This is a genomic window from Micromonospora sp. URMC 105, from assembly GCF_051386295.1.
Lineage (GTDB): Bacteria > Actinomycetota > Actinomycetes > Mycobacteriales > Micromonosporaceae > Micromonospora.
This window is the reverse complement of the sequence record NZ_JBPQTL010000013.1, coordinates 1-57,671: the sequence shown is the minus strand read 5'-3', so window position 1 is coordinate 57,671 and position 57,671 is coordinate 1. Positions and strand designations below refer to the sequence as shown.

Annotated in this window: 47 protein-coding genes and 2 pseudogenes; 27 read left to right on the top strand and 22 right to left on the bottom strand. The window is 69.9% G+C overall.

All coding sequences use genetic code 11. The features are described from left to right. The first annotated feature begins 281 nt into the window (after positions 1-281). The 3 genes from ACSNN7_RS07135 to ACSNN7_RS07125 are packed head-to-tail and all read left to right on the top strand — an operon-like array spanning position 282 to position 2,677. Positions 282-1,118 (top strand): ABC transporter ATP-binding protein, encoded by an 837-nt coding sequence (locus ACSNN7_RS07135; protein ID WP_436679852.1) that lies wholly within the window; start codon positions 282-284, stop codon positions 1,116-1,118. Beyond that, on the top strand, positions 1,115-1,876 hold the full coding sequence (locus tag ACSNN7_RS07130) for an ABC transporter permease (RefSeq protein WP_436679851.1): 762 nt from the start codon (positions 1,115-1,117) through the stop codon (positions 1,874-1,876). The genes ACSNN7_RS07135 and ACSNN7_RS07130 overlap by 4 nt, the downstream gene beginning before the upstream one ends. Before the next feature lie 30 nt (positions 1,877-1,906). Then, the gene (locus ACSNN7_RS07125) at positions 1,907-2,677 is read left to right on the top strand and encodes a MerR family transcriptional regulator (protein WP_436679850.1); all 771 of its coding nucleotides are present in this window, start codon (positions 1,907-1,909) and stop codon (positions 2,675-2,677) included. Positions 2,678-2,788: 111 nt separating this feature from the next. Here ACSNN7_RS07125 and ACSNN7_RS07120 read toward each other — a convergent pair whose 3' ends face one another. From ACSNN7_RS07120 to ACSNN7_RS07110, 3 genes are all read right to left on the bottom strand, one after another. Beyond that, positions 2,789-3,346, bottom strand: coding sequence for an SMI1/KNR4 family protein (locus tag ACSNN7_RS07120; protein WP_436679849.1), 558 nt, complete (start codon positions 3,344-3,346; stop codon positions 2,789-2,791). A 74-nt stretch (positions 3,347-3,420) separates the two neighbouring features. Continuing rightward, positions 3,421-4,797 (bottom strand): NucA/NucB deoxyribonuclease domain-containing protein, encoded by a 1,377-nt coding sequence (locus ACSNN7_RS07115; protein ID WP_436679848.1) that lies wholly within the window; start codon positions 4,795-4,797, stop codon positions 3,421-3,423. 48 nt (positions 4,798-4,845) lie between these two features. Next, positions 4,846-5,778: a NucA/NucB deoxyribonuclease domain-containing protein gene (locus ACSNN7_RS07110; protein WP_436679847.1), complete on the bottom strand. Its 933-nt coding sequence runs from the start codon at positions 5,776-5,778 to the stop codon at positions 4,846-4,848. A 1,830-nt stretch (positions 5,779-7,608) separates the two neighbouring features. Here ACSNN7_RS07110 and ACSNN7_RS07105 point away from each other — a divergent pair. The 18 genes from ACSNN7_RS07105 to ACSNN7_RS07020 all read left to right on the top strand — a co-directional run bounded on the left by ACSNN7_RS07105 (position 7,609) and on the right by ACSNN7_RS07020 (position 26,217). Further along, a complete protein-coding gene (locus ACSNN7_RS07105; RefSeq protein WP_436679846.1) occupies positions 7,609-8,850 on the top strand; it encodes an ATP-grasp domain-containing protein in 1,242 nt (413 codons plus the stop codon). Then, entirely contained in the window at positions 8,847-10,106 is a 1,260-nt protein-coding gene (locus ACSNN7_RS07100; protein WP_436679845.1) for an ATP-grasp domain-containing protein, read from the top strand. Before ACSNN7_RS07105 ends, ACSNN7_RS07100 begins: the two co-directional genes overlap by 4 nt. After that, a complete protein-coding gene (locus ACSNN7_RS07095; RefSeq protein WP_436679844.1) occupies positions 10,106-10,795 on the top strand; it encodes a cyclase family protein in 690 nt (229 codons plus the stop codon). The genes ACSNN7_RS07100 and ACSNN7_RS07095 overlap by 1 nt, the downstream gene beginning before the upstream one ends. Then, entirely contained in the window at positions 10,792-12,198 is a 1,407-nt protein-coding gene (locus ACSNN7_RS07090; RefSeq protein WP_436679843.1) for an anthranilate synthase component I family protein, read from the top strand. The genes ACSNN7_RS07095 and ACSNN7_RS07090 overlap by 4 nt, the downstream gene beginning before the upstream one ends. After that, positions 12,195-12,776, top strand: a complete 582-nt coding sequence (locus tag ACSNN7_RS07085) for an anthranilate synthase component II (protein ID WP_436679842.1) — start codon at positions 12,195-12,197, stop codon at positions 12,774-12,776. Before ACSNN7_RS07090 ends, ACSNN7_RS07085 begins: the two co-directional genes overlap by 4 nt. Before the next feature lie 224 nt (positions 12,777-13,000). Continuing rightward, entirely contained in the window at positions 13,001-13,831 is an 831-nt protein-coding gene (locus tag ACSNN7_RS07080; protein ID WP_436679841.1) for a hypothetical protein, read from the top strand. A gap of 98 nt (positions 13,832-13,929) precedes the next feature. Continuing rightward, positions 13,930-15,162, top strand: coding sequence for an aldehyde dehydrogenase family protein (locus ACSNN7_RS07075; protein WP_436679840.1), 1,233 nt, complete (start codon positions 13,930-13,932; stop codon positions 15,160-15,162). Continuing rightward, positions 15,159-15,851, top strand: a complete 693-nt coding sequence (locus ACSNN7_RS07070) for an SDR family NAD(P)-dependent oxidoreductase (protein ID WP_436679839.1) — start codon at positions 15,159-15,161, stop codon at positions 15,849-15,851. The genes ACSNN7_RS07075 and ACSNN7_RS07070 overlap by 4 nt, the downstream gene beginning before the upstream one ends. Before the next feature lie 47 nt (positions 15,852-15,898). After that, positions 15,899-16,933, top strand: a complete 1,035-nt coding sequence (gene aroF / locus ACSNN7_RS07065; RefSeq protein WP_436679838.1) for a 3-deoxy-7-phosphoheptulonate synthase — start codon at positions 15,899-15,901, stop codon at positions 16,931-16,933. 8 nt (positions 16,934-16,941) lie between these two features. Beyond that, positions 16,942-18,054: a glycine oxidase ThiO gene (thiO, locus tag ACSNN7_RS07060; protein WP_436679837.1), complete on the top strand. Its 1,113-nt coding sequence runs from the start codon at positions 16,942-16,944 to the stop codon at positions 18,052-18,054. Beyond that, positions 18,051-19,454, top strand: a complete 1,404-nt coding sequence (locus ACSNN7_RS07055; protein WP_436679836.1) for an MATE family efflux transporter — start codon at positions 18,051-18,053, stop codon at positions 19,452-19,454. The genes thiO and ACSNN7_RS07055 overlap by 4 nt, the downstream gene beginning before the upstream one ends. Then, complete coding sequence (locus tag ACSNN7_RS07050) at positions 19,451-20,479, top strand: 3-oxoacyl-ACP synthase III family protein (RefSeq protein WP_436679835.1); 1,029 nt, start codon at positions 19,451-19,453, stop codon at positions 20,477-20,479. The genes ACSNN7_RS07055 and ACSNN7_RS07050 overlap by 4 nt, the downstream gene beginning before the upstream one ends. A 175-nt stretch (positions 20,480-20,654) precedes the next feature. After that, positions 20,655-21,545: an alpha/beta hydrolase family protein gene (locus ACSNN7_RS07045; RefSeq protein ID WP_436679834.1), complete on the top strand. Its 891-nt coding sequence runs from the start codon at positions 20,655-20,657 to the stop codon at positions 21,543-21,545. A gap of 51 nt (positions 21,546-21,596) precedes the next feature. Continuing rightward, complete coding sequence (locus ACSNN7_RS07040) at positions 21,597-21,845, top strand: acyl carrier protein (protein ID WP_436679833.1); 249 nt, start codon at positions 21,597-21,599, stop codon at positions 21,843-21,845. A 25-nt stretch (positions 21,846-21,870) separates the two neighbouring features. Next, positions 21,871-23,724, top strand: a complete 1,854-nt coding sequence (gene asnB / locus ACSNN7_RS07035; protein ID WP_436679832.1) for an asparagine synthase (glutamine-hydrolyzing) — start codon at positions 21,871-21,873, stop codon at positions 23,722-23,724. An 11-nt stretch (positions 23,725-23,735) separates the two neighbouring features. Next, positions 23,736-24,800, top strand: coding sequence for a MupA/Atu3671 family FMN-dependent luciferase-like monooxygenase (locus ACSNN7_RS07030; protein WP_436679831.1), 1,065 nt, complete (start codon positions 23,736-23,738; stop codon positions 24,798-24,800). Further along, positions 24,797-25,336, top strand: coding sequence for a flavin reductase family protein (locus ACSNN7_RS07025; RefSeq protein WP_436679830.1), 540 nt, complete (start codon positions 24,797-24,799; stop codon positions 25,334-25,336). The genes ACSNN7_RS07030 and ACSNN7_RS07025 overlap by 4 nt, the downstream gene beginning before the upstream one ends. A gap of 134 nt (positions 25,337-25,470) precedes the next feature. Continuing rightward, positions 25,471-26,217: a sulfite exporter TauE/SafE family protein gene (locus ACSNN7_RS07020; protein ID WP_436679829.1), complete on the top strand. Its 747-nt coding sequence runs from the start codon at positions 25,471-25,473 to the stop codon at positions 26,215-26,217. A gap of 139 nt (positions 26,218-26,356) precedes the next feature. Here ACSNN7_RS07020 and ACSNN7_RS07015 read toward each other — a convergent pair whose 3' ends face one another. From ACSNN7_RS07015 to wrbA, 14 genes and pseudogenes are all read right to left on the bottom strand, one after another. Beyond that, positions 26,357-27,220: a hypothetical protein gene (locus ACSNN7_RS07015; protein WP_436679828.1), complete on the bottom strand. Its 864-nt coding sequence runs from the start codon at positions 27,218-27,220 to the stop codon at positions 26,357-26,359. Between the two features lie 297 nt (positions 27,221-27,517). Beyond that, the gene (locus tag ACSNN7_RS07010; protein WP_436679827.1) at positions 27,518-28,045 is read right to left on the bottom strand and encodes a hypothetical protein; all 528 of its coding nucleotides are present in this window, start codon (positions 28,043-28,045) and stop codon (positions 27,518-27,520) included. Positions 28,046-28,116: 71 nt separating this feature from the next. Further along, a complete protein-coding gene (locus tag ACSNN7_RS07005; RefSeq protein WP_436679826.1) occupies positions 28,117-29,403 on the bottom strand; it encodes a NucA/NucB deoxyribonuclease domain-containing protein in 1,287 nt (428 codons plus the stop codon). 31 nt (positions 29,404-29,434) lie between these two features. Continuing rightward, positions 29,435-31,201 (bottom strand): RICIN domain-containing protein, encoded by a 1,767-nt coding sequence (locus ACSNN7_RS07000; protein WP_436679825.1) that lies wholly within the window; start codon positions 31,199-31,201, stop codon positions 29,435-29,437. A gap of 604 nt (positions 31,202-31,805) precedes the next feature. Then, positions 31,806-31,907, bottom strand: a pseudogene (locus tag ACSNN7_RS06995) (transposase); the annotation flags it as partial. A 117-nt stretch (positions 31,908-32,024) separates the two neighbouring features. Then, positions 32,025-34,013, bottom strand: a complete 1,989-nt coding sequence (locus ACSNN7_RS06990) for a hypothetical protein (protein WP_436679824.1) — start codon at positions 34,011-34,013, stop codon at positions 32,025-32,027. A gap of 310 nt (positions 34,014-34,323) precedes the next feature. Beyond that, positions 34,324-36,426 (bottom strand): GDSL-type esterase/lipase family protein, encoded by a 2,103-nt coding sequence (locus ACSNN7_RS06985; RefSeq protein ID WP_436679823.1) that lies wholly within the window; start codon positions 36,424-36,426, stop codon positions 34,324-34,326. Positions 36,427-36,983: 557 nt separating this feature from the next. Then, entirely contained in the window at positions 36,984-37,199 is a 216-nt protein-coding gene (locus tag ACSNN7_RS06980; RefSeq protein WP_436679822.1) for a hypothetical protein, read from the bottom strand. 222 nt (positions 37,200-37,421) lie between these two features. Continuing rightward, positions 37,422-38,879 carry an SDR family NAD(P)-dependent oxidoreductase gene (locus tag ACSNN7_RS06975; protein WP_436679821.1) on the bottom strand — a complete coding sequence of 486 codons (1,458 nt, stop codon included), beginning with the start codon at positions 38,877-38,879 and terminating at the stop codon, positions 37,422-37,424. A 325-nt stretch (positions 38,880-39,204) separates the two neighbouring features. Further along, entirely contained in the window at positions 39,205-39,609 is a 405-nt protein-coding gene (gene coaD, locus ACSNN7_RS06970; RefSeq protein WP_436679820.1) for a pantetheine-phosphate adenylyltransferase, read from the bottom strand. 71 nt (positions 39,610-39,680) lie between these two features. Further along, positions 39,681-40,589 carry a hypothetical protein gene (locus ACSNN7_RS06965; RefSeq protein ID WP_436679819.1) on the bottom strand — a complete coding sequence of 303 codons (909 nt, stop codon included), beginning with the start codon at positions 40,587-40,589 and terminating at the stop codon, positions 39,681-39,683. Between the two features lie 8 nt (positions 40,590-40,597). Next, complete coding sequence (locus ACSNN7_RS06960) at positions 40,598-40,783, bottom strand: hypothetical protein (protein WP_436679818.1); 186 nt, start codon at positions 40,781-40,783, stop codon at positions 40,598-40,600. A 291-nt stretch (positions 40,784-41,074) separates the two neighbouring features. Next, a pseudogene (locus ACSNN7_RS06955) lies at positions 41,075-42,447 on the bottom strand (MFS transporter). A gap of 118 nt (positions 42,448-42,565) precedes the next feature. Continuing rightward, complete coding sequence (gene wrbA, locus ACSNN7_RS06950; protein ID WP_436679817.1) at positions 42,566-43,192, bottom strand: NAD(P)H:quinone oxidoreductase; 627 nt, start codon at positions 43,190-43,192, stop codon at positions 42,566-42,568. A 95-nt stretch (positions 43,193-43,287) separates the two neighbouring features. Here wrbA and ACSNN7_RS06945 point away from each other — a divergent pair, with 95 nt between their 5' ends. Beyond that, the gene (locus ACSNN7_RS06945) at positions 43,288-43,728 is read left to right on the top strand and encodes a MarR family winged helix-turn-helix transcriptional regulator (protein WP_436679816.1); all 441 of its coding nucleotides are present in this window, start codon (positions 43,288-43,290) and stop codon (positions 43,726-43,728) included. 84 nt (positions 43,729-43,812) lie between these two features. On the opposite strand, the gene ACSNN7_RS06940 is transcribed toward ACSNN7_RS06945, so the two are convergent. After that, positions 43,813-44,796, bottom strand: a complete 984-nt coding sequence (locus ACSNN7_RS06940) for a 2-dehydropantoate 2-reductase (protein WP_436679815.1) — start codon at positions 44,794-44,796, stop codon at positions 43,813-43,815. A gap of 65 nt (positions 44,797-44,861) precedes the next feature. Then, entirely contained in the window at positions 44,862-45,389 is a 528-nt protein-coding gene (locus tag ACSNN7_RS06935) for a MarR family winged helix-turn-helix transcriptional regulator (RefSeq protein WP_436679814.1), read from the bottom strand. Between the two features lie 171 nt (positions 45,390-45,560). Here ACSNN7_RS06935 and ACSNN7_RS06930 point away from each other — a divergent pair, with 171 nt between their 5' ends. Further along, positions 45,561-47,867 carry an LLM class flavin-dependent oxidoreductase gene (locus tag ACSNN7_RS06930; protein ID WP_436679813.1) on the top strand — a complete coding sequence of 769 codons (2,307 nt, stop codon included), beginning with the start codon at positions 45,561-45,563 and terminating at the stop codon, positions 47,865-47,867. 81 nt (positions 47,868-47,948) lie between these two features. Here ACSNN7_RS06930 and ACSNN7_RS06925 read toward each other — a convergent pair whose 3' ends face one another. Then, positions 47,949-48,899 carry a helix-turn-helix domain-containing protein gene (locus ACSNN7_RS06925; RefSeq protein WP_436679812.1) on the bottom strand — a complete coding sequence of 317 codons (951 nt, stop codon included), beginning with the start codon at positions 48,897-48,899 and terminating at the stop codon, positions 47,949-47,951. 100 nt (positions 48,900-48,999) lie between these two features. Here ACSNN7_RS06925 and ACSNN7_RS06920 point away from each other — a divergent pair, with 100 nt between their 5' ends. The 4 genes from ACSNN7_RS06920 to ACSNN7_RS06905 all read left to right on the top strand — a co-directional run bounded on the left by ACSNN7_RS06920 (position 49,000) and on the right by ACSNN7_RS06905 (position 54,474). After that, positions 49,000-50,058 carry a saccharopine dehydrogenase family protein gene (locus ACSNN7_RS06920; protein WP_436679811.1) on the top strand — a complete coding sequence of 353 codons (1,059 nt, stop codon included), beginning with the start codon at positions 49,000-49,002 and terminating at the stop codon, positions 50,056-50,058. Positions 50,059-50,164: 106 nt separating this feature from the next. Further along, on the top strand, positions 50,165-50,593 hold the full coding sequence (locus ACSNN7_RS06915; protein WP_436679810.1) for a Fur family transcriptional regulator: 429 nt from the start codon (positions 50,165-50,167) through the stop codon (positions 50,591-50,593). 23 nt (positions 50,594-50,616) lie between these two features. Next, positions 50,617-52,893: a catalase/peroxidase HPI gene (gene katG, locus ACSNN7_RS06910; protein WP_436679809.1), complete on the top strand. Its 2,277-nt coding sequence runs from the start codon at positions 50,617-50,619 to the stop codon at positions 52,891-52,893. Between the two features lie 420 nt (positions 52,894-53,313). Then, positions 53,314-54,474, top strand: coding sequence for an FUSC family protein (locus ACSNN7_RS06905; protein WP_436679808.1), 1,161 nt, complete (start codon positions 53,314-53,316; stop codon positions 54,472-54,474). Between the two features lie 2 nt (positions 54,475-54,476). Here the strand turns inward: ACSNN7_RS06905 and ACSNN7_RS06900 are convergent, their stop codons facing one another. Together ACSNN7_RS06900 and ACSNN7_RS06895 are read right to left on the bottom strand one after the other, a co-directional pair. Then, positions 54,477-56,735: a hypothetical protein gene (locus ACSNN7_RS06900; RefSeq protein ID WP_436679807.1), complete on the bottom strand. Its 2,259-nt coding sequence runs from the start codon at positions 56,733-56,735 to the stop codon at positions 54,477-54,479. Between the two features lie 364 nt (positions 56,736-57,099). Beyond that, positions 57,100-57,513, bottom strand: coding sequence for a nuclear transport factor 2 family protein (locus ACSNN7_RS06895; protein ID WP_436679806.1), 414 nt, complete (start codon positions 57,511-57,513; stop codon positions 57,100-57,102). Positions 57,514-57,671 lie beyond the last annotated feature (158 nt).

Here is a 57,671-nt window from a genome sequence, read left to right as displayed (position 1 = left end):
TAGGCGTCCGGCCGCCCACGCGCAGTGGCGGCCGGACGGCCGCGGGTTCGGCTGCTGACCGGTGCGGCGAGAGCGGCGCGGAACGCCTCTCGTCCGAGCCAAGAATCCCGTGCATCGACGCGGCGTAGGTGTCGGCGGTGGTGACGATGCTGCAGCCGGATCAGTAAGTAGCGGATGAGTGGTGGTGGGTCGACCACGACGCCGCCCGACATTCGTACGGGACGACCTGCCGCGCTGCCGAGCTTGACCTTGACGCAGCGTCAAGCCTGCATGCTGGCGTCATGTCCATAGATCCTCGACGGCCAACCGGGCGGGTTCCCGAACCGGTGATCCAGGTCCAGGGCCTGGAGAAGTCATACAAACAGCTGCATGTGCTGCGCGGCGTGGACTTCGACGTGGCGCGGGGCAGCATCTTCGCCCTGCTCGGCTCCAACGGGGCGGGTAAGACCACCGTCGTGCGGATCCTGTCCACGCTGCTCAAGTCGGACGCGGGAACAGCCACGGTCAACGGCTTCGACGTCGCCACCCAGTCGGCGAAGGTTCGGGAGTCGATCAGCCTCACGGGGCAGTTCGCGGCCGTTGACGAGATTCTGAGCGGGCGGGAGAACCTGGTGTTGGTCGCCCGGTTACGGCACCTGACGAATCCGGGCCAGATCGCGGACGAGTTGCTGGCCCGGTTCGCACTGACCGAGGCGGCCACGCGGAAGGTGTCGACGTACTCGGGCGGCATGCGCCGCCGCCTCGACATCGCGATGAGTCTCCTCGGGAGCCCTCCGGTGATCTTCCTCGACGAGCCGACCACCGGACTCGACCCGCAGGCGCGCCTGGAGGTGTGGCAGGCCGTCCGACAACTCGCCCAACAGGGCACGACAGTGCTGCTCACCACGCAGTACCTCGACGAGGCCGAACAACTCGCCGACCGGATCGCGATCCTGCACCAGGGGCGCATCATCGCCAACGGAACCCTCGGCGAACTCAAGCAGCTGCTCCCGCCCGCCACGGTGGAGTACGTGGAGAAGCAGCCGACCCTCGAGGACATTTTCCTCGCGATCATCGGCGACGACGGCACCGCAGGCGCCTGCAGCCCGACGGCACAAGCGGTCAAGGACCCTCGATGAACAGACATTTCTTCGGCGACACCGCCGTCCTGCTGGGGCGGTCCTTGCGGCACATCAGCCGCAGCCCGGACACCATCATCACCACCGCGATCATGCCGATCGCCTTCATGCTGCTGTTCGTCTACGTGTTCGGCGGCGCGATCCAGACCGGCTCGGACAGCTACGTGAACTACCTGCTGCCCGGCATCCTGCTCATCACCGTCGCCTCGGGCATCTCCTACACCGCGTACCGGCTCTTCCTGGACATGAAGAGCGGGATCTTCGAGCGGTTCCAATCCATGCCGGTCGCACGCTCGTCCGTGCTGTGGGCGCACGTGCTGACCTCGCTGGTCGCCAACTTCATCTCCCTGGTGGTGGTGGTGCTGGTCGCCCTGGCCATGGGCTTTCGCTCCGGCGCCGGCGCGCTGGCCTGGCTCGCGGTCGCCGGCATCGTGATGCTGTTCACGCTGGCCCTGACCTGGCTCGCCGTGATCCCGGGCCTCACCGCCAACTCGGTGGACGGCGCGAGCGCGTTCTCCTACCCGCTGGTCTTCCTGCCGTTCATCAGTTCGGCCTTCGTCCCCACGCAGAGCATGCCCGGCCCGGTGCGCGCTTTCGCCGAGAACCAGCCGGTGACCGCCATCGTCAACACGATCCGCGACCTGTTCGCCGAGCAGCAGGTCGGTGGCGACATATGGGTCGCCCTCGCCTGGTGCGCCGGCCTCCTCGTCGTCACGTACGGCGTAGCCATGACCATCTACCGCCGCAGAACCAGTTGACGACGGGTCTGCGTCGTGCAGGCTGAAGCCATGCTGACCATCGGACAGCTGGCCTCCTACGCTGGGGTGACCATCCGGGCGGTGCGCCACTACCACCAGATCGGGCTGCTGCGGGAGCCGGAGCGTGACGCCTCCGGCTACCGCAGCTACAACGCGGGGGCCGTCGTGCGACTCATCCGGATCCGGACCCTTGCCGAGGCGGGGGTCCCGCTGGCCCGCGTCAGCGAACTCCTCGACGCCGACCCGGCGACGTTCGCCGACGCGACCACGGAGATCGACCGTCGGTTGCGTACGCAGATCCGCGAGCTGCAGGAGCACCGGCGACGTATCGCGCGGCTCGTCGGCGGCGACTCACTGGCTCTTCCCACGGAGGTGGTCGACTACCTCGACCGCCTTCGTGCCATCGGAGCGCCGGCGGCTCTCGTCGAGGCCGAGCGCGACGCGTGGATCCTCATGGCAGCGCGGTGGCCGGAGGCGATCCCGGAACTCATGGCCGACAAGGTGAGCCAGCTGGCCAACCCGAAGGTCATCCGGCTCTACCAGCTCCTTGCTCGGATCGCGGACGACTGGAAGGACGACGAGCTGCTACGCGAGACCGCCGACCTGATGAGCGAGCTGTTCGAACAGGCCGCCGCCAACGGGGAGCTCGAGCTGCAGGACGAGTTCACGCCCGACGCGGCGTTCGTGCACCTGATGGACTCGTTCGCCAACGCCGCCCACCCGGCCGTCGCGCGGCTACGGGAGCTGGTCGCCGAGCGCGGCTGGACCGGATGGACCCGGATCGAAAAGCGCAAGCCCTGAGATGTCAGACGTCCCGTGCCGGCTTGCCGAGACGCGCTGAAAGGCCCTGCGGATGACGGCGGGATGGGCACAGGCCTTGACGGCTTCAGGTCGCACTGGATGCCCTCCGGCTCACGCCGGGGAGAACGCCCAGGCCAACCGGCCCTCCTCGGTGACCTGGGGGAGATGACCGTCGACCGGCCTGCCCTGGGCCAGCGCGTCGCACAGACTGCCGATCAGGTCAGCGAGTGACGGCTGCCCGCGATGCCGCATCGGACCGTTCTGCAGGTCGGCCACGAACACGCTACCAAGTTCTGGACCTGGCCGGTGATCGACGACGAGGTGGTTTCCCGCTCCGTCGGCGGTGATCGGTACCCACTCTGGGCTCCATGAACGAGAGTCGCCGGAATGGCCAGCCACGTTGGCACGGCTGCGCCATTCGTCCAGCGCGCCGTCCACTCCGAGAAGGTAGTGGCCGGGCTGCAGGGGCAGCCCGGCCACAAGAGCACCAGCGCTGCCGTCGTGCCACCGCCACAGACGCTTCAGATCAGGCAGGATTCGTACACCGATCTGGTGGGCAGCCGAGTCGATGGCGTCAAGAGTGGCAGGCGGGCGCAGCGACGCCCAGGTCGCCGGTGAGCGCTGGCGAAGCCACTGTTCCAGTTTGGCCAGGTCAGTGGTCAGTGACATGCGTGACGCCCCATTCACGGCGGTGGGGACGGCCTCGCAGGCCGGCCCCACCGCATCAATCCCGGACCCTGCGGTTACGGCGTGTTGATGATGTGCACGAAGAAGGGGTCCTCGTCGAGTCTGTGGTCCAAGACATAGTAGTCCCCGAGGATGCTTCCGGCGCTACGATTGTGACTGCGGTTCAACGCCTTGACCGCCCACGTCTTGGCGGTGCCGACAGTGTCGTAGTTGGCACTTTGGTAGGTCGAGGCGAACGGATATTCGTCGCAGTCCCGAGCTTCACCATTCGGTCCGGTGGTGTAGTCAGGTCCGAACAGCCGGACACACTCGGCCTGCACCTTGGTCCGGCTCTGCGTGCCGTAGTAGTTGCGGGTGAGTGGGACACGCTGGTCTGAGTCCGTCGCGCGGTAGTTGCCGGGGACGTAAAGGCCCGCTGAACCTGGCTTCACGCTCTCCAGGTCGGTCATGGCGTCCCAGATGAACTCGACGGACTCCTTGTAGTTGGGGTAGTTGTAGTCCATGACGAAACGCGACCAGGTGCCGAGGAAGATGCAGCCCGCTCCGGTGACGTAACTGGCGTTGTCACATCTGCTGACGACCCAGTAGGTGGGCGTCGAGGTTCCGGTGCTGATCGCCGTGATCTTAGGGGTGAACTGGAAGTACGCCCGCTTGTCCTGAGGCTTCTCGTCACCCGGCCATGGCGTCGGGGTATCCGTGCTGGTGAAGACATTGTGCAGTCCGTTCGCCCTCCACTCAGCCAGCGTCCTGGTGTTTCGTGAGGAGGTGACGTTGCACTGGTCGGTCGTGGTGTACCTCGCGCATTCAACGTCGATCTTGAATTGCTGCGTCGGCTCCTCGCGTCCCCACACCTTGCGCCAGTTGTCCAGGTGAATGTCCCAGTCGACGTGTCGGGCCGTCGCCCAGCCCTTGCCGAGGATCACCGCCCGTGCCTCGGTCTGGCCGACAGGCTCACAGGAGGGTGGCGTGGTGGCGGTGCATTCGTAGAAGTTGAAATAGACGAAGTAGACCTGGCAGGCCGAGTAATTGTTGTGGTGCTGCCACTCGCCTTCGAAGTCGCGGGGCGTGTACTCCTCGATGCACTCGTCCTTCGTCGGCCAGTCCTCATCCGGATCGACGGCAGCGAGCTGGGACGCGTTGTCCTCGGTCAGGAACACGTCGTGGACCTGGTTCGAGGCCCGTTGCTCGGCGAGGGCCTGCTTCAACGGAACGTACGGCTTAGCTCGGCGTTCGACGTAGGCTCGGGCGCTCTCCTGCGCCCCGCGTTGTTCCGTCGGGAGGGTTCGCGTCGCCGCGCCGCCGGCCGGCACGAGGGACACGGTGGAGGTGATCGTGGTCGCGCGCGGCGGTCGGTGGGCGTACGCCGGCGTTGCGCTCACCACGCTGAGCAGTATCGCGGCGGCGAACAGCAGAAATCGTCTTCTCTTGCGCATGTCTCGTCCTCGGGTGGTTGGGGCGATCGGTTCGCGGCCTGCGCTGGCTCAGTGCTCTATGGGCGGTGAGTCGACGCCCACCGTGAACTTGTCGCCGTCGAGGACCCGGTTGCTGCTGACGAACGATGCGAAGGCGGCGTTTCCGGCTGCCCGCTGATCCGCCGGGACGTGGCCGACCGCGGTGCGCGACGTGCCGACGATGGCCGCGCCCTGGTAGGTGCCGGCGAACGGGTACACGTCGCACGAGTCCATCGGTCCGCTGGGGACGAAGTTCGCGCAGCTCGTGGCGCGATTGCTGGCCTCGCGTACCGGGTCGTGCATCCGGGTGAGGGGCGTCGCTCCGGGCAGCCCCCAGTGGTCGGGAAGCTGCGTCTGCGCCTGCTTGACGAACGCGGCGTGCTTGCCGTACCGCCAGTCTTTCTCACTCAACTCGTGCCTGGGACTGACCTTGTAGTAGCTGCACCCGCCGTTCGGGGTGCCCGCGATGAGGGGCGAGCTGTCGCAGCGCGCGTAGCCCATGATGGGCGTCCAGTCGTAGATCTTCCGCGTCGGCGTCACGACGCTGGTGAAATACAGATCGGTGTCCTGCTCGGGATAGACCGTCGCCGTTCCGGGGGAGGACACGGCCCACTTCCCCTTGTACCACTGGCCGATCTTGGTGGTGAGCTTAGGGGTGCTCGGAACGGTCACCGTGCATGCGGCGTTGCACCAAGGGGTGGCGGTGAACGTACTGTTGAGCGCGTCGTCAAAGGCGTCGCTGACATACATGGCCAGGTGGTGGTCCCAGGTTCGGGAATCGGGTTTGACGGTTGCCCATTCGAAGTAGGTCACCGTGGCGATCCCGGTGATACTTCCGTTCGCGACCCGATAGAAGACGACGTAGCTCGTGTGCACGTAGCAGTCGTCCATCCGCAGGTTGGTAGCCTCCTGCTCGACGTTGCACCACGACGGGATCTGCGGCGGAGTGGAGACGGCGGCCATCCCGTAGGGCTCCGCCTGAGCGCTCACCGTCTGACGGCTCGATGTTCTTTGGCCTTCACGAACGGCCGCCACCACAGCTGCGGGTACAGGACCGCGGCGAGGGCATCCAACGGGAGTCGTCGAGGAAACGGCTGATTGGCATTGGTGCTTTCGGTCGCTTGCCGGGCTTGCCGTGGCGCCGACGACCCTCGAGCCATTTGCGATTTGCTTCGTCCCTGGCAGGGCCGCGTGGGCCGCTGTGGGACTACTGACGAATATAATCGCTACCGCGATGGGCGCGACGACCCACCATTTTCTGTGACGCACGATGAAGCTCCCCGTGTCAGATGGTGCAGGCCGAAAACTGACCCCCGTGCCCTCCCGTCCTCAGCCGTCGAATATCAATCGGCCTGAATGGATCAACTATCGACAGGAAGGATGCTGGTCGTCAACCCCGACGTTGCGCAGCGTCACCTGGCGCACCAATGCCGCGACGAGTCAGTCAAGTAACGCCTGCTTATCCATCGACGTCATTTTGTCAAGGCGGTGCCATGTGATATTCGACACTGATCTATATCACGGTCCGTGTGTGTCTGCAGGCACGCCAGGTCAGGCCGGCGACGGCTCGTGCAGGGCACTCGCGGGGTGAACGGGTGAAGCGTGCTGCTCCTCCTTGATCCCCGCAATCAGCACAGGCCCGTGCTTCAGGCGCTTGCACTCCCGGGGACCGGGACCCTGACGAGGAGCGGCGGCCCGAAGGCAACTGGTCCGAGTTGAGCCTGCGAGGTGAGCTGAAGAAGCGCCGTCCGGTACCACGAGCCGGCAGCCGCACTGCCACCCCGCCGAACACGGCCGAGCCGATACCGCCGGCCAGGCCGGCTGCCCCGATCCCGGCCCGACGGCACCACGCTGACGGACCTGCACGACACCGGGCCGCCCGGCGCGGCACGCTCCTGGTCGAAGTCGGTGAGGTCACCGGGTTTCCGAACCGCGGGCGCGCCTGCTTCGACCGCGCAACAGAGCATCCGGGGAGACGTCGATGGAAGCCATACCGGCGTTGAATCGGCGGCTTGTCCGACGTCGTCTGCCGGCAGATGGCCAACGACGTCTCGGCAACGACGGCGACGGGTCCGGAGGACATTGGGGAACGTCTGCAGACTCCAGCGTGACCACCCTCCGCCGCCGGCCGATGCAGGCCGAGTGCGGCTGGACGCGCACCACCGCGACAGCCGTTTCGTGTGCGTGCTCAAGAGGCTCGATCCGGGCGGCACCCCTCCGGTCCGCGAGGGCCACGGCGGGTCGGTGACCTTACTCACAGACGACGTTCACCGCACTGTCCATCGCAGATGCACGTGATCTACCTGCATCTCTGCGGATCGAGCCCGGATGGTCGGGGCCGCTGGGCGTGGATCCCTCGCACCGACGGGGGTTCGGGGTGGCGCCGTGACCCTCAGCCGTCGTAACGTCACCTCGCGGAGTCGCCGTCACGGGACCTCGCAGCCACGAAGAACGGGGGTCCCTTGTGGCTTGTGTAGCCAATTTGGCGTGCGGTCGAAGGGCGCGAGGTCGCCTACGCCGCCAGCGGCATGGCCATTCAGCCGATTGTGGGTCTCTCGGCAGGAGTTGACCCAGGCAACGCGCTGCCGTCGAAGTCGCCGCCAGCCGAACCATTGAACGTGAATCCGAGCTTTTCTGGCCCATTCACATGGGCCGACTCCGCTTCGAATCCCTGAGGAGACGTGCGATGAGCGCGTGGCCGTCAACCCTTGACCTTGCTCGCTCCACTGTGGACGGTGCTTCCCGAATTGTGGTGGTCGAATTGAGGCGACCAACCGCCGAGGTGGGCCAGGAATGAACTCACCGTCGCGACCGCACATCGTCATCATTCATCGCTGGCGAGCCGACTATGTTGATTACGCCGCTGTGCTGGACCACTCCATCAACTGTGTCAGCTACATCACCACGGAGGTCGGTCGAGCGAGGGTTCCCGCCTCGGCGGCCAGCGTGGCGGTGGTCGCCGCCACAGACGACGCTCCCGCGGTTCGCCAGGCCATGGCCGAACTCGCGCAGCTACACGGGAAGCCACGACGAATCGTCGCGCTCAAAGAGGACGACCTTCTCCTCGCCGCGCAACTGCGGGCAGAATGGGGATGTCCCGGAGTGACATCTGGGCAGGCGTTGCGCTTCCTGGACAAGGCTTTGATGGCCGGCACGGTGGCCAGGGCCGGTCTGCCGGTGCCGGCGTTCGCGGCCGTCGGCAGCGCTGAGGAAGTACGAGAGTTCGCTGCGGAGCACGGTTGGCCGATCATCGTGAAGCCACGGATCGGTAGCTCCAGCGATGGCGTGGTACGACTGCATGGGCCCGCCGACGTCGAGTCGGTAGACCTCGTCGCCCGGCCCATGCTGGCGCAGGTGTTCGTCCCGCATCCGATCTATCACGTGGACGGCCTGTATGTGGACGGCCGCCTTCAGGTGTTCAGAGCCTCTCGATACGTCAACAGTTGCCTCGCGTTTCGCAACGGCGACTTCCTCGGGTCGGTGGAGGAGGACGACCCGGCGATCGTCGGTGCCATCGAGGTGGCGACGAACGGATTCCTCGCTGCGTTCGGTACCGATCCGCTGGTATTCCATCTGGAGCTGTTCGTTGAGTCGAACCCGGCAGGGGGCGGCGCGCCGGAGTGCACGTTCCTCGAGGTGGGCGCTCGCGTGGGCGGCAGCGAGATTCCGATCCTGTGGAGAGAGGTCCACGGCTACGACCTGATGGCGGCGTCCCTGAGCCTGCAACTCGGCGAAGCGCCGGAGCAGCCCACTTCTCCCAGGGGTGACATCGCTGGATGGCTGCTTGTTCCGGCACCGGCACAACGGCCCTGCCGCATCGTCGAGATCACGCCGATGAGCGGGCGGGTGCCGGGTCTCTACGCCGAGTCGCTGCTGCGACCGGGCGACGTGTTGCCGCTCGCCGACGCCTACTACGAGCACGTCGGCGGGCGGTTCCGGTTCCGCGGCACCACCACCCAGGGGGTCGAGAAGGCGATCCAGTCTGTTGCCGCTGACTTTCGGGTCAGCGCTGAGCCGGTGTGGGAGGCGGCATGAGGTACGTCGTGTTGGTGGATCCGTACGCTCCGGCCCGCGGACTGCCTCCGCTGTTCGAGGAGGCGGGCTATCGGTGCGTCCGGGTGCAAAGCACGCCGGAGGTCCCCGCTGTCTACCGTGGTCCGCTCGACCTGAGCGGCTATGTCGACAACATCGTGCACTCCGGTGACGTCGAGGAAACTGTTCGCGAGCTGTCCAAGTTCGCGCCGGTGGCCGTACTGACCGGCAGTGAACTCGGTGTCGAACTCGCCGATGCGCTCAGCGAGCGGATGGGCCTTGACACGAACGGCACCAAGCAGAGCGCGGCCCGACGGGACAAGTTCGAGATGATCGAACAGGTCGCCGCGGCAGGCCTGCCGGCGCCACGGCAGCTACTGGTGACCAGTGCTGAACAACTGCGAGCCTGGCACCAGCGCATCGGTGGCCGGATCGTCGTCAAGCCGCTGCGCAGCGCCGCCGGTGACGGAGTCGCGTTCTGCGACACCGCGGACCAGTCGGAGGCGGCCTACCGCGGGATCGTCGACCGGGAGAACATCTTCTCGCTGCCCAATCTCGGCGCCGTGGCGCAGGAGTATCTGGTGGGCGAGGAGTACATCGTCAACACCGTGAGCCGGGAGGGCCGGCACCACGTCACCGACATCTGGGGCTCCGGCCGCCTCAGTGTGAACGGCATCAGGGACCTGTTGGTGGAAAGCGAGCTCGTCGATCCGGCCAGCCGCGACCACGGTCCGATGGTTCGATACGCGTTCGAGGTCCTGGACGCCTTGGGGATCCGGTTTGGTGCCGCACATCTGGAGATAAAGGTGACCCCCGACGGGCCCTGCCTGGTCGAGATGGCTGCCCGGATATCGGGCGGCGAGCTTCCCTATTACGCCACCGAGGCGATCGGCGAATCCCAGTTTCATTGGCTGGTGGACTGCTATGTGCGGCCCGATCGGTTCGACGAACGTTGCGGGACGCAATACCAGATCAAGCGCCATTTCGCGTGGGCGGCACTGGCGTCGCCCGTCGGGGGCACGTTGAACGCGTACCGCGGCCTGGACCAGATCGAGGCGCTGGAGAGCTTCCGGGCGATGCGTGTACTCGTCTCACCGGGGCAGTTGCTCAGGCCCACGGTTGACGATCTGAGCTACCCGCTGACCGTGACCCTGCACCACGAGTCCGAGGGCGTTGTGAAGCGAGATCTCAATACGATCAGATATCTCGATGGGCGTGGTTTCTACGACATCGAGCAGCCGAGTGGAATGGCCGAATAATGCGCAGGATTGTAGATCTCACGCACGGATTCTACGAGGGTATGCCGTCCTATCCTGCGGACTGGTTCCCGCGCTTCTCGTATGACCGCGCAATGACGCCCGAGACCGACCCTTACGGCACAAAGAGGACCTTCTCTACGCTGCACATCTTCCCGCACAACGGCACCCACATCGAATACAAGCTGCACTTCTATCCGGGTGCGGAGGGTATCGCCGAGGTGCCCCTGGAGACATTTGTGGGTCGCGCGTGCGTCGCGGACCTGTCGCATAAGGGTGATCTCGAACCGGTGACCGGTGAGGATATCGACAAGGCGGTAGCGGAGCACTGGTCGCCAGGGGATCGCCTGCTGATCCGGACGGATTACCTACGCCACAACTGGGGGGCTCCGGACTACTGGGACCGCCCGCCGTACCTCACGCCGTCAGCCGCACGTTGGGCCATCGACAACCGCGCGGCACTGGTGGGTTTCGACTGCCTCACCGAGCGGCCTGGCGACGCCGAGTCTCCGGTGCACCACGCGCTGCTGGGGGCGGGAATTCCGATCCTCGAGTACCTGGCGAATCTGCACGAACTGACGGCGCCCGTGGTGGAGCTGTTCGCGCTCCCGATCAAGGTCGCTGGTGTGGAGGCCGCACCGGCGCGAGTGGTCGCGCTGCAGGACGACGTCGTGCCGGGGCGGGCATCGTGACGCTGACCAGCGAGGTGCCCACGAGCTCCGCGGGTGACCGTCTGCTGCGTACCGAGCTCTCGGCCGGCGACACGGTGTACCGCCATGAGCTGAGCGGACCCGACATCGACGCGATCACCGCAGCGGCTCTGCTGCGCGGCTCTGGCCGGATCATGCTGAGCGCCGATGGCTCGCGGCTGGACACGCCATCGCTGCTCGCGGTCGGCGAACTCGCGGTGTGCGGTCGCGAGCGGCCGGACTACGCCTCGGCGGACCCGCTCGCCGTGGCGGTCGACTTTCTGGCCGTCCTCGACTTCGCCGGAGCCGTGGCACCGGAGGAACGCTGTTGGTTCGGATGCCTCGGATACGACGCGGTCAGCGACTTCGAGCTGCTGTCGTTGCGGGGCGGCGACGTCCCCACCTATGACTTCTTCCTGCCCGAGGTACTGGTCCGGTTCGACTCGCGCGGCACGACCGTCATCGGTCGCGGCGCCTCGGCGTCGGCTGCGCGACGAGCGGCGGAGCGGGCCCACCAGGTCCTTCGCCGTGGCGGCAGCGCGCAGCTTGCGATGCCGGACTTCGGGGCGGGCGGGTTCGTCAGCGATGTGGACGAGTACGTGGATGCCGTGCACCGGGCGAAGGAACACATCCTCGCCGGTGACGTCTTCCAGGTCGTGCTCTCCGTCCGCTATCGGGCGCCGGGCACGACCGACGGTCTCACGCTGTACCGGCGACTGACCGAGTTCAACCCCTCGCCGTACCACTTCTGGTATCGCGGCGAGGAGTTCGAGGTCGTCGGGGCGTCCCCGGAGCCGTGCGTCAGCATGACCGATCGGATGGTGAGCATCCGCCCGCTGGCGGGCACCAGGCCCCGCGGCGCCGACGCTGCCGCGGACCGCCTCGCGGAACAGGAACTGGTGTCATCCGACAAGGAACTCGCCGAGCACCGCATGCTCGTCGACCTCGCCCGCAACGACCTCGGCCGGGTGTGTGTGCCCGGATCGGTCCAGGTCCCGCGGCTGATGGCAGTCGAGCGCTACTCGCACGTGATGCACCTGACCTCGGATGTCGTCGCAGAACTGCGTGCGGGCTTGCGCGCCACCGACGTGATCCGAGCGACCTTCCCCGCGGGCACCATGACCGGTGCTCCGAAGCTGCGCGCCATCGAGATCATCAACGATCTCGAACCGGTGGGCCGCGAGCTGTACTCGGGTGCGGTGGGATGTTTCGGGGTGGACCACATTGACCTGTTCCTCGTCATCCGCGCCATCATGCTGCGCCTGGGTGAGTTGCACCTCCAGGCCGGCGGCGGGATCGTCTACGACTCCGATCCGCTGGCCGAGCGTGCCGAGGCCGTCGCCAAGCTCCGCGCGGGCGCGCGGGCCAGCGGGATCTCCCTGAACGTCGGGGGTGACACCGCATGATCCTCATCGTCGACAACTACGACTCGTTCGTGTACAACCTCGCGCAATACGCCGGCCAACTGCGGCACGAGTGCAAGGTCGTACGCAATGACGAGATGACCGTGCACGACGTGGCCGCGCTTGATCCCGCCATGGTCATCATCTCGCCGGGTCCGGGCGGCCCGGACGACGCGGGCATCTCCCTCGAACTCATCCGGGAACTCGGCCCCCGCGTGCCGATTCTCGGAGTGTGTCTCGGGCACCAATGCATAGCCGAGGCGTTCGGAGCGCGGGTGGTGCGGGCGAGCGTGCCGATGCACGGCAAGATCAGCCAGATCCGGCATGACGGTGCGGGAGTGTTCGCCGGGCTGCCGGACCCGCTCACGGTGACCCGCTACCACTCGCTCGTCGCCGATCGGGCCACGTTGCCGTCCGAGTTGACCGCCAGCGCATGGACCGAGTCCGGCGAGGTGATGGGCCTGCGGCACCGGCACCTGCCGATCCACGGCGTGCAGTTTCATCCAGAGTCCCTATTCACCGAGGAAGGCCTCAACCTGGTGGCGAACACGCTGCAGTTGGCGAAGAAGGTGACCGTGTGAGCGGCAACGGTGCGGTGACGGACCCGCGGTCGCATCTTCAGGAGATCCTGCGATGGCACTTCTCCCCGGAGACCGGGTCGCCGTTCTGGCTGAAGCGCCTCGACTCCCTCGGGTTCGATCCGATCCGTGATGTCACCGGGATCGAGGACCTGCGCAGGTTCCCCGACGTCAGCGACGAGCTCCGGACCGTTCCCTCGGAACTGCTCGTACCCGCGGGCTCCGCGATGGCCGACTTCGAGGTGTACGAGTCGGGCGGCACCATCGGCGCACCGAAGCGGTTTGTCGAGCACCAGTCCCGGCTGGAAGGCGTGGACTGGGTCAACGGCATTCTGCCGGCCTTCGGCGGAGAAGGGCACTGGCTGCACGTCGGCCCCACCGGGCCGCACATCGTGGGCAGGTCGGTGCGGCGGCTCGCGCACCTGCGGCGGGCACTGTGCTTCACCGTGGACTTCGATCCCCGGTGGGTGAAACTGCTGATCCGGACGGGTCGCCGTGCGCTCGCCGACGAGTATGTCCAGCACGTGCTCGACCAGGTCGAGACCATCGTCGCCTCGCAGGACGTGCGAGTCGTCTTCATCACGCCCCCGGTGCTGGAAGCGTTGTGCGCGAGGACGAAGCTGTACCAACGCCTCGCCGATCACCTCACCGGCATCATCTGGAGCGGGACGAGCATCAGCCCGACGGCCCTGCGTCTCGTGGAGACGGAGTTCTTCCCCCACGCGCAGGTCCGCGGCATCTACGGCAACAGCCTGATGGGGATCGCGCCGCAACGGCCGCCGCAGCCCGGTGACGCTCAGTCCTGCGTGTTCCAGACCTACCGGCCGCGGTCGATCGTTGAGGTGGTGGACCCGGTCACCACGGAACGGGTCGCGGTAGGCGAGCGAGGCCGGGTACGGGTGAATCTGCTCACCAAGGATCTCTTCCTGCCCAACGTGCTGGAGCGCGACACCGCGATCCGGGTGCGGCCGTCGAAGGATGCCGAGGGTGACGACGTCGCCGACATCCAGCCGTACCGTCAGGCCGGCGGGGAGCCGGCGATCGAAGGGGTCTACTGATGGCCCTACCGTCGCTGGCGCCGCTGCTCGACGGCCGGCCGTTCGAGTGCGCTGAGCACACCACCCTGTCCGCCGTCGACGGGAGCCCACTCGCGACCGTGGCGGACTCCCCGTCACTGTTGGTGCACCTCGCTCTGCGACGCGTCCGCGGCAGCGGTGTACCACAGGACGTGTTCACGCGTGCCGGCGAACTGTTCGCCGAGGCCGAGCTGGCGGGCGAGAGTCCCGAGTTGTACTGCCGTCGCACCGCGGCGGCGACCGGGCTGCCGTCGCGGTTCGTCGCTAACGGGTTGCGGAGCATCCGCAACGGGCTGTCCCGTTTCGAGCGCGCCGACGCCGCGCAGATGCCGCCCCCTGCGGCGGGAGTCCACTGGGTTGCTCGCGGCCGCACTCTCGGCGTGGTCACTCCCTCGAATCACGCGGATCCGCACCTCGTCTGGGCTCGCGCGTTGTCGTGGGGGTACGGCGTCGTCGTCCGTCCGGGCGGCCGGGACCCGTTCACGCCGTACCGGCTCGCGGCGGCGTTGTTGGCCGCCGGACTGCCGCCCGGCGGTCTGGCGTTGCTGCCCGGCGGTCGCCAACTGACCGAGACTCTGCTGCGCGGCGCCGACCTGGGCATCGTGTACGGCGGGCCGGCGGTCGTCGACCAGTGGGCGGCATCTGGCCAGGTGCTGACCCGAGGGCCGGGCAGGAGTGCCGTGCTGCTCGACCGGCCGCTCACCCCACAGATCGCCGATCTGCTGGCGCACACGGTCGGGGCGGACGCGGGAGTGCGGTGCGCCAACACCTCGGTCATCCGCACCAGCCAGGACGTCACCACCGTGGCACAGGAGGTCGCGGTGCGGCTCGACGCCATGCCGGCGCTGCCGGCGAACCACCCCGACGCGGTCCTTCCCACGGTGAACGCCGACCATGCCGAGCAGATCCGGCGCACACTGGAGCGACTCGAGGCGGACGGATTCAAGCGGCACTCCGCCAGCGAGGGTCCGGTGCCGCTCGACGACGGCTCGTACACCGCTCGCCCTGTGGTACTCAGCACCGCCGACTCCCGCCACGAGGCGATCGGTACAGAGATGCCGTTTCCGTTCGTCGTGGTGACGCCGTGGTCACCAGCGGACGGCCTGGAGGTGTTCGGCCGCACGCTGGTGCTCACCGTCCTCAGCGACGACGCGAACCTGCCCCGCGCTGCCCTGAGCGAGCCGCTCGTGCGCCGCGTCGTCGCCGGCCCGGCGGACCCTTGGACGAGCGCGCCGGAACTGCCACACGACGGCAGCCTGGCCGGTTTCCTGCTCGAGCCGAAGGCGCTGCTGTCCGGGGAGCTGATCCCGTGAAGCATGTCGTGGTGACCGGCGCTTCCGGCGACATCGGGTCGGCGGTGGTGGCCGCCGCGTTGTCGCGCGGCGCGCAGGTGCTCGCTCAGCATCACAGCCGGCCCCTGGAGCCTGCCGATGCGGCCGTGATCCCGGTTCGGGTGGACCTCACGGATGACGACGGACCCGCGGCACTGGCCGCCGCGCTGCCCTGGGACACGGTGGACCTGCTGGTCAACTGTGTCGGCGGTGCCCGGCCCGTGCCGTTCGCCGAACTGGGCACCGCAGCCTGGCGGAAGTGTCTGCAGCTCAACGTGGAAGTGCCCTTCGCGGTCACGCGGGAGCTGCTCACTCCGCTGGCCCGAGCGGCCGGGGTGGTCGTCAACCTGTCGAGCGTCGCGGCGTTCACCGGTGGCGCCTTCGGCCCGCACTACGCCGCGAGCAAGGCGGCAGTGGTCGGCCTGACCAGGTCGGCGGCTCGCGAGCTCGGCGCGACAGGGATCCGGGTGAACTGCGTCGCGCCTGGGCCGGTCGACTCCAGCATGACGGACGCGCTCGGCGAGTCGACACTCGCCGCGCTACTGGACTCCACCGCGCTGCGTCGAGTCGTGCGGCCCGCCGAGGTCGCCCAAGCGATCTTCGGGATGGCCGAGACGGGCGGCGTCACCGGACAAACATTGGTCATCGATGGCGGCCGCTTCATGCACTGAGAGCGCAAGCACGACCCTTTCCGAGACTTCAGGCTGAAGGAGCTGTGATGTTGCTTGTCTACGGGGCCGCCGACGAACACGTGGCCCGGGATCTGATTCACGCCCATGTGCCGAGCCGGCACGGCACGGCGGTGTGCCGCATCGGCGACAACCTCGCGGTCGTCGTGCCCGAGGACGCCCCTGAGCTGGCCGCCGCACTGCAGAGCTGCCTGACGGAGCTGCGGACCGGAATCGGCCATCCGGCGGGGACGCTCTCCGACCGGGCGCTCGCCCCGTTCGGTTCCGTCGTGCCGCTCGGCGGCTCGGCGACGGTGGGCGGTGCCGACTTCGCGTTGATCGCGGGTCCGTGTGCCGTCGAGAGCGATCAGCAGCTGGCAGACAGCGCGTCCATGGCGCTCCGCGGTGGCGCCGTGGCGCTTCGTGGCGGCGCGTTCAAGCCGCGCAGCTCGCCGTACAGCTTCCAGGGCCTGGGTGACGAGGGCCTCCGGATGCTCGCCAAGGTCAGCGCGGCATCGGGCCTGCCCGTCGTGACCGAGGTCGTCGACGTCATGACCCTGCACCTGGTCGCCGAGTACGCCGATGTGCTGCAGATCGGCACGCGCAACGCGCAGAACTTCCCGCTGATCCAAGCAGCAGCCCGTACCGGGAAGCCCATCCTGCTCAAGCGCGGATTCGGCTGCACGGTCAGCGAGTGGTTGCAGGCGGCCGAATATGCGCTCGCCGAGGGGAACCCGAACGTGATCCTGTGCGAGCGCGGAATCCGTAGCTTCGAGTCGTCGACCCGGTTCACGTTGGACCTCTCCGCGGTGGCGGTGGTCAAGCACACGAGCCACCTGCCGATCATCGTCGACCCGAGTCACGGCGTCGGGCACCGCCACCTGATCAAGCCAATGGCTCTGGCCGCCGCTGCGGCCGGGGCGGACGGGCTGATGGTGGACATCCATCCCGACCCCAAGGCGGCGTTGTGCGACGGCAACCAGGCCTTGACCGAGGATGAGTGGCTCGATCTCAGCTCCGCGCTACGCGGTGTGCTCGCCTGCCTGGGAAGGGCGCTGCCGTCGGCTGAGCCGGTGGGAGCGTGACGACCACGATGACGGACCATCCAGACGTCGCCATCGTCGGTGCCGGCATCGTCGGCCTGACCCTGGCATGGCGTTGCGCCCAGCGCGGCCTGACCGTCGCCGTGTTCCACGACGAACTGCCCGGCACGTCGTCGGCCGCCGCGCCGGGGATGTTGTCGCCGGTCAGCGAGGGCGACTTCCCGGACCCACTGCTGCTCCAGTTCGCCGAGGACGCCCGTCGCCGGTGGCCCGGGTTCGCCGCCGAACTCGCCGACGGCACGGGCCTCGACCTCGGCTACTCGACAACGGGGATCCTCCTCGTCGCGCACGACTCCGCGGACCACGACCGGGTGTCCCGGATGTACAACTTCCGCGACGGCTCGGGGGGCGTCTGCGATCCGCTGGACGCCCGTGGGCTTCGAGCCCGGGAGCCACTGCTCGCTGCGGACTGCGTGGGTGGCGGGTACGTCACGGACGATCACTACGTCGACGCCCAGCGGGTCGTCGCGGCGCTGCGCGTGGCCGTACGCTCCCTCGGGGTGCGGATCGTCGATCGGCGAGTGCGGTCGCTCGACGAACTGTCGGCCGGCGCGGTGGTCGTCGCCGCCGGTGCCTGGTCAGGGGACCTGCTCTCGTCTCCGGTCACCCCGGTCAAGGGCCAGGTGGTGTTGCTGCACGACCCCTCGGGTCGGCAGGGGATCCGGCACGGCATTCGCGGAGTTGTCGGCGGCGAGCCGGTCTATCTCGCGGACCGGCCCGGTGGATTCACCGTCGTGGCGGCCACGATGGAGCATGCCGGGTTCGACGCTCAGCCCACCGACGCCGGGACCGGGTCACTGCTCCGCAAGGCGACCGCCCTCGTGCCCACGCTGGCTCATCACAACGTGGTGGCGGCGACGGCCGGACTTCGCCCGGACACCCCCGACCACCTCCCGCTCATGGGCGGGGTGCCGGCCCGGCCCGGGATTTTCGCCTGTACCGGGCACTACCGGCACGGCGTGCTGCTCGCCCCGCTGGTCGCCGACCGGATGACCGCGCTGATCGTGGATGGAGTCGACGACATCCCGGCGGCGTTCGCTCCCGGCCGGTTCGACATGGCGGTGCTCACCACCGGTTCCACGAAGGAAGGCAGTTCAGCATGACAGCTCCGCCCGGAATGACAGCTCCGCCCTCTTGGACCCCGCGCCGGCCCGGCCGGGGCTGGCTGGATCCCGCTCGGCTGTTCCCGGTGGCTTGGCCGGTCTACCTCGAACTGATGTCCGGTGTCATCGCCGGCATCATCACGGTGTTCTGGGTGGCCCGGCTCGGAGCGAGCGAACTCGCCGCGGTGACGATGACGGCCACCCTCGAGAACGTCCTGCTCGGCATCATCCTCGCGGTGAGCGGTGGCACCACGATCGTGCTGTCCCGCGCGGTCGGGGCGGCCGACTACACCCGGGTACGGCAGGTGCTGCGGGCCGGGTTGCTGATGACCATCGTCGCGTCGGTGGTGACCTGCGTGGTGCTCTTCCCGCTCCGGGCGCCCCTCGCGAAGTTCGTCCTCGGTCCAGAGGACGCCGAGGCGGTCCGGCTCGCCGTCCAGTATCTGGCGTGGTCCATACCCGGCCTGGCCGTCTTCTACGGTCAGCACCTTCTGGACAGCGCCTTCAAGGCCGACGGTGACACCCGGACGCCCATGCGCATGGCGATTCTGTCCAACGTCATCCTCCTGGTCGCAGACCCGATTCTCATCTTCGGCTGGATGGGTGCGCCGCGGCTCGGCGTCCCGGGTTCCGCGATCGCCCTGGTGGGCTCCCGCGCGATCACCCTGGCGGTGACCTGGTACCTCTACCGCAAGTCGCGGTTGGTCCGGCTGGCCCGTGAAGCGGCGGACGCGCCGGCGGAGACCGGTCCGACGGGCCCGGTGCGGGACATCACGCGTTCCGGGATGCCGCTCGCGATCGATTTCGTGGTCCGGATGGCGGCGGGTCTGCTGATCGTCGGCGTGATCGCCCGGTTCGGCACCGAGCAGGTCGCCGCCTACGGAGCCATCACTCGGGCCCTGCTCTTCCTCACCATGGCCGCCTATGCGGTCCGGCAGGCCGCGACCATCGTCTCCGCCCGGGCCAAGGGCGCCACCGACGACCGACTGATGTCGGCGAACCGGGCGTCCTCGATCCGGCTGGGCATCGCCTGGTCCCTGCTGAGCGGGGTGTTGGTGTTGCTCTGCGGGGACCTCGCGGTGGGCGCGATCACCGGGGACGAAGCGGTTCGGGCGGCGGCCTCCGCTCAGGTTCCGTGGCTGGCCGCGTACATCACGCTCCTGCTCTGCAACGTCACCTTGAGCGGCATCTTCCTCGGCGGAGGCCGGGGACGTGTGCTCGCCCTGACCACTACCGCCGGCGCGGTTTCGCAGGTCGCACTCGCGCCCCTGCTGGCCTGGTCGCCGCTCGGCCTGACCGGCGCATGGCTAGCGATGATCATCAACGCCGGGATGCAGACCGTCGTGCTGCTGTTCCTGGCCGCTCGGGACCAGACCGACGCAAAGGAGAAGGCGGCATGACCGTAACCGATGGTATCGGCATCGTCTCGCTCGCTCACGTGCTGGGCGAACCGCAGGACGTCGTCGAGACGGCCGGCACGTACGTCGACGATCCGGAGAGGGTCATCCGCTGGGGGTACCGCACATACCACCGCGCCGGTGCCGACCAGACTCCCACCCGTCTAGCGGCCGACGCGGCACGCCGGGCACTCGACAAGTCGGGGCTGGCTCCCGCGGACGTCGACTACCTGGTGGTCGCCGACAGCGGTGTGCCTGAGTACCTGAACTGGGACATGTCAGCGTCCGTCGCACGGGAGCTGGGTCTCGGCACGACCCCGTCACTGCTCGTGTCGCAGGGCTGCGGTTCAGCCGTGACGGCGTTCCAGCAGATCGCCGGGCTCATCGCGGTCCGCGAGGACATCCACAACGTGCTGCTCGTGGCGGTCAACAAGGTGAGCGAGGCGCACATCAACCGGATGCGCAACAACACGTGTCTCGGCAGCGACGGTGCCGCCGCCGCCGTGGTGCGTCGGGGCCACGGCCGTCTACGGTGGCTGGCCACCGAGCAGATCAGTGATCCGCGCTATGTGGACTTCTTCCGCATCGAGTACGGCGGCAGCAGCGTTCCGGTGGCGCCGGACGGCACCGGGAACCTGGCCGTCGATCAGCTCGGCCTGGTGCACCGCTACTTCCGTCGCGAACCCGAGCAGTTGGCCCAGTTCGTGAAGGATGTCAACCACCGGTTGGCGACGGTGGTGGAAGACGCCTGCCGGCGAGCCGGCGTGGCCACCTCCCAGGTGCGCCGGCTCATCTACCTCAACGACAACCAGCACTCGATGGCCGACGTCGCCCGGGCGACGGGAATTCCGCTGGAACGCACCAACGCGGAACTCTCGGTCGGGTTGAGCCATGTCGGCTGCGCCGACCAGCTGATCTGTCTCAGCATCTACGACGAGCGCCAGGACGAACTCGGCGAAGGTGACGTCGTCGCGCTCGCCGGTCTGTCCGGGGGAATGCAATGGTTCTGCACCCTGGTGCGGGTCTGACGGGCGGGGGTTCATGATGAGCGGTAACGACACGCCGGCCCGGGCCGGGCAGCTCGCTCTCGACGGCGGCGGTCCACCCGGAACCCTTGCACTCCCCGGCGACGCCGGGCCGGACCAGCAGGTTCCGGCCGTGGTCATGCTGCACCCGTTCGGGGTGTGGGACCGGGACGGGTCCATGGACGCCGCGGCGACCGGCAACGGTCCGGTACAACTCTTCGCCGATCTCCGGGACGCCTGCACCGCAGCCGGACTTGCGGCTGCGACGTTCGACTCGATATTCCTGACCCGGCCCCGCGACGGGGGACCCGGCTCGCCGCGATTCACCTTCGGCGCCATGGTCGACGACGCCGTGCGTGTCGCCGAGCAGGCGGCCTCCCACCCGTACGTCGACTCCTCTCGGGTCTGTCTCCTCGGGGTCTCGATGGGCACCGAGGTGGCTCTCGCGGCGGCGGAACGCCTCGGCGGCGTGAGCCGGCTGGCGCTCGTGGCTCCCAGCGCCGACACAAGGCCGTTCTTTCAACGGTGGATGGGCGCCGACCGGCGCCTGGAGTGGCTGGTCTCGGCCGGATACGTCGGACCCGGCGCATCGGTGGACCTGGTGGCGGCCAGCCGAGACGTCGCCGGGCGCAGCGGTTGGTGGGACGACTTCGACCTCGTCGAACGCTTCGGTGAAACGGTGGATCTGGAGCAGCTCCGCGCCGAGATCATCCTGGAGTACGACGAATGGGAGCGCCGGGCGCAGACCTCCGGGGACGAGGCCGCCCCGGCCTCGTTCTGGCAGGACTGGTACGCCCAGCCCGCCCCGCATCATCGGCTCGCCCGCCTGGCGGGAGCGCTGACGATCCACGTCGGCGCCGAAGACTGGACGACGCCGCCACGTCACGCATGGCTGCTGCACTCGGCGGCACGGGCTCACGGGCTCCGCTCGGAGCTGACCGTGCATCCCGGCCTCGGGCACCTCATGTCTGCGCGGAACGCCGACGGACTACGCACCTACGGCCCCTTCGATCCTGACTTTTGCCGGGTTCTGGTCGACGCGATCGTCGCGATGACCGGGACCGACTGACGGACTTCGCGCGGGATCCCCACCACCTCGACAAGTAAGGAAATCCTGACGATGAACACGCTCACCCTCGACGCTCTGATCGAGTTCCTGAACGAGAGCAACGGCTACGACGACCCGATCGAGGCCGGGCCGGAGGTCCTCGACTCGCCCTTCGACGCCCTCGGCTGCGACTCGCTGACGCTGCTCAACGCCATCTCCAAGATTGAGCGCACCTACCAGACCGAGCTTCCGGAGTCGGTGACGTCTGACGCGAAGACGCCGCGCGAGCTCATCGACCTGGTCAACGCGCGGCTGTCCTGAGGCCCGGCGCAGGAGGGGGAACGCCATGTGCGGAATTGTTGGTTGGCTCGACTTCACGCGAGACCTCAGGCGGGAAGGCGACCTGCTGCGACAGATGACCGACACGCTGGCCTGCCGGGGCCCGGATGCCGAGGGCATCTGGCAGTCGGGACCGGTCGCCTTCGGGCATCGGCGGCTGGCCATCATCGACCTCGAGGGCGGACGCCAGCCGATGCTCGCCGACGGCGAGGGTAGCGAGGCGATGGCCGCTCTGACGTTCTGTGGCGAGGTCTACAACTATCGGGAGCTGCGTACCGAACTCGTCGGCCACGGTCACAGGTTCCGCACGGCGAGTGACACCGAGGTGGTCCTCCGTGCGTACCTGCAGTGGGGGGCGAACTTCGCCAGCCACCTCAACGGCATGTTCGCCATCGGCATCTGGGACGCCGCCCTTCAAGAGTTGCTGCTGGTCCGGGACCGGATGGGCGTCAAACCCCTCTATTACTTCCCGACGGCGAACGGCGTGCTGTTCGGCTCCGAGCCGAAGGCGATCCTGGCCAACCCGCAGGTGTCCAGGGGCGTGGATCGCGAAGGCCTCTGCGAGGCGCTGGACATGGTCAAGACGCCCGGGCGGGCCATCTTCCGCGGCATGCACGAGGTCGTTCCCGGCGAGCTGGTACGCATCACGCGCTCGGGCCTCGGGCGCAGCCGGTACTGGCAGTTGACCGCGGCTGAGCACACCGACGACCGGTCGACGACCATCGCGACGGTGCGGGAGCTTCTCGAGGACATCGTCGCTCGTCAACTGATCTCGGATGTGCCGGTCTGCACGCTGCTCTCCGGCGGCCTGGACTCGTCGGCGATCACGGCTATCGCCGCTCAGGTTCTCGGCCGCGAGGGCCGGGGGCAGGTGAACTCCTTCTCGGTGGACTTCACCGGTGCCGCCGATCGCTTTCAACCCGACGCGGTACGGGGCGCCGCCGACGCCCCGTTCGTCCGCGATCTTGCCCGGCACGTCGGCACCCGGCACCGCGAAATCCTGCTCGACAGCCGGGAGCTGACGGACCCGGCGGTTCGCGCGGCCGTGCTCCGCGCCACCGATGTGCCCCCTGCGTTCTGGGGGGACATGTGGCCCTCGCTCTACCTGCTCTTCCGCGCGGTACGACAGCAGTCCACGGTCGCGCTCTCCGGGGAGTCCGCCGACGAACTGTTCGGTGGCTATCTCTGGTTCCACCGGCCCGAAGCCGTCGACGCACCGACCTTCCCCTGGCTCACCTCCGGGTCCGCCCGCTACTTCGGCGGAACGTCCCTGCTCGATCAGGGCCTGCTCGAGAAGCTGGACATTCCCGGATATCGAGCGGACCGGTACGCGGAGGCGCTCGCGGAGGTTCCTGTGCTGCCCGGGGAGAGCGCTGAGGATCGACGACTGCGCAAGGTCGGCTACCTGGCGCTCACCCGCTTCGTCCAGACCCTGCTGGACCGGAAGGACCGGATGAGCATGGCGGTCGGTCTGGAAGTGCGGGTGCCCTTCTGCGATCACCGGTTGGTCGAGTACGTGTTCAACACGCCGTGGGCGATGAAGACGTTCGACGGCAAGGAGAAGAGCCTGCTGAGGGCCGCCGCCGGAGACCTGCTACCGGCCTCCATCCTCGAGCGCAAGAAGACGCCCTACCCGGCGACGCAGGATCCGCAGTACGAGGCGGCGTTGCGCGCGGAGCTGGTCGAGATCCTGGCGGACGCCGATGCGCCGATCCGGCCACTGCTCAACATGAAGCGAGTCCAGCAGATGCTGGACCGCTCCCTGCCGGCGGCGAGTCTGCCGTACAGCCGGGGTGGGCTGGAGATGGCGCTCTGGATGAACCGATGGCTGACCGAGTACGACGTGACCCTGGACATCTGACGGAGACGGCCATGGATTTCAGTCTCTTCTACTTCGCCAATGAGGAGAGCCCCGACGATTCGGGCTCTCCGGACCAGTACAAGCTCCTGCTCGACGGGGCCAGATTCGCCGATCAGCGGGGCTTCAGCGCGGTCTGGACGCCGGAGCGGCACTTCCACGCGTTCGGTGGAAACTACCCGAACCCCGCTGTCCTGGGAGCGGCCGTGGCGGCCGTCACGAGTCGCGTCGGGATCCGGGCGGGAAGCGTGGTCGCGCCCCTTCACCACCCCGTCCGGATCGCGGAGGAGTGGGCGGTCGTCGACAACCTGTCCGGCGGCCGGGTGGGCGTGTCCTTCGCCTCCGGATGGCACCCGCGGGACTTCGCCCTGTTCCCCGAGAATTTCGCCGACCGCAAGGGCAAACTGATGTCCACCGTCGAGCAGGTCCGCGAACTCTGGCGCGGCGCCGAGCTGCCGTTCGTGGACGGGGCCGGCGACAAACAGCATGTCCGGTCCTATCCACGCCCCGTGCAGACCGAACTCCCGGTGTGGATCACCAGCTCCGGCGGGCTGGAGACCTTCCGGGAGGCAGGCCGCGCGCGGGCCGGGGTGTTGACCCACCTCATCGGGCAGGACCTGGAGCAGCTGGCCGAGAAGATTGCCGTCTATCGGGAGGAGTACGCGCTCAGTGGCGCGGCTGACGGCGATCGTGGGCACGTGGTGCTCATGCTGCACACCTATCTGCACGAGAGCGAAGCCGTGGCCAAGGAGGCGGTGCGCGAACCGCTCTGCACGTACCTCCGTGGTTTCGCGGGACTCACGATGAGCGCCGGCGGGAAGGGGCGGCAGATCGACCCCGACTCACTCAGTCCACGGCATTTCGAGGCGATGGTCGAGCGTTCCTTCGAACGCTATTACCAGGAAGGCGGCCTGTTGGGCACGGTCGAGAAGGCCGTCGCCACGGTGGAGCGCGTCAGGGCCGCCGATGTCGACGAGATCGCCTGCCTCATCGACTTCGGCGTCGACCAGAACGAGGTGCTCGCGGCACTCGATCTCCTCGACACCCTGCGTACGGCGGCCGCCAGGGATCCTCGGTGAATCCCCTGCCGAACGTGGACCGGTCGCCGCCGCCGGGGCACCTGCCGGAAGACTTCCGGCGTGCCGCCGGCAGGTTCCCCACCGGGGTGACGGTGTTGACGTGCGTCCGGAACGGAGAGCCGCAGGGGATGACCGTCAACGCCTTCGCGACCGCCTCACTCGACCCGCTGCTCGTCCTGGTGGTCCTTGGGAACAAATCGCGAACAGCACGGCAGGTCCTGGACGGGGACGGGTTCGCCGTCACGGTGCTGAGTGCCAATCAGGAGGAGGTGGCACAGCAGTTCGCCGACGGGTCCCGAGCCAGGGACGGAGCCGCGTTCGGCTCCGTGCCGAGCCGGCCGGCGCAACGGACCGGATCGCCCGTGCTCACGGAGGGGGTGGCGTACTTCGACTGCGTGCGCAAGGCGAACTACTCGGCGGGAGACCACACCATCCTTCTGGGCGCCGTGCAGGCGTTCGGTGTGCTGTCCGACAAGCCGGCACTACTGTTCAGCCGAAGTATCCTCGGCCCGGAACCAGACCTTGGTTGGCGGTGAGTACGCGATGCGCCCGGCGATGAAGGAGTCGAGCCTCCGGCTCCGTCCGACGACGACGTGACCACCGCGGTGACGCGCCGCCGGCAAGGGGGACACCGGATGTTCAGAGATCGGGCGGGGCCGGTGCGACACACGTGAACCTGACGGATGGCGCCACCTTGTTCGTCGCGGCGATGGGGGCCGGTGCAATCAATGCGTTGGTGGGATCAGGATCCCTGATCACCTTTCCGACCTTGATCGCACTCGGTTACCCGCCGATCCTCGCCACGGTCTCCAACAACGTCGGCCTGGTGCCTGGCATGGCGGGTGCCGTGTACGGCTACCGTCGAGAACTGGCGGGTCAGACTGGGCTGTTGCTGCGGCTGGCGGGGGCGGCCGCGAGCGGCGCAATCATTGGCAGCCTGCTGCTGCTGGCCCTGCCGGCAGCGGTCTTCCGGCTGGTGGTGCCCGGCCTCATCGCCGTGGCGTGCGCGCTCGTCGTGCTGCAGCCCATACTGGCCCGACGCGTTGTCACCGGGCATGCGAGCAGCGGGCCTTGGCTTTGGATCGCAGTGTTCGGGACCGGGATCTACGGAGGATACTTCGGCGCTGCCCAGGGCGTGATCCTGATGGGAATTCTCGGTGCCTTCGTCGCTGAGAGCATCCAGCGGCTCAACGCCGTGAAGAACGCCATCGCCCTGATCGTCAACCTGGCGGCGGCCATCGTCTTCGTCGCCGTCACGACGGTGAACTGGGGCGTCGCTCTGGTGATCGCCGTGGGCTCCACCATCGGAGGGTTGCTCGGCTCCCGCTTCGGTCGTCTGCTTGCCCCCGCTGTGCTACGGGCGGCGATTCTCCTGGTCGGGGCATTCGCCATTGCCCACCTGGTTGTTCTGCAGTGAAGGATCCCATCACCCCGACGCATGTCCGAGGAGGGCGATCGGTCGGCCGCGCGCCTGCAACTGCTGGCCGCAAGAGGATAGATGAACCTCGGCATCCGACGGTCGTGGGCGGAGGCGGTGGTTCCGCGGTGGGCGGCGGTCAGCCGGATCGGGATGGTGAGGGGGTGGTGTCTGAGCTGGACGGGGCGGCCTGGCTGCGCGTCGTCCCGATCACCAGCAGGACGTATGCCGTCAGTTCCAGGACCGCGGTCAGAGCCGGGACGGGGGCTGGCAGGGAGAATGACGGGGTGATGGCGTCCCAGGCGAACAGGGCGGTGCGGCCGACGTGCACCGGCGTGGGGACGGCGTCGAGAGCGACGTCGAGGTGTGGCAGGGCGGCGAGCGCGAGTAGCGCGGCACCTGCGGCGGCGAGTCGCCGACCCTGGCGGGCAAGCAGTGCGGCCAGACCGATTGCTGCCACCGCAAGTGCAAGAGGCGTGAGGGTCGCCAGGCCCGCGGTGCTCACGGTCTCGACCGCGTCGTAGCCGGCACCCGCGGCGGCGCGCTGCGCGTCGCGGGTGCCGAAGAACACGTCACCCAGTCGCACGGCCGCATACCCGGTGACGAGCGCGGCCGGGAACGCTGCTACGGCGAGGACGTGCCGCCGCGGTCCGCCGCGCCAGGCGGCGAGGAGCAGGACAAGGACGAAGAGCAGCGGCCCCCATGTCAGACTGAGGCCGATCACGAAGCTCACCTGCATGTCGGGCTCGGCGTGACCGGAGGCCAGCCATCCGTGGATACCGGTGGAGACGGTCGGAACGGTGCGCACGGCGTCCACGACGAGTACGGTGAGCGCGGCCGGCAGTGCCCATTGGGGTGCCGACAGCGCGACGGGCAGGCTGTACGCCAGGAGCAGCAACAGGGCGAGGACCTCTGCGTAGCGCAGGAGCGGGTCACCGACCAGGATGCCGAGCGCGTGCACCGCGGCGAGGGTCATCGCAGCGGCAAGAAGCAGCGGTCGCACGACCGCAATCCGATTGGCACCGTGATGCGCTGCTGACTGCTGCCCGCCTGATGTCATGTCGCCGCTCGTCCCTACTCCGCGGGTCCTGATGAAAAGCTTTTCGGCTCGGTGGTGCAGACCGTCACGGGCCGGGTGTGGACGAGGGTGACGCCCTGTGCCAGCGAGGGCTGGGCGCTCGCGGTCCCCGAGGCGTGGGCCCCGGATGTCTTCCGCGCACGGCGCCGTGCCTCTCGTGCGACGCGACGGATCCCGATGGCCCGGTCCAGGCCTCCACGAAGGCGGAAGCCTGGACCGCGTTCACCGGTGGCGCATCGGCCACACCTGCATGAGATAGCGCTCGATGCCGGCGAGGGCCTTGACCGCGGCGATGGTCTCGTCGTCGTCATCGGTGTCCTCGGCCGCCTCCCGGATCTCGTCGGCACGTCGGCGCGCCTCTTCTCGGCCTCGATGGTGCACGGCGAAGGTGTACTCGCCGGGGCCGGCAGCCAGGTCGATCTCTTCGAGGCCCGCGGCGTCACCCAGGGTCCCCTGGTCGACCCGGACGACGCCTGCACGGGTGTGCAGCGGCAGCACCACCGGGCCGTGCCAGCCCTCGCCGGGCGGAGGCGGCTGTTCGTCGTGCACCTCGATCGTCAGATGACATGGGGCCAGCCAGTCGGCGGTAGTCACGACGATGACCCGTCCCGAACTGCCGGCGACCTGCCGGTGGGACTGCTCGATCGCCTCCCGAGCGTCGATGGTCGGGTCCCACTCCCGATCACGGATCTCGAACATCCGGTAGTCCGGATGAACGATCCCGGCGTGCCGAGCCAGCGTGCGCGCCATTCGAGGTGTCCTCCTTGCCGACGAGGTGACGCCGTCACCAGTGTGGCGCCACTCCCTGGCTGCCGGTGGCGTCAGGGCTCGACATAGAAGGCGTCCCAGTCGAGCAGGCGGTTGGCCTGATAGAAGGCGATACTCAGATAGGTGCGGCCGGCCGTTTGGTTGTCAGCGGAGGGAATCAACCGGGCCGAGCCGTGCCACGGCTGAGTCCCCTGGTTCGTCGCCGACCAGGCGCCCTCCTGGGTGCTGGCGAAGGGGTACTCGTCGCAGTCCAGGTTGGGGTCGCGAGCCCGGTCGCCCCAGACGTCGTTGCACACCTTGCCCGCAGCGTTCCGGTTCTTGTCCGTAGTCGCGTCGTCGAACAGCCGGTGCAGGGGCCGCTGGTCCAAGCCCCCATCCGCGCGGTATCGGCCGGGCGGGCTCTTCAGCGGGAACGACGGAAAGGTGCGGATCGGGCGCAGCAGCGCGTCCTCGATGTGGCGGGCGGTGTACATGACCTCACCGCTGCGCCCGTCGCGCGCGGCGAGCGCCCGGAGGTTGAAGGTGGGGATCACGTCGGAGAAGACCGTGCCGTGGTGCTTGCCCGCCTTCGCGCCGGCCGAGTCGAAGCGGACGGTGGCGCCGCCGGCCATGCCGGTCTCCGACCACGGCCGCACGTCCGGGCGGCCGGTGGTGACGATCGACATGTTCAGGCCGACGGCTGCGGAGATGGTCTTCAACGGGCCGTCGCCGGTGCTGTCCGGGGTGGTCCATGTGGCGCCGAAACGCCGGTCGGTCGCCAGTTCCCACTCCGTGATGGTCCGCGACGAGGCGCTGGGGTTGGGGGCGCAGACGATCTGGCTGGTGCAGCCGGTGATCTCCACGCGCAGGTCGGAGATGTTGCGTTCCTGGCCGCCCTTCGGCTCGAACGTGTCGAAGGTGAAGGTGAAGTCGACTTGCCTGCTCCCGTTGTGCGCCACCGCGAGCAGGGTGTAATCGAAGTCGACCTCGGCGAGCTTGGTGCCACCGCCGGGGATCGGGCTGTCGTTCTTCCTCAGTTCCACCTTGCGGTTGCCCCGCCAGCAGCGCAGGAAGCGGTCCTTCGCCCACCCGTACCTGGTCACTGCCTCCGGTCGGCTCTGGCACTCCCGCTTCAGGTCGTCCTCCGGGGTGGCCAGGGTGGCGCGCGTCGGTGCGGCCGACGGCAGCGGCGTGCTCGGCGCGGGGCGCAGCGCGTCGGCCGGGTCGAGCGCGGGCGGAGCGCTGGTCACCGTCCAGGACGACGAGGGGCCGTCGGCGGCGGCGACGCCCGGTAGGGCGGTGACAACCAGCGCGAGCGCCGTCGCCAACGGGGCCAGGGCGCGCCGTGCGGTGATACGCATCTGCATTCTCCTCATCGGTGTCGTCCTCGTATCAGCCGGTGCAGCCGGCGCCCAGGCAGCCGTGCAGCAGCACGCCGGTGCTGGCCTGGTAGACCAGCCGCCAGCCGCGGTAGGTGCGGGACGGGTCGGCGCCGAGGCTGCGGACCGTGCCGTCGCCGGTGACGACGTGCACGGCTTCGTCGGCGCGCACGTCGACGGGGAGCCGTACTCCGGTGTCCCGGGCGGCGACCGTGTCGGCCGCGACGACCGGGACCGCGGCGGAACGCGCGCCCCGAGCTCCGGCGGCGTTGACGGTTCGCGTGGCGGCGGTCCGGGCCTGGTCGAGCGTCATGCCCGGCTGGCCGGCGGCACGCGCGGTGGCGGCGGCGCGGCCGGTGAGGTTGCATACCTTGCGGGCCGCTACGCACGCGTGCAGGCCCGGCACCTGGGTGAGACAGCGGGAGGCGTCCGTCCGCAGGCACGCGGCCAGCCTCTGCTGGTCCACCCCGTTGTGGACGGCGGGCGGGGCCGCCGTTGTCGGCGCGGTCGCCGGCGTGGTCGCGGCGGCGACGGCCGGCTTGGTGACGTGGAACGCCTCGACGTGCTGCGGCGCGTCACGCTTCGTCGTACGTGCCAGAGCGAGGCAGTACGGCGGCTGGTTGTTGCCCTGACCGTCGCTGAAGTCCTCGTAGACCGGCGGTCCGCCGCACGTCTTCTGCACACCGGTCGCGGTCTCGGCGACGGTCGGCCGGCGCCACTGGCCTCCGGCGGTGAGCAGTTGGGTGCGGTAATCCAGCGGCTGGGCGAGCTGGGTGAGGTTGAGGTTACGGATGTACATGCCGACCTCGCCGGTGCGCATCCGACCGCCCTGCTGCAGTTTGGTGGTGCCGACCGGGTTGTAGTCGTAGAGCACGTCCCACTGGCCGGCGTTGCCGGTGCCCAGCAGCAGGTAGGTATGCATCTGCCGGTTGGCGGTGCGGGAGCCGTTGTCGACGCCGCCGTCCCAGGTGCCCGGCACGGCGTGGTACTCCTCCCGGCCGTTGCCGTTCTCCAGCCAGTAGGCGCTGTAGGCGGTGCTGCCGTCGTAGCGGGCTGGGCCGTCGGCCTGCCAGCCGAACTCCACGCTGCCGCCGCGGCTGTTGCCGCCCTGCGCGTCGATCGGCTGGATGCCCAGGTACGCGCGGGCGGTGTTGCTCAGCAGCCGCTCCTCCGGCTTCTGGTAGCCGACGGTCAGGCTCTCGTTGCGCCAAGCGGACATGAAGCCCTGCAGGTTCTCACCCGCCGCGACGCACATCCGGCCGAGCACCTGCCACTCGCGGGTGCGCACGGTGCACCCGTCGAGGCCGGTGCGCATCTGCCAGCGCTGCCAGGTGTGAAAGGAGCCGCCACACGGGCCGAGCTGCAGCGGCGGCATGGCCGCCGCCGCCAGCTGCGGGTCCATCTCCCCCTCACCGGTCTCGACGCACCGACCGCCGGTCACGCTGACTACCCGGAACCCGTCGTAGTTGCCGGCGTCGGTGGCCCCGCGCGGCACCGACCACTGCTGCCGGGCCGAGTTCGCGGCGCAGGTGGCGATTACCAGGATCGAGGTGGCCGTGTCGTTGGCCCGGGCAAGACATTTCCCCGTCACCGGGTTCCGGATCGAGAACACGAACGTCTTACCGGCGACCGGGTCGAACACCCAACGCTGCCGGGCCACCGCCGCGCCGGCCAGCCCCACCTGGTACTCGGTGATGGTCACCGGCGACCCGTCCGCCGTGCCGTTGCCGCCCACGTGCCACACCATGCCGGCCTCACCGAACCCACTACTGATCGCCACCGATTCGCGGGTGGGGGCGGGCTGGCTGGGGACCGGACCCGAGCCTGGACGGGGGCTCGCGGTAGCCGTCGAAGCGGGACCCAAAGCCGCAACCGCGACCAGGGCCACGCCAGCAGCCAACCAGCGGAATCGCCGGATCGTCGTTGTTCTGTGCACGCCTGCGTCGCCTCCCCGAGCGTGGCGCTCCGCGCTGACGATCGGTACCTCCGCCAGCGCCGAAGCGTTGATCGCAGGGAAGCTACATCCATCGCTTTCGACCCTCTACCCGGCGCTGTTCATCTTTCCGACGCATCTGTCAAAGCTCCTAATGAGTGGCCGTTCATGATTTGACGGACTCCGGCCGGTGAGACATTTCTCATGTTGGTGCCCGCATGGGCACCACTCGTACGTGGCCAACGCGACGACCTGGCGGTCGCCCCGGGGAGCAAGGTCGGCGGCTACCCGGCTGGACGCTGGAGCAGTACGAGCGGCACCGCACCCAGCCGACTTGCCAACCCGAACCTCATTACGACGCATCGAGCCACCGCACCACCACCCCGCCCGCCACCGGTCGCCGCCGCCGGCGCGCTGGGTGAACCGGACGTCTCCGAACGTGCGGCCGCGGGGCCTTGACTGTCCGGCGGTAGCGGGCGTTGAGCGACTCGATCGCGTTGGTGGAGCAGATGACGCTGCGGATCTCCAGGTCGTAGTCGAGGAACGGGATGAACTCGGCCAGATCGACGACACGGCGGGTGTCGGCGCCCAGCGCGCGTCCTGGCCGCGATCACCGCGACCGGACGCCTGCTCGAACCGCCGACACCCGCCGTGGCAGCCGCCCGGCCGTCTACGGGGTTGCCGTGCAGGGCTGCCCAGCGCAGGTGTCGACGAGCTCGCCGGTGGCGAGGAACCGGGCGATCATCGCCCGGATCTGCGGCGAGTTGGCCGGATGACCGTGCGGGTCGAGGCCGGCTCGGGGCGGGACGTTGCCGGCCGGTGGCGCCGGCGAACCGCTGTCCACCACCACCAGCGCGCTGCCGGCGTAGGGCAGGGTGGGCACGGCCGGGATGCCCCAGAACGGTGCGGCGTCCGCGCTGCGTCCGGGGGCCAGTGCCGGGGTACGCAGCCCCGCGCCGATGCTGCGCGCCATCACCTCGGTCGCCACGTTGGCCACCTGGTGGTCGCCGAACGCCTCGATGAGGATCACCCGCTTCGCCGGCGTGTTGGGCAGCGGGTCACGGGTCAGGTGGTTGAGGTAGCCGTTCGCCTCTCCGCGGTCCCAGACCAGTTGTGCCAGCCCGAGGATGAGCTGACGATCCAGCGGGTCGGGATACGCGGTGCCGAAGACCGGCAGGAACTGGTCGAAGTCCACGCTGCGGTTCAGCAGGGTGGAGTAGTTGGCCCCGGGTACGCCCAGCGAGCAGCGGGTCAGGTCGGTGGCCACGGCGCAGAGGGCACCGCCGAGGATGCCTCCCTGGCTGTTGCCGAGGTAGACGAGCTGGCCGGACCCGGCGCGGAACAGAGCGCCGCCGTCGCGGAACGCCGAGCGGGTGCTGAGCCCGCCCCAGGTGTGGGTGAGCGCCCGGCCGAGGAAGAGGAAGTTGAGGAATCCCTGCTGGGTGCGGTCCGGGATCGACGGGAACTGCGAGAAGTCCCCAAGGGAGTAGATGACGTTGGGAACGTCCTCGGTGGCCATGCCGATCCAGGCGGTGGCGCACAGCATGGTGTTCGACTCGTTGGCGTACTGCCGCAGCCGGCTCTGATCGATCTCGAGCGGGGACCCGAGCAGGCCGTGACCGTAGAGGGCCGGCCGGGCGGGGGTGCCGGCGCTCGCCGAGCGGGGGATGTTGCAGTGGAACTTCGCCAGCTGGGTGTTCACGCCCTCCTGCTCGGGCAGCCCGTCGTCGCCGGTGTTCAGCCAGGAGCCGGGCGGTCCGAGCGAGTTGTTGAGGTAGCTGGGCACCACCACGGTCCCCGCGACCTGCCGCCGGATGTACGGGTCGGTCTCGGCGGACCGGTCGGTGACGGCGTCGATGGTGACCGCCGGAGCGAAGATGCTCAGCCGGCGGAACGCCTCGTCGCGCATGTGGGTGATGCGGCCGGTCAGCCCACGCCGGCTGGCTACGGTGAAGTCCCAGGCGAGGTGGAGTTCGGCGGTGTCGACGCCGGCCGCGGCGAGGGAGCCGAGAGCACGTTGCGTGTACTGCCAGCGGCGGTGCAGTGCCGCGTCGGCTGGGGGAGTGGGGGCGCGCAGGACCGTGAAGGTCTCCGACGCGGCGACCGGGGCGCCGGTGGCGGTGCGGAGCCGGCGCAGCCCGACGACGTACCGGGTGTTCTCGTCGAGGTTGCGGGCGGGCCGGATGATCAGTGCCTGCCGGTCGGGCCGGTCAGCGGCGCCGGCGTCCAGCTCGGCCCAGTAAGGCTGTCGCGCCCCGGTCCGGGTGTTGATCAGCACGATCGGGGCGTCGGCGGCGAGGGAGCGGCCGATGTCGGTGGCCGGGGCGAGGCCGGTCGACGCGGCGTCGAGCCCGGGGACGTGCACGAGCAGCGCGGATCCGGGGGAGAAGCCGTCGCTGCGGTTCCATTCCCAGGGGTTGATCCGGGTGCCGAGGACGTTTGCCGGCATGTCGGCTCGGTCGAGGTTGAGCCGGATGCCGGTGTCGGTGCTCGGGTCGGCGACGGTGTGCACGTCGCTGGGGAAGGGCAGCAGGCAGCCGGCCGGGTCACAGGCGGCGGGTCCGGCCGCGTGGGCGGGTGGGGCTGCGACGGTCCCGGCGGCGAGCAGTAGCACCAGTGGCAGCAGTCGAGAGAGGCGACGCGGGGGGCGGGAGCGCATGGGAACCTCCGGGGCGGGGTTACCGGTGGGTATCCGCCATGAGACACCCGATAGAGACACCCGTCAATGCCAGCGGCCGGCCTTCGTGTGCACCACGATGGTCGTGCGCCATGCTGTCTGTGCGGAGCGAGCGTCGGAGCCTCTGCGTCGAACCTGTTCGGGTGGTCCCCAGGCCGCGAGAAACGGTCGCCCGGTCACGATCTTCTCCGCCCACGTGGCGCCCGAAGCGCTGGCAGCCCGGACCCCAGCAACCTGCCGGATGAGTCCTCACAACCGACGGATTACACGATCAACGTGCAAAGACGAGGCACTAGCCGACGGTGACGGACTGACCGCCTGCGGGCAGTCCTTCCCCGGCCGCGTTGACCGAGCACACGGCCACGGTGTACGAGTGGCCGCTGACCAGGCCGGACAACCGGATCGAGCGGCCGGTGGTGGACTTCGTCGACACGATGGCGCCCGGCACCGAGTTGTCCAGGTAGTAGACGACGTACGTGTGCACGGTCTCGCTGTACGGCCCGGTCGCGGCGTCCCAGCGTACGTCTATGTAGCCCGGCCCGGGCGTCGCGACGATGTTCGGCGGACCGGCCGCAGTCTGCTGGTTGGCGACGGTGGCGGAAGCGATCGGCGACGGCCCGCTGACCTGCCCGTCGCCGCGAGTGGCCACGACGTAGAACTCGTAGGTGTGGCCGGGTATCACCCACCTGGCGCCCCACGAGTCGGCCGGAATCTGCAACGGCAGCGCCTTGAACGCCTCGCCGGCAGTGGCGTCGCGCTGATAGAACCAGTAGCCGCCGGCGCCGAACGAGTGCTGCCACTCCAGGTCGATCCCGGCGGCGGTGAGCTTGGCCCGCATCCAGCCGGGCGCGGCGGGCACCAGGGGCGCGATGGTCCCGGACGGGGTGCTGTAGGTGGCGCCGACCTGGAACTGGTTCCACAGGACGTTGGCGAACGCCTTGGCGATCTTGTGTTCGCCCTGTGGGTTCGGGTGCAGGCCGTCATAGGCGTCGGTGTACGGGTTGTAGCCGGTGGCGAAGTCCACCAGCCGTACCGGTGACGCCGTCGTGTTCAGCGCCTGCAACGCGGGCCCCAGCTTGGCGTTGTACGCGCTGATCTTGGTACCCAGGTCCGGTTGCACGTCCAGTGGTGTGCGTTGGGGCACGTTGGCGACCAGGATGCGGATGTCGGACTTGGCGGCCCGGGCGTTGGTGATCAGGGTACGCATGTCGGCGATCAGCCCGTCCGGGTTGGACACGCCCCAGCCCAGGTCGTTGAATCCGAGCTCGACCAGCAGGTAGGTCGGCTGGTACTGACTCACCCGCGAGTAGATGTCGTTCTTGGCCTGGTGTGCCTGGCGTCCCCACTGGGCGAAGTGGTCGCTGTCGAAGGTGAGCCCGTCGCGGTAGACCCCGTTGAAGTACGGTGGCGCCGACTCCTCGGGGTAGTTGGCCGGCTGGCTCCTCGGCAGCCGGGTGGTGCCGCGGTAGGGGCCGACGAAGGTCACGTCGCGACCGGCTGACTTCAAGTGTTGGGCGAGCCGGTAGCGCCAGGTGTAGTCGCCCTCGAGACCCTGGCTGATCGAGTCACCGACCACCATGATCGAGTCGACGAGCGGCCCGATGCTGGACGGTATCGTCAGCTCGGCCCACATCTGCTTGTGGTCCGAGTGCGGCGACGACACCACGGTCGCTGAGTGGACCGTCGCCGCCGGCGGCACGAACAGGTAGTCGTACTTGTTGATGCCGTGGGTGTTCGGGCCGCCTCGGCACCAGTTCTGCTCTCCGCCGGATCCGAGATAATAGACTTTGATCTCGTTGCGACAGGGGCTGAACGCCTCCTTGAACGCGCCGTGCGCCTCCTGGGTCGGTACGCCTCCGTAGCCACTGTGGTAGAGGTTGCTGGTCGCCTGCGAGATCGGGTCGTCGTTGAGGTCGCCACCGAGCAGCACGGTGTAGCTGGAGTAGTCGGTCGCCAGCACCCGCTTGACCTCTGCCGCCTCCCGCCGACGCTGCTCGACGTTCTCACCCGAGGCGACGAGGTGCGCGGTGCAGACCACCAGCATCCTGGCGACGGATCGCAGGCACAGCATCTCCCGCTTCTCCGCGCCTTCCAGCGCGCCCAGGTCATGCGCCACGGGCTGCGGGTTGACCAGGACGCCCGTGTTGTAAATGATGGCGTTGCCGAACGGCGATTCGTGCTTGCAGTTCGCCACCTGGCCGCTGCCGTTTCGGATCGGGTCGAAGCGCACCGTGTACGTGTCCGGCAGTTGCGCTTCGATCCGTTCCAGCCAGTCCAGACAGCCCTCGTTGATGGTCAGGAACCCGAGCTGTGGCACCCGCCGGTTGATGTCCTGGGCCAGCGCATCGGCTACCTCATCACCCTTGACGCCGTGCTGTGGATGGCCACCGGCCATGTTGAACTGTCCGGCGATCAGGGTTAGCGTGCCCGCCGTGCGAACGTTTGGCTGCGTTTCGGCCGAGGGCGCCGCGGTCGCGGTCGGCGTGCCGACCAGACCTCCGGCCACGGTGAGCAGTAACGCAACGACGAGCGGCCTGAGCCTCACCGGTTCCCCCAAACTGTGTGGGGGACGCAAACGCGACGAGCGCGCCCCCCGGTCACGTCGTGCCGGGAATCATCCTTGCCGATGCCTCGTGCGGCTGCAATAGGCAGCCACGAATACCCTTCCGGGATCCGTCTGCGGTGAATGTCAGAGGCGGAGTGTGCGGTGGATCTGGTTGATGCAGAAGGGTTGCACGGTGTCCCCGCCTTGCCGGTACACCGCTGGAGACGGGTCGTAGGGGGCGTGTCCCCTATGGATCAGCGCGGAGAAGAAGACGACGGGCTCCTTCTCCAGGCCCTCCTTGCTCAAGGTGGGCCACCGCCGGACACCCCGAACGACATCCGGATCGGCTCGGCGTTGCGCCGCCGTCGACCGGGTCACCATGTTCGCGACACACCACTAGCCGGCGGTCAGGCGGGCAGTTCCGGGAGAGGACCGGCGGCGACCAGCGCGGCGAGCGTGAGGGGTTGGTCGCCGTCGCTGTGCCCGAGGACGACGGCAAGGCGCCGGTCCGGCATCTGGCTGGGCACCCAGACGTGCAGGTCGCCGGCTTCCAGCTGCTCGGTCCACTCCGGGTCCCGCAGGCCGGTGAGGTCCGGCCCTTCAAGGCCATGAACGACGGTCACGGCACCCATCCTCACCGCAAGCCGCCGAACTGCCCAGAGACATCCGGGCTGTCGAGGTGATCGCACGCCCATGTGCTGCCGGACGGACTCGGGTGCGGAGACGATGACTGCGTCGAGGCGCTCACCGCGCTCGCCGCCGCAGCTCGGACCTGTGGTGGACGGGCGACGGTGCTGACGATGTCGGCCTGAGCCCGGGTGGCCGACTGCGGGTGGTCCCGCCGATCACCAGGCGCAGGGCGCGTAGTCCTTCAGGAAGCAGCCGTACAGGTCTTCGCCCTGTTCGCCGCGGACGATCGGGTCGTAGACCCGGGCCGCGCCGTCGACCAGGTCCAGCGGGGCGTGGAAGCCGGCGTCCGCCAGCCGCATCTTCGTCGGGTGGGGTCGCTCGTCGGTGATCCAGCCGGTGTCGACGCTGGTCATGAGGATGCCGTCGGCCAGCATCTCCTGGGCGCTGGTGCGGGTCAGCATGTTCAGCGCGGCCTTGGCCATGTTGGTGTGCGGGTGCCCCGGCCCCTTGTAGCCGCGGGCGAACTGGCCCTCCATCGCCGACACGTTCACCACGTACTTGCGGCGGGCGGTCGCTGCGGCCATCGCCGGTCGCAGCCGGCTGACCAGCACGAACGGCGCGGTCACGTTGCACAGCTGCACTTCGAGCAGTTCGACCGGGTCCACCTCGTGCACCCGCTGCACCCAGCTGTTGACGGGGTCGAGGTCCGGCACCAGACCGCCGGCGTCGATTGCGGTTGCTGCCGCGACCCGTTCCGGCGAGGCGGAGCCGCTGGTCAGCGCCAGCGCGGTGAGCGCCTGCGGGGTGATCGCCGGCTGCGGCGAAGCGGTCAGGCTGCCCGCCGGGTCGCTCCGGCCGGCCGGTTTGGCGAACGTGATCATCTCCGGCAGCGGGCCGTCCGGCAGGGCTGCTGCCTCCGCGGCGACGAGCTGCGCGTACGCCCCGGGAGTGCGGCGAACGGTCTGCGCCGCGTTGTTGATCAGGATGTCGAGTGGTCCCTGGCTGCTGACCGAGTCAGCGAGGGCGATCACCTGGGCGGGGTCGCGCAGGTCGATCCCGACGATCCGCAGGCGGTGCAGCCAGTCCGCGCTGTCGGGCATCGCGGCGAATCGACGGACCGCGTCGTGTGGGAACCGCGTGGTCACCGTGGTGTGCGCGCCGTCGCGCAGCAGCCGCAGCGCGATGTACATGCCGATCTTCGCCCGGCCGCCGGTGAGCAGCGCGCGCCGGCCGGTCAGGTCGGTGCGGGCGTCCCGGCGCTCCCGGTTGAGCGCGGCGCAGGGCGGGCAGAGCTGGTGATAGAAGGCGTCCACCTCGCGGTAGCGCTGCTTGCAGACGTAGCAGCCGCGCGGGTTGTGCAGGAAGCCGGCGGTGGTACCGACGGTGGGGGAGGCGAGCGGGATGCCCTGGGTCTCGTCGTCGATCCGGCCAGGGGCGCCCGTGGCGGTGGCTGCCGTCACCGCGCGGTCGGCCGCCACGATGGCATTGCGCCGTTCCTCACGTCGCCGCTGCTTGATCACCTTGTAGAGCTTCGCGGTGGCCCGTTGCACCCGCACCACGTCGGGGTGATCGGGAGGTAGGTCCTCCAACGCCTCAAAGACGCTGAGACAGGTCTCCAGGCGGGCGCGATCAATGCCGTGGTGACTGTTTTCAGTAATGTTGTCCGCCGTCATGCCGCCGCTGTCTCATCCCGTTCCCTGCGCCGGATCTTCCCGGCCCACCCCAAGTCCGACCCGGAACTGTACGCACCGCACGACCCTTGACGCATCCCGCGTCGGCTCATCAGCCCAGAGACCGTCGAGGCCGACCTCGTCCGGGTCCGCCGAACCTTGCATCTCCAGCCACGCCGACCATCGGGCCGACCACGGGCGAGATTCGTTTCAGCGCGCACCGTTTGCGTTTCTGCTTGGTAGGTGAGTCGGAGTCCGAATTACGGACCGGCGGCGGACCGACGAGGGGTCGCCGCTGGCCGGCAGCCTACGGCTGCGTGGACGAAGGTCAGCTTCCTAGCGTGCGTACCGCAGTCGACGACACCGCGGCCAGCTCGGGCTGCGCAGGCAGCAATACCGTGGGGACACCCAGCGATTCATTCATCGCGGCGAGCTGGTACTCGGCCTGAAGGTCGGTGGTGTTACGCACGCCGCGGACGATCACTCCTACCTCATGGAGACGGCAGTAGGTGGAGGTCAGTCCGCTCCAGGCCACAACGGTGACGGAGGTCCACTCGACCGGCAGATCGGCCCGAACAGCGGCCGCTCGCTGCTCTTCGTCGGTGCCCGGATGCTTGGTGCTGTTGACCGCGACGAGCACGACCACTTCGTCGAAGAGGTCGCGTGCCCGGTTCACCACATCCAGATGCCCGGCAGTGAAGGGATCGAAGGTGCCGGGGTAGACGGCTCGCACGCGTACCCGACCGGGGGTGCGGGCTGCCGGACGTGGCCCTGTCGACGGTTCGGGTGTCACGGCCGCCGCCCTCAGCGCGCGGTGCCACCCGGTCGACCCGGGCCAGTCCCGGAGGGCCGGTGACCGACGCGTGGAGCCCGTACCACGGGGGAGGTGCCAGACGCCGGGCGGAAATCCCGCGCCGCGCCGGCCACCGTCTCGTCGGGATCACGTTCGAGGGCCCGCCGGATGTGCGGCGGAATGACCTCGGACTGTGCCATCGCCAGTCGGACCTGCACCGAACGGTCGTCAACCAGGCGTTCCAGATCCTCCTCGTCCAGCTCGACCGCGCGGACCAGCGCGGCACGGACGTCGACCACGGGGTCCTGGGCAAGCGCGCTGCGCTGCTCGGCGGTGGTCCGCGGGTTGCGGGCGACCCCCTTGCGTACGCGTGCGGTGCGATCGGCCATCAGGGCGGTGATCACCTCAGGGTCGTGGGTGTGGGTGGCGAGTCGTTCCCGTACCTCGGGTGAGACGTCGTCGATCAGCCTGGCGGCCAGATCGGGCTCCAACTCCCGCGTCTCGGCGAGAAGGCCACGAAGCTCCTTGTCGGGTGCCTCTGACATGACCCGGCGCACCGACTCGTCGCAAGCGGGGTTGCCGGCGACCGCCCAGCGGACCCACCGGTCGGCGTCTTTGACCAGGCGCAGGAGGTTGCCGACCGAGGTCGAAGGGTTTCTCGCCACGGCCTCCCGGACCTGACGATCATGGTCCCGGGCCAGCGGTCGCAGTGCCTGGGCGGGTGCGTCGGTCCGGGCCGCGACCGTCTTACGGACCACGGCCGACGGGTCGGACGCCAGGTCGATGAGGGTCAGCTGTGGCGTTGCGGGGTCCTGCGCGAGGGCGAGCCGCGCGTCGACGCTCCCACCGGCCGCACGGTGGTCGGTGGTATCTGACCCGCTGTGACGATCGGGCCCGCCGACGTCCTGCTGCTTCCCCATGGGCGCAATCATGTCACGGGCCCATTGCGGCAGTGCGAGCCTGACCAGCGCGTTGGCGATGCACGGTTGCCAACCCCGGGCTGATCATGGAACAGCCCCGAGAAGTGGCGGCCGGTAACCTTCTCGCCCAGCCGTCCGAGCCGTGCGCCGTCCTCGGGCAGGCGCTGCCCGTCGAGCGCCTGCAGCGCGGCCATGACGCGCCGACCGGCACGTCACGGCCGCACTGATCGGACAGGTCGCGAGCCAGTTCCGGGATTGCGTCCCCCCGTGCGGAGCAACCCGAGCAGCCTCTCGACAGTCCCGTCGGCATCGGCGACGACGAATGATTCCCGCACGTCGTACCCCACCTGGATGTCCGTCCCGGAGCATTGGACGTGACCCTCGCACCACTGATCACAAGTCCGTCATCAAGGCGCCGAGTCGCGGCGGCGCGCGGGCTGGCAGAAAGATCATGTCGACCCGGTGACGGTCGGCCACGTAGCTGGTCACCGCGTGGGCGACGCGACGTCACCCGGCGTCGGGGGTGCGCTCCGCTGCCGCGCGGGCAGGAGCAGGCTCACCGCGGCGATCGCCAGGGCGACTCCGACCGCCAGGCCGAAGACCAGCTCATATCCGGCGGCCAGTGCCTCGGGCGAGGAGCGCGCGCTGTCGTGCGCGGCGGCCCGGGCGGCGGCCGCGGTCGCGAACACCGCGAGCGCCACCGAACCGCCGACCTGGCCGGCGGTGTTGGCCAGGCCGCCGACGATGCCTGCGTCGTGCGGCGCGACATCGGCGGTCGTCGACGCCATCAGCGCCGGGAACACCAGGCCGATGCCGATCGCGACGAGCAGGGTCGGGGTCAGGACGCCGACGACGTAACGGCTGCCCGCGTCGGCCTGCGAGAGCCAGCCGAACCCGGCCACGAAGCACGCGCACCCGGCCAGCACCAGCGGGCGCGCGCCGGTCCGTGAAAGCCGGCCGGCGGCGAACCGGGCGACCACCACGAACATGACCGCGGCCGGTGTCTGTCCCAGCCCGGCGCCGAGCGCGCGGTAACCCAGCACGTTCTGCATGAACAGCGAGGTGAAGAACCACATCGCGATGGCGATGCCGCCGAACAGCAGGAGCATCGCGTTGCTGACCGCAACGCTTCGGTTCGTGAACAGCCGCAGGGGCATCATCGGCGCCGTCGCGAACCGCTTCTCCACCACCAGGAACGCCACCAGCAGGAGCACACCGGCCAGGACCGGGACGAGCACCTGCGGGGATCCCCACTCGTGATCGGCGGTCTGCATGACGCCGTAGACCAGCGCCGTCAGGCCGGCCGTGCCGGTGATCGCACCGGCCAGGTCCAGCGACTCGCGCCGGCCGGCCCGCGCGATCAGCGACGTCATCGCCACCGCGACCAGCACCACCCCGATCGGTACGTTGATCAGGAAGACCCACCGCCAGGAGAGCCCGGCCGTCAGCACACCGCCGGCCACTGCACCGACCATGCCGCCGACGCCGCCCGCGGCGACCACGCCCCGAACGCCCGGGCGCGTTCCGGCCCCTCGGAGAAGCAGGTGGTGACCACGGCAAGGGTGGCCGGGGCCAGCATGGCGCCGCCCAGACCCTGCACCGCCCGGGCGGCGACCAGCATCTCCGGGTCGGTCGCCAGGCCCGCGGCCAGGCTGGCCAGGGAGAAGAGGGCGAGCCCGGACACCAGCATGCGGCGGTGACCGAACAGGTCGGCCGCGCGGCCGCCCAGGAGCATGAAGCCGGCGAACGCCAGCACGTAGCCGTTCACCACCCAGGCCAGCCCGGTGTCGGTGAACCCGAGGTCGCGCTGCACCGACGGCAGCGCGACGTTGACGATCGACACGTCGAGAATCACCATGAACTGGCAGGCGCACGCCAGTGCGAGCACCAGCCAGGCCGGGCCGGTGTACGGCGTGACCGGCTGGTTCTCGGTGCGGGTACTCGTCATGACTTCCTCCGCTTCGCCGGCTCGCGGCTCAGGCAACCTGGGCGGCGCCCGCGACGAGGGGAGCGCCCTTCAGCCGGACGGCGACATGGGCCAGCCGCTGACCCTGGTAGCGGGCGGCGGCGAGGGCCGCGACGTCGGCGCCCTCGCCGCCGGTCGAGACGGTGCCGTACGGGTTGCCCCCGGCGGCGTACACCGTCGCGTCGGTGAAGCCGGGCGGAACGATCACCGCGCCCCAGTGGTAGAAGACGTTGCCGAGCGCGAGGATCGTGGCCTCGCTGCCGCCGTGCCGGTTGTAGGCCGAGGTGAAGGCCGTCACCGCCTTGTCGGCCAGCACGCCCTCGCGCCACAGGCCGCCGGCCTGGTCGATGAACTGCTTGAGCTGCGCGGCCGGTGTGCCGAACCGGGTCGGCGTGCCGAAGGCGTACGCATCGGCCCAGGACAGGTCGTCGAGCTCGGCCACCGGGACCGAGGCGGTGGCGTCGGCGTGCCGGCGCCACCGCGGGTTCTGGTCGATGGCCTCGGCGGGCGCCAGCTCGGCGGCCCGGCGCAGCCGTACCTCCGCCCCGGCCGAGGTGGCGCCCTCGGCGACCGCCTCGGCGAGGGCGTGGACCGTGCCCGTCGAGCTGTAGTAGATGACCGCGACCTTCACCGTCATGTCGGCTCCTCGATGATGTGTAGGATTAGTTACGCGCGTAACTGTTACTCGCATAACCTTATGCGCATAACGAATGCGGTTGTCAAGGAGGTTCCATGGATCCGGAGTACGCCGACGCCCTCAACCAGGCGATCCGCCTGCTCAGCCTGCGTCACCGGGCCCGGGCGGCGCAGTTGCTGGCCCCGCTCGGCCTGCACCCCGGCCAGGAGGCTCTACTGCTCGAACTCGACCGGACCGGCCCGCGCATCCAGGCCCAGCTCAGCCAGGCGCTCGGCTGCGAACCACCCAGCGTCACGCTGATGACCCGCAAGCTGGAGGCCTCCGGGCACATCCGGCGCACGCCCGACCCGGTCGACAAGCGCGCCACCGTCGTCGCGCTGACGGACAGCGGCAAGGCGCTGGCCGATCAGATCCGGCAGCTCTGGGTCACCCTCGCGGAAGAGACGGTGCGTGGTCTGCCCGCCGGGGTGCTGGGGCAACTACCCGGCATCGTGCACACCATGTCCACCAACGTCAGCGGCATGCCGCCCGCCTAGCCGGCGCAGCACGCCGTACGCCGGATCCTGCAGCAGGTGCTCGGCGAACGGCGACCCTTTGCTCGCGGTCTGCCGGGGCTTCGGTCAGTAGAGGCCGCGCTCGCGGGCGGCGAGGCGGGTGAGGCCGAGCAGCGCGTCCAGGTACGGGGTGGGCGCGCCGGTCAGCGCGCCGATCTCAGCGACGGCGGTGACCAGGGCGTCCAGCTCGATGGTGCGACCGGCCTCGGCGTCCTGGAGCATGGAGGTCTTGAAGGCGCCGAGCCGCCGGGTGGCCTCGGTGCGCTCCGCGACGGTCTGGGAGAGCGGGCAGCCGATCCGCACACCGATCTCGGCCGCCTCCGTCATGACCCGCTCCACGAACGTGGTGACCAGCGCGTCGTCGAGGATGCGATCGGCGGTGGCTCCGGTCAGCGCGGAGATCGGGTTCATGGTCGTGTTGCCCCAGAGCTTGAACCAGACGTCCCGCTGGATCGACTCCGACACCGTCACCGTGAACCCGCCGCGGCGCAGCAGCGTGGCGACCGCCGCCGCCCGGGGCGACGCCACGCCCGAGGGCTCGCCGATGATCAGCTCGTCACCTGCGGTGTGCACGGCGTGCCCGGGTCTGAGGGTGCGGGCGGCGAGGTAGACCACGCACCCGATCACCTGCTCGGGCGGCAGCGACTTCGAGACGACGCCTCCGGGATCGACCGCGTCCAGGCCGGTGCCGGCCAGTGGGCCGCCGAAGCAGTGGAAGAACCACCATGGCACCCCGTTCAGCGCCGGGACCAGCACGGTCTCCGGGGTGAGCAGCGGCGCCAGCGTGGGCGCGAGCGTGGGCAGGTGGTGCGCCTTCACCGCGAGGATCACGACGTCCTGCGGGCCCAGCGCCGCGGCGTCGTCGGTGGCCGCGGCCACCGGGGCGGCCTGCGGTGCGCCGTCGCGCGAGCTCAACAACCAGCCGTGGGTACGCAGCGAAGCCAGCGTCTCGTTCCTGGCCAGGGCCGACACCGGGAGCCCGGCCAGGGCCAGCCGCGCGCCGATCACGCCGCCGACCGCACCGGCCCCGACCACGCAGACACGTCGCACGGGGCGAAACTACACCTACGGCAAGCGGTGCCCACCCGGGTGGCGGTCGTAGGGCCAGGCCTCGGTCAGCGGGCGGATCGCTCGGCCGGGGGAAGGACGCTGGTCACCGCGGCGCACGGGTCCGTTCCGGGTGCGGCGGCGTGGATCGCCTCGGCGGCGCGCGCGGCGAGGTCGCGGAAGACGCCGCGCTGCTGCTCGGGCAGCCCGCCCAGCACGTGGTCCTCGGCGCGGGCGACCCGGCGCTCGGCCTCGGCGAGTGCGCCACGCCCGCGTTCGGTGGCCACGATCCGGCGGGCGCGCCGGTCGCGCGGATCGAGTTGCCGCTCGATGAGACCGGCGTTCTCCAGGTCGTCGATGACGTACGTCAGGACGCTGCGGTCGATGCCCAGGCGGGCGGCCAGGGCCCCCTGCGTGGGCACCTCCTCGTGTACGACGACGGCCAGGATGTGGTAGCCCCGGCTGCCGTGCGGCAGGTCCTTCAGCCCCTCCTCGACGTGCTCGTGCCAGCGGCGCAGCACCATGCCCAGGGACCAGCCGAAGGTCGGACCGCGCCGGCGGTCGGCCGGCAGCTCGCAGGGGTCGGGGGTGGACATGCGCCCATGCTAGCCGCGATGCGTTGATCACCACGAAGTTTGGCCGCGCACAAAGTTGTGCAGCCAGATCTGTCGGTGGCGCCGGAATGAGATGTACAACAAAAGAGTTGGGAGACAAAAGATATGCCGCACAGATAAACTCGGATTACATGATCATGGGGGGATGGAAAAATGCCTGATTACGGTCACGAACTCCTGTTCGGGACGTTCCTGACGCCCAGTGCCGAGGACCCGGACCGGGTAGTGGCGCTGGCAGAGCTGACCGAAGCGGCGGGACTGGACCTCGCCACCTTCCAGGACCACCCGTACAACTCCGCGTTCCTCGACACCTGGACCCTGCTGAGCTGGGTCGCGGCCCGTACGGAGCGGCTGCGGGTCTCGGCGAACGTCCTCAACCTGCCGCTGCGTCCACCGGCCGTGCTCGCCCGGGCCGCGGCGAGCCTGGACCGGCTCTCCCACGGCCGGTTCGAACTGGGCCTCGGCGCCGGCGCGTTCGCAGACGGGATCGAGGGCATGGGCGGTCGCCGGCTGACGCCGGGGCAGGGCGTCGCGGCGCTGCGGGAAGCGATCGACGTCCTGCGCGGGGTCTGGGACGACGCCGCCTCCGGGCCGCTGCGGCGGGACGGGAAGTACTACCCGGTCCCGGGCATGCAGCGCGGCCCCGCGCCGGCGCACGACATCGGCATCTGGCTCGGCGCGTACCAGCCGAAGATGCTGGCGTTGACCGGCCAGCAGGCCGACGGCTGGCTGCCGACGCTGGAGTACCTGCGGTCGCCGGACCGGGTGACCGCCAACCGGCTCATCGACGAGGCGGCGCTGGCGGCGGGACGCGACCCTGGACAGGTCCGGCGGCTGCTGAATCTGTTCACGGTCGACGTCTCGTCGCGCAGCCGCGGCTTCCTGCAGGGACCTGCCGAGCAGTGGGTCGACCAGCTGCTGCCGCTGGTCCTCGAGGAGGGGTTCAGCGCCTTTCTGATCGGCCGGGACGACCCACGACTCATCCAGGCCTTCGGGCAGGAGATCGCTCCCGCGCTGCGGGAGGCCGTCGCCAAGGAGCGCACGGGGAGCGCGACCGGCGCCGGACGGGTCCGCCCGGCCGCCGCCCTGGCCGAGCGCCGGCCGGGCCTCGACTACGACGCCCTGCCCGCGTCGCTGACCACCAGGTCCGTCGAGCCCGGCGACCCCGAGTACGAGCACGTGCGCGACAGCTACAGCTGGCACGGATCGCCGGCCCTGGTGATCCGCCCGCAGAACGCCGCCGAGGTGGTCGACGCGGTGGCGTACGCGCGGACGCAGCATGTCCCGCTCTCCGTGCGCAGCGGCGGGCACGGCATCAGCGGCCGCTCGACGAACGACGGCGGAATCGTCATCGACATGTCGAGGATGAACAAGGTCGAGGTGCTCGACCGGACGACCCGCCGGATCCGGCTGGAGCCGGGCGCCCGCTGGGGGCAGGTGGCCCAGGCGCTCGCGCCGTACGGCCTGGCGATGAGCTCCGGCGACTACGGCGACGTGGGTGTCGGCGGCCTCGCCACCACCGCGGGCATCGGATACCTGGTGCGCAAACACGGCCTGACCATCGACCACGTCGTCGCCGCCGAGATCGTCACCGCGGACGGCCGCCTGCTGCGCGTCGACGACGAGCAGCACCCCGACCTGTTCTGGGCCGTTCGTGGCGCCGGTGGCAACTTCGGTGTCGTCACCGCCCTGGAGCTGGCGGCGTACGAGGTCGGCAACGTCGTCTACGCCCAGCTCGTCGCGGACGCGACCGACACCGCCGACCTGCTGCGCCGGTGGGGCCGGCTCGTCGAGGAGGCGCCGCGGGAGCTGACGAGTTTCCTCGCCCTCTTCCCCGGCCGCCGCGGCGACCCGCCGATGGCCCAGGTCACGCTCGTCTACGCCGGAGACGACATCGAGGCGGCGCAGTACGCCCTGAGCCCGTTCCTGGAGATCGGGCCCATCCTCGACCAGCAGGCGCAGCTCGTGCCCTACCCGGCGATCGTCGTGCCACCCGGCAACCGGCACCGGGGCCAGGGCCTCAACGACACCCACAGCGGCCTGTTGCACCACATCACACCGCAGGCGGCGGACGCCATGGCAACCATGATCCGTTCCGGTGACGTCATGATCATGCAGTTCCGATCCGTCGGCGGAGCGGTCAACGACGTCGCCCGCGACGCGACCGCCTACCCGCACCGGGAGCAGAACTTCTCCGTGCTCGCCGCCACGGTCCCGGACCGCAGGCTCCGGCTCGACAAGCTGTGGGCCGAGCTGTACCCGCACCTCGACGGCATGTACCTCAGCTTCGAGTCCGACACCGACCCGGAGCGGCTGCTGGACGCCTGGCCCGAGCCCACCCTCAGCCGGCTGCGCGCCGTCAAGGCCACCTACGACCCGGACAACGTCTTCAACCGCAACTTCCCCATCCCACCGGCGGACCGCGCCGACCCCCCGGCCGCTGCCGACCCCGCCACCTGACCTTCGACGGTCGACGTCCGGGCGTGCACGCGGCAGCGGACTGGCCTGATGGCGGGCACTGTTGCCGGCCCATGGAGAGTCTCAGGCCGATGGCCCGGCGCTGCGGAAGGTGCGACGGTAGGCGTCCGGAGCTACCCCGACCGTCCGGCTGAAGTGCCGGCGCAGCGTCGTGGCGGTTCCCATGCCGGCCGCCTCGGCGATGGCGTCGATGCTCTGGTCGGTGTTCTCCAGCAGTTCCTGGGCCCGGCGGATCCGCTGCGTCGACAGCCACTGCAGCGGGGTGGTGCCCGTCGTCGACCGGAAGTGCCGGGCCAGGTTGCGGGAGCTCATGTTCGCCTGGCGAGCCAGGTCCTCCACGGTCAGCGGGCGGTTGAGCCGTTCCATCGCCCAGGGCAAGAGGTCGGCGAGGGGGTGGTCGTCGCGGGCGGGCACCGGGGTGGTGACGAACTGGGCCTGGCCGCCGGCGCGGTGCGGCGGCACGACCAGGCGGCGGGCGACGGCGTTGGCGACCGTCGAGCCGTGGTCGCGGCGGATCAGGTGCAGGCACAGGTCGATCGCGGCGGCTTTGCCGGCGGAGGCGAGCACGGTGCCGTTGTCGACGTAGAGCACGTCCGGGTCGACCGTCACCCGGGGATAGCGGGCGGCCAGCGCCTCGGTGTGGGCCCAGTGCGTGGTCGCCCGCAGACCGTCCAGCACGCCGGCGGCGGCCAGCACGAACGCGCCGGTGCACAGCGAGACCAGCCGCGCGCCCGCCACGTGGGCCGCGCGGACGGCGTCGAGCAGGTCGGGTGGCAGCTCCGCGTCGATGTCCTCCACGGCAGGGATGATCACGGTGTCGGCGCGGGCGAGCCGGTCCAGCCCGTCGTCGGGTTCCATCTGAAATCTGCCGATCCGGACCGGGCCCGGACCGCAGACCACGAGGTCGTACCACGGGTCTGCCAGGCCGGAGGGGTCGCGGACGAAGACCTCGCAGGCCATCGCGAGCTCGAAGTGCAGCATCGCCTCGGTGGCGGCAATCGCGACGGTGGCCATGTCCGAAACTGTACGGGGGATGGCGTTCCAGACACTGGTCCGGGTACGGCCGCTGCCGGGAGGATCTTCTCAGTCGATACGGCAAGGGGAGGAACCGCAGATGGCGGCTCAGATCGTGGCGGTGTTCGGGGCGTACGGACACACCGGACGGTTCGTGGTGACGGAGTTGCGCGATCGCGGGTACGTCCCGCTTCTGATCGGTCGCGACGCGGGCAAGCTCCAGGCGCTGGCGGCGTCGCATCCGGGGCTCGACCACCGGGTGGCGTCGGTCGACGATCCGGCCTCGCTCGACCAGGCGTTGAAGGGTGCCGTTGCGGTCGTCAACTGCGCCGGCCCGTTCGCCTCGACCGCCGGTCCGGTGATCGAGGCCGCCCTGCGCGCCGGCGTCCCGTACGTGGACGTGGCGGCCGAGATCGAGGCCAACCTCGACACGTTCACCCACTTCGCCGACCGGGCCCGGACCGCGGGCGTGGCAGTGGTCCCGGCGATGGCGTTCTTCGGCGGACTCGGCGATCTGCTGGTCACGACGGCGATGGGCGACTGGACGGCGGCCGACGAGGCGCACGTCGCGTACGGATTGAGCAGCTGGCACCCCACGGCCGGGACCCTCGCCTCCGGCACCGTCTCCCGGGAGCGGCGCGACGGCCGGCGGGTCCGCTACACCGGTGGCCGGCTGGAGTACTACGTCGACGAGCGCGACCTGCCGAGCATGGAATGGGACTTTCCCGCTCCGCTGGGCCGCCGGACCGTACTCGGCGAGTTCACGATGGCCGACGTCGTCACCGTCCCCAGCCACCTGCCCATCCCCGAGGTGCGCACGTACATGACCACCGGCGCGGCCGGGGACCTGGCTGCTCCGGGCGCGACGGCACCGGCCGCCGTCGACGAGCGCGGCCGGTCCGCGCAGACCTTCACCGTCGACGTCATCGTGCGCCGCGGCGACGTGCAACGACGCGTCGTCGCCAGGGGCCGGGACATCTACGCCGTCAGCGCGCCGCTGGCGGTCGAGGCGGTCCATCGCCTGCTCGGTGGTCGGACGAGGACGAGCGGGGTCGCCTCCGCCGGCGCGATCTTCGACGCGCCCGACTTCCTCCGCGCGCTCTCGGCGCACCTCACACTCGAACCGACCCAGGAGTCTCCCGCGCCGCAGTTCGCCTGATCATGGCCGGTGCGACCGGGCCTGGGTCGAAACTGGGTCGGAACACGCCGGGTCGAGACTCGCGAAAAACTTGATTCATTCCAGAAAAGTGGGCTATGTTCGTCGCATGGCGCCCGACTTCGAGACCCAGCTGCGGGCGGTCTCGTTGCGTGTGACCCGGCCCCGGCTGGCGGTGCTCGCCGCGCTGCGCGACCATCCGCACGTCGACACCGACACGGTGATCGCGCTGGTACGGGCGGACCAGCCCACGGTCTCCCACCAGGCCGTCTACGACGTGCTGCGGGCGCTCACCGACGCCGGTCTGGTGCGGCGCATCCAGCCCACCGGTGCGACCGCCCGGTACGAGTCGCGGGTGGGGGACAACCACCACCATGTCGTGTGCCGCTCCTGCGGCGCGATCGCCGACGTCGACTGCGCGGTCGGCGACGCTCCCTGTCTCACCGCCTCGGACGACCACGGGTTCGTGGTCGACGAGGCGGAGGTCGTCTACTGGGGCACCTGCCCCGACTGTGCGGCCGAACGCACCTCCCAGTGATCAGCCGGCTCGGAAGGAAGTAGATGAGCGACACCCAGGAGAACAGGCCCTCCAGCGCGCAGGGCGTGGACAAGAAGGAGGCGGCCGGCTGCCCGGTCGCGCACGACTCCGTCACCGCGCACGGCAGCGAGAGCGAGAACCCGGCGATCGACTCGCCGACCCCGAAGACCGGTGGTCGTCCGCGCACCAACCGGGACTGGTGGCCCAACCAGCTCGACCTCTCGGTGCTGCACGCCCACTCGTCGAAGGTCAACCCGCTGGGGCCGGACTTCAGCTACGCCAGGGAGTTCGCCAAGCTCGACGTCGAGGCCCTCAAGCGGGACATCACCGAGGTGCTGACCACCTCGCAGGACTGGTGGCCGGCCGATTTCGGTCACTACGGCGGCCTGATGATCCGGATGAGCTGGCACGCCGCGGGCACCTACCGCATCCACGACGGTCGCGGCGGCGCCGGTGACGGTGGTCAGCGCTTCGCCCCGCTCAACAGCTGGCCGGACAACGCCAACCTGGACAAGGCCCGCCGGCTGCTGTGGCCGGTCAAGCAGAAGTACGGCCAGAAGATCTCGTGGGCCGACCTGCTCGTGCTCGCCGGCAACGTCTCCCTGGAGTCGATGGGCTTCAAGACCTTCGGCTTCGGCTTCGGCCGGGAGGACGTCTGGGAGCCCGAGGAGATCTTCTGGGGCCCGGAGGACACCTGGCTGGGTGACGAGCGCTACGTCTCCGAGAGGGAGATGGCCGAAGGCGTCGGGGCGACCGAGATGGGTCTCATCTACGTCAACCCGGAGGGCCCCAACGGCAACGCGGACCCCGCCGCGGCGGCGCACTTCATCCGCGAGACCTTCGCCCGGATGGCGATGAACGACGAGGAGACCGTCGCCCTCATCGCCGGTGGCCACACCTTCGGCAAGACCCACGGCGCCGGCGTCGCCGACGACCACGTGGGCCCCGAGCCCGAGGGCGCCCCGCTGGAGGCGCAGGGTCTGGGCTGGTTGAGCACCTACGGCACCGGCAAGGGCGCTGACACGATCACCAGCGGTCTGGAGGTGACCTGGACCGACCGGCCGACGCAGTGGAGCAACCGCTTCTTCGAGATCCTCTTCGGCTTCGAGTGGGAGCTCACCACGAGCCCCGGCGGTGCGAAGCAGTGGGTCGCCAAGGACGCCGAGGCGATCATCCCGGACGCCCACGACCCGACGAAGAAGCACAAGCCGACGATGCTCACGACCGACCTGGCGCTGCGCGTCGACCCGGCGTACGAGAAGATCTCGCGCCGCTTCCTGGAGAACCCCGACGAGTTCGCGCTGGCGTTCGCCAAGGCCTGGTACAAGCTGCTGCACCGCGACATGGGTCCGGTCAGCCGCTTCCTCGGGCCGTGGGTCGCCGAGCCCCAGCTGTGGCAGGACCCGGTGCCGGCCGTCGACCACGAGCTCGTCGGTGATGCCGACGTCGCCGCCCTCAAGGCGAAGGTCCTCCAGGCCGGTCTCACGACCGACCAGTTGGTCTCCACCGCCTGGGCCTCCGCCGCGAGCTACCGGTCCACCGACAAGCGCGGCGGCGCCAACGGCGCGCGGATCCGTCTCGAGCCGCAGCGCAGCTGGGAGGTCAACCAGCCCGAGCAGCTCGCGACGGTCCTGGAGACCCTCGAGGGCATCCAGCGGGAGTTCAACTCCGCCGGCGGCGCGAAGATCTCGCTCGCGGACCTGATCGTGCTGGCCGGCTCGGCCGCCGTCGAGAAGGCGGCGCGCGACGCCGGCGTCGAGGTGACCGTGCCGTTCCGGCCGGGCCGCACCGACGCCACCCAGGAGCAGACCGACGTCGAGTCCTTCCGGGTGCTCGAGCCGCGCGCCGACGGGTTCCGCAACTACCTGCGCTCCGGCGAGAAGACCCAGCCGGAGGTGCTGCTCGTCGACCGTGCCTACATGCTCAACCTGACCGCTCCCGAGATGACGGTCCTCGTCGGCGGCCTGCGCGCCCTCGGCGCCAACTCCGGCGGCGTCCGGCACGGTGTCCTCACCGACCGGCCCGGCGTGCTCACCAACGACTTCTTCACCAACCTGCTCTCCCCGGGCACCCGGTGGAAGGCGTCGGAGTCCGACGAGCACGTGTACGAGATCCGGGACCTGACCACCGACGAGGTGAAGTGGACCGCCACCGCGGTCGACCTCATCTTCGGCTCCAATTCGCAGTTGCGGGCCCTCGCGGAGGTCTACGCCAGCCAGGACGCGCGCGACAAGTTCGTCACCGACTTCGTCGCAGCCTGGACCAAGGTCATGGAGCTCGACCGGTTCGACCTCGCCTGACCCGGCTTCACCCGACGAGCCCCGGTCGATCCGCCAAGCGATCGACCGGGGCTCGTCCATGATCGACTCCGGTCATCCGGCCGGTCACGGAACCGGCTGTGGCGGCCGCGCTCGACCCGTTCGCACCCGCCCGCGGGACAGGGCGAGTACCTCGCCGTCCGCCGCACTGCCGCCCGCCGCGATGAAAAGCGCCTGACGTCCATCCCTGGTGCATCAGCCGTCATCCGTACCGTCACGGTCATCGCGCTCGCCGCTCGCCATCGGCCGTGTACCGGCGTGCGTTCACGGGTAGAGCGCGTCATGCGTCAACAGGTGCCACGGCGCCGAGACCTGAAGGGCAGTCCCCGTTCGCGCTGGGAACGGCTCCCGCGGGGGGGTGGACGGGGTGCCGCCGAGGACCGGCTCGTCCAACGGCTCAAGGTGCGGGAGCGGGCGGTCCGGGTGTACGGCGGGGGCATCGTGGCCCTGCAGGCGGGCATCGCCGCGGTGACCGCGTGGCTGCTGTCGCACGAACTGACCGGCAATCCCAGTCCCGTGTTCGCTCCGCTCGCGGCGGTCGGGACCTTGGCCGTGTCCGTGGGGCAGCGGGTACGGCGCATCGTCGAGCTGGTCGTGGGCGTGGCGCTGGGGGTGCTGGTCGGCGATGCGCTGCTGTCGCTGATCGGCATCGGGCCCTGGCAGCTCGGCCTGGTCGTTGTCATGTCGATCCTCACCGCCTTCGCCCTCAGCAGTCGGGCGGCGGTGGTGATCCAGACGGCGAGCACCGCCGTACTGATCACCACCTTGAGCCCGCAGGCACCGAACGTGGAGTTCTCCCGGTTCGTCGACGCGCTGCTCGGCGGTGGTGTCGCACTGGCCACGGCGATCCTCCTGCCGGTCAACCCGTTGAGAGTCGTCAGGCGTGCTGCCGGACCGGCGCTGCGGACGCTGGTCGACCAGCTGACGGAGACGGCAGCGGCCCTGTGCGAACGCGACATCGAGCGGGCGATCCGTGCCCGGGACCGGCTGCGCGACAACCAGGAGGAACTCCGGGTGCTGCGAGAGGCGGTGGCGGGCGCACGGGAGGTCACCCGGCTGTCCCCGTTGTCCTGGCGGCACCGGCACGGCGTGCTCAGTCACTACGCCCGAACGGCCGAGCCGTTGGAGCGGGCGATGGGCAACAGCGGGACGATGATCCGTCGGGCCGTCACCGTCATCGAGGACCGGGAGCCGGTCCCCGCAGCGATGATCAACGCGGTCCTCGCACTTGCCGGGGCGGTGCGGATCCTCCGGGACGAGTTCGCGGCCCGGCGGGAGCCGCGGCATGCGCGGGCGAAGGCCCTGCAAGCCGTTGCCCATGCCGGCGCAGCGTACGGCGACGACATCGGCTTCTCCGGGACCGTCGTCCTCGCCCAGATCCGCACCACGGCCAGCGACCTGCTCGTGGCGTCCGGCCTCTCCCAGGCGGACGCCAACAGCCAGGTCCGGTGCGCCTTCGGCAGGCTGCCGGACCCGGCGCACCGAGCCGGGCAGAGCGGCACCACCGGCGAGGGCGCCGATCATCCGCGCCCGGCGCCCGATGCGTCGGCGCGACGGCGGTGAGTTCATGGTCCGGCCGATCGGCCTGGGCCCGTCGGCCGGCGGAGGCGCTCGACCAGATCGAGCGCCGCCTCGATGTACGGTTCGTCGGACTCGCGCGGCCCGTGTCCCTTGATCGGTGGCGGGACGCTGTCGCTGGGCGGAACGACCACGTCGCTGGGGTCTCGGAGGCGGCGGTCCACCGTCGCGGCCGGGCCGGTGACGATGCGCGGCTCCTCCGGTCGGTGGCCGGAGAAGACCCATCCGCCGATCGGGTCGGTGTCGCGCCACAGGTTCAACCATCGCCAGCCGACTCGGCCGCCCACGTCGTGCAGCATGTCGTCGTCGACGTAGGCGGGGAAGAGCCGGGCGTAGAGCCGCCGCAGTGGTGAGCCGTAGGTGAGCAGGGCGACCCGGCCGTTGACGTGCGGCGGCAGTTGGAGAACGGTGGCGGTGACCAGCACGGAGCCGTGGCTGTACCCGGCGATCAGGACGGCGCTGCCGCTCTCGACCAGGTAGGTGATGCGTCGTACCAGCTCCGGCACGGCCCGTTCGGCGTAGCAGGGCGGTGCGAAGGGGTGGGCCGCGCGAGGCCAGAAGGTGGTCAGGTCCCAGAGCACCCCGATGTGGCGCCGGAACCCGGCGGTCCGGTAGGCGAAGAGTCCGCCGATGACCAGACCGAGCATGGTCGCCGCGATCAGGTAGCTGCCGATCCCGATGCCGAAGTCGACCAGGCCGGCCGGCACCCCTGCGTACCGCTCGATCGCGTCACCCGGATACAGCCCGAGCAGGTCCAGTGCGGTGTTTGCCGCGCTGAGCCCGGCCAGGCAGGCGTAGACCACGGCCAGCGGCATCAGCCATTCGGTGAACCGGGCCCGGACGATCGCCTGCTGCACCTGCCGCAGCCGGGGCGCGGCTTCCGCCGGCGGATCCGGGAAGTCGCGGGCGACGATCGCGGCCGCCGCGCGGGAGCGGTCGCGCCGGGAGAGCAGGGTCAGCGCGCCGGCGACAAGCAGCGTGATCAGCGCCGCCCGGAAGAAGCCGTAGATCGCCCAGGTGTACGCAGCTGCCGGGCGGGGGACCACGTCCGGTGAGGTCGATGCGGTCCGGTCCAGGTAGTCGGCAACCCAATGGACGAGTTCGGCGGAGAACGCCACCGCGAGACTGGCGGCCGCGGTCGCGGTCGCCAGCGCGCCCAGCCCGAGCAGCGGCCGGTGGCCCGGTTGTCGGTCACGGCGCCACAACAGCGCGGCGGCCAGGGCGGCCAGCAGCCCGGCATGACCGATGAACATCCAGGTGAGGGTCGAGCCGTAGCCGGGCAGGCCACCCCCCTCCTGCCAGGGCGTGGGGCTGGTCAGGACGTGGGCGCAGACCGCGACGGTGAGACCGACGGCGGTCGTCCGCAGCAGGCGGGCGGCACCGTCGAGCCGCCGGTTCGCGGGGGCCCGGTCGATCAGCGGGGGAGTGCAGAGCAGGGCCACCCCGGTGACCAGGACTCCTCCCGTCGCCACCGCCAGCACGACCGTGACGGCTGAGGCGCCCTGTGCGGCCCGGGCGGCCAGCAGGCTGCCGTCCAGGGTCGCGAACGCCGCAGCGATGTGGATCGAGCGTAGCCGTCCCACCAGTGGCTCGGCGTCCCACTGGCCGACCGTGCCGAGCGGATGCCCGGACACCGTGCTGTCCGGCGCCCGGAACGCCGTGAACGACCGCCCCGGGCGCGTGCTGGACCACCAGATCAGGCCGATGGCGGCGGCCGGCACCAGCGCCAGCACCACCAGCCGCAACCCGGTGGGACGTTCACCCAGCCAGGACAGCCAGCTACGACCGGACAGACAGGCCGCGGAGGACATGCACTGCCAGGCGACGAGGTCCAGCGCGACGCCGACGGCGGCCAGCACGTAGAGGGCGGTCAGGGTGAGGCCCAGCACCCGGCACAGAGACCTGACCACCGCGTCGGAGGCCGCGTTTCCCGGGCGCATCCAGATCGCCACGTTGAGCAGCAGGAACGGCAGCAGGAACAGCAGCGAGAGGGTCCGCACCGCGGTGCCGGAGGGCAGGTCACTCCACCGGTACGCCTCCAGGGTCACCCCGCCCGGGCCGCCGGCCGTCGCGCAGCAGCCGGGTTGGGGGCGGTAGAAGCCCGCGCTGCGATCCCCCGCGACCTGCTGCACGTGCGGCCGTCCCAGTACCTCGCTCGCACCTGCGGCGGCGATGCCGTGCACCCGCAACTCCACCACGTCGTTCGGAGTCGCCGGCCCGCTCACCCCCGCTGGTTCAGCTGACATCGACCCTCCGAGACATCTCGGCGGCCCCACCGCAGGTGGCGGGCTGAGGATGGTCCCGCCAGCCGAGCGGAAGGCCGGTCTACCCCACCCGACCGGCTCTAACCCTGGATCCGCCGACGCAGACACCGCCTCGGCTGCACCACCGAGACCGTCTACGCGATCACCGACCGCCGCCTCCGTCGAGCCGGGCCGGCGGGATCCGCGGTCACCGGTCGATCGGGAAGCGGCCGGGTTCGCGGTGCGAACCCGGCCGTCCCGCCGAGCGACGCGCAGCCCTCGTCGGCGCCGGGCAGGAGGCCATGCGCCGGCCCGTTCCGGCCGGCTGCGCCGGACCGCCGGATCGGCTCGGTGTCGAGGCAGCCCGTCAGGCGGGGATGTCGGCGACGCCGTTGGGGAACATGGACCGGGCGGCCCGGACCAGGTCGAGCGACTCACGGAGCAGCTTGATCTTGCCGTTCTCGGCGACCAGGCGCCCCATGTACAGCTGGCTGAAGGGGCGTCCCGCTGCGGTGGTCCGCTCCACCGACCACTCGCCGACGACCTGGTCCGGAGTCTCCATGAAGATCTTCACCTCGTCGAAGCCGAAGGTCGGCACCGCCTGCAGCAGGCCGGTCAGCAACTGCCGAACCCCTTCGCGCCCCTCGAAGCGCCAGCCGCCCCCGAACGACTCCAGATAGGGCAGTTCGACCGCGCCGTCCTCGGTGAACAACTCCGCCGCCACGTCCGGGTTCGAAATGTTCTCCGTGTACGCCAGCAGCAGCTCACGTGCGTTCATCATGTCGATGTTCTTCTCTCTTGAGGGGATGGCAGTTCTCTTGGGGGAGGGCAGTTCCTGCACCGGTCGGCGCACCCACGGGGCGGGGGGGGGGGGGGGGGGGGGGGGGGGGGGGGGGGCGGGGGGGGGGGGGGGGGGGGGGGGGGGGGGGGGGGGGGGGG

What these genes read in the sequence shown, in the direction of transcription:
- ACSNN7_RS06960 (WP_436679818.1), bottom strand. Translation starts at nt 40,783, where the DNA reads ATGGCCGCGCTGCAGGCGCTCGACGGGCAGCGCCTGCCCGAGGACGGC.
- ACSNN7_RS07030 (WP_436679831.1), top strand. Translation starts at nt 23,736, where the DNA reads ATGGATTTCAGTCTCTTCTACTTCGCCAATGAGGAGAGCCCCGACGAT.
- ACSNN7_RS07040 (WP_436679833.1), top strand. Translation starts at nt 21,597, where the DNA reads ATGAACACGCTCACCCTCGACGCTCTGATCGAGTTCCTGAACGAGAGC.
- ACSNN7_RS07010 (WP_436679827.1), bottom strand. Translation starts at nt 28,045, where the DNA reads ATGGCGCGCACGCTGGCTCGGCACGCCGGGATCGTTCATCCGGACTAC.
- ACSNN7_RS07085 (WP_436679842.1), top strand. Translation starts at nt 12,195, where the DNA reads ATGATCCTCATCGTCGACAACTACGACTCGTTCGTGTACAACCTCGCG.
- ACSNN7_RS07105 (WP_436679846.1), top strand. Translation starts at nt 7,609, where the DNA reads ATGAACTCACCGTCGCGACCGCACATCGTCATCATTCATCGCTGGCGA.
- ACSNN7_RS07130 (WP_436679851.1), top strand. Translation starts at nt 1,115, where the DNA reads ATGAACAGACATTTCTTCGGCGACACCGCCGTCCTGCTGGGGCGGTCC.
- ACSNN7_RS06935 (WP_436679814.1), bottom strand. Translation starts at nt 45,389, where the DNA reads ATGTCCACCCCCGACCCCTGCGAGCTGCCGGCCGACCGCCGGCGCGGT.
- ACSNN7_RS07050 (WP_436679835.1), top strand. Translation starts at nt 19,451, where the DNA reads ATGACCGTAACCGATGGTATCGGCATCGTCTCGCTCGCTCACGTGCTG.
- ACSNN7_RS06925 (WP_436679812.1), bottom strand. Translation starts at nt 48,899, where the DNA reads ATGGCCACCGTCGCGATTGCCGCCACCGAGGCGATGCTGCACTTCGAG.
- ACSNN7_RS07125 (WP_436679850.1), top strand. Translation starts at nt 1,907, where the DNA reads ATGCTGACCATCGGACAGCTGGCCTCCTACGCTGGGGTGACCATCCGG.
- ACSNN7_RS07095 (WP_436679844.1), top strand. Translation starts at nt 10,106, where the DNA reads ATGCGCAGGATTGTAGATCTCACGCACGGATTCTACGAGGGTATGCCG.
- ACSNN7_RS06990 (WP_436679824.1), bottom strand. Translation starts at nt 34,013, where the DNA reads ATGCGCTCCCGCCCCCCGCGTCGCCTCTCTCGACTGCTGCCACTGGTG.
- ACSNN7_RS07100 (WP_436679845.1), top strand. Translation starts at nt 8,847, where the DNA reads ATGAGGTACGTCGTGTTGGTGGATCCGTACGCTCCGGCCCGCGGACTG.
- ACSNN7_RS06930 (WP_436679813.1), top strand. Translation starts at nt 45,561, where the DNA reads ATGCCTGATTACGGTCACGAACTCCTGTTCGGGACGTTCCTGACGCCC.
- ACSNN7_RS06915 (WP_436679810.1), top strand. Translation starts at nt 50,165, where the DNA reads ATGGCGCCCGACTTCGAGACCCAGCTGCGGGCGGTCTCGTTGCGTGTG.
- ACSNN7_RS07135 (WP_436679852.1), top strand. Translation starts at nt 282, where the DNA reads ATGTCCATAGATCCTCGACGGCCAACCGGGCGGGTTCCCGAACCGGTG.
- ACSNN7_RS07120 (WP_436679849.1), bottom strand. Translation starts at nt 3,346, where the DNA reads ATGTCACTGACCACTGACCTGGCCAAACTGGAACAGTGGCTTCGCCAG.
- ACSNN7_RS06920 (WP_436679811.1), top strand. Translation starts at nt 49,000, where the DNA reads ATGGCGGCTCAGATCGTGGCGGTGTTCGGGGCGTACGGACACACCGGA.
- ACSNN7_RS06975 (WP_436679821.1), bottom strand. Translation starts at nt 38,879, where the DNA reads ATGACGGCGGACAACATTACTGAAAACAGTCACCACGGCATTGATCGC.
- katG (WP_436679809.1), top strand. Translation starts at nt 50,617, where the DNA reads ATGAGCGACACCCAGGAGAACAGGCCCTCCAGCGCGCAGGGCGTGGAC.
- ACSNN7_RS07045 (WP_436679834.1), top strand. Translation starts at nt 20,655, where the DNA reads ATGGACGCCGCGGCGACCGGCAACGGTCCGGTACAACTCTTCGCCGAT.
- ACSNN7_RS07005 (WP_436679826.1), bottom strand. Translation starts at nt 29,403, where the DNA reads ATGCGTATCACCGCACGGCGCGCCCTGGCCCCGTTGGCGACGGCGCTC.
- ACSNN7_RS06965 (WP_436679819.1), bottom strand. Translation starts at nt 40,589, where the DNA reads ATGGGGAAGCAGCAGGACGTCGGCGGGCCCGATCGTCACAGCGGGTCA.
- thiO (WP_436679837.1), top strand. Translation starts at nt 16,942, where the DNA reads ATGACGGACCATCCAGACGTCGCCATCGTCGGTGCCGGCATCGTCGGC.
- ACSNN7_RS07115 (WP_436679848.1), bottom strand. Translation starts at nt 4,797, where the DNA reads ATGCGCAAGAGAAGACGATTTCTGCTGTTCGCCGCCGCGATACTGCTC.
- ACSNN7_RS06895 (WP_436679806.1), bottom strand. Translation starts at nt 57,513, where the DNA reads ATGATGAACGCACGTGAGCTGCTGCTGGCGTACACGGAGAACATTTCG.
- ACSNN7_RS07080 (WP_436679841.1), top strand. Translation starts at nt 13,001, where the DNA reads ATGGCCGACTTCGAGGTGTACGAGTCGGGCGGCACCATCGGCGCACCG.
- ACSNN7_RS06900 (WP_436679807.1), bottom strand. Translation starts at nt 56,735, where the DNA reads ATGTCAGCTGAACCAGCGGGGGTGAGCGGGCCGGCGACTCCGAACGAC.
- wrbA (WP_436679817.1), bottom strand. Translation starts at nt 43,192, where the DNA reads ATGACGGTGAAGGTCGCGGTCATCTACTACAGCTCGACGGGCACGGTC.
- ACSNN7_RS07110 (WP_436679847.1), bottom strand. Translation starts at nt 5,778, where the DNA reads ATGGCCGCCGTCTCCACTCCGCCGCAGATCCCGTCGTGGTGCAACGTC.
- ACSNN7_RS06985 (WP_436679823.1), bottom strand. Translation starts at nt 36,426, where the DNA reads ATGGCCGGTGGCCATCCACAGCACGGCGTCAAGGGTGATGAGGTAGCC.
- aroF (WP_436679838.1), top strand. Translation starts at nt 15,899, where the DNA reads ATGTTGCTTGTCTACGGGGCCGCCGACGAACACGTGGCCCGGGATCTG.
- ACSNN7_RS06945 (WP_436679816.1), top strand. Translation starts at nt 43,288, where the DNA reads ATGGATCCGGAGTACGCCGACGCCCTCAACCAGGCGATCCGCCTGCTC.
- ACSNN7_RS07055 (WP_436679836.1), top strand. Translation starts at nt 18,051, where the DNA reads ATGACAGCTCCGCCCGGAATGACAGCTCCGCCCTCTTGGACCCCGCGC.
- asnB (WP_436679832.1), top strand. Translation starts at nt 21,871, where the DNA reads ATGTGCGGAATTGTTGGTTGGCTCGACTTCACGCGAGACCTCAGGCGG.